This window comes from Candidatus Kuenenia sp. (genome assembly GCF_027493735.1).
GTDB lineage: Bacteria > Planctomycetota > Brocadiia > Brocadiales > Brocadiaceae > Kuenenia > Kuenenia stuttgartiensis_A.
Window position 1 is genome coordinate 1 of record NZ_JAOSKF010000018.1, and the last position, 57,671, is coordinate 57,671.

Annotated in this window: 51 protein-coding genes and 2 pseudogenes (1 of these 53 running past the window's edge); 23 read left to right on the top strand and 30 right to left on the bottom strand. The window is 38.2% G+C overall.

Annotation, left to right across the window (positions count from 1 at the left end):
- On the top strand, nucleotides 1-352 hold a 352-nt coding region (locus M5U24_RS08425), incomplete at its 5' end, for a hypothetical protein (RefSeq protein ID WP_298202177.1).
- Between the two features lie 423 nt (nucleotides 353-775).
- Here the strand turns inward: M5U24_RS08425 and M5U24_RS08430 are convergent.
- The 11 genes from M5U24_RS08430 to M5U24_RS08480 form a co-directional block, all read right to left on the bottom strand.
- Nucleotides 776-1,261, bottom strand: coding sequence for a ferritin family protein (locus M5U24_RS08430; RefSeq protein ID WP_099326140.1), 486 nt, complete (start codon nucleotides 1,259-1,261; stop codon nucleotides 776-778).
- Nucleotides 1,262-1,443: 182 nt separating this feature from the next.
- The gene (locus tag M5U24_RS08435; protein WP_099326138.1) at nucleotides 1,444-1,716 is read right to left on the bottom strand and encodes a hypothetical protein; all 273 of its coding nucleotides are present in this window, start codon (nucleotides 1,714-1,716) and stop codon (nucleotides 1,444-1,446) included.
- Nucleotides 1,717-1,769: 53 nt separating this feature from the next.
- A complete protein-coding gene (locus M5U24_RS08440) occupies nucleotides 1,770-2,222 on the bottom strand; it encodes a hypothetical protein (RefSeq protein ID WP_164995378.1) in 453 nt (150 codons plus the stop codon).
- A 183-nt stretch (nucleotides 2,223-2,405) separates the two neighbouring features.
- Complete coding sequence (locus M5U24_RS08445; protein ID WP_099326136.1) at nucleotides 2,406-3,152, bottom strand: pirin family protein; 747 nt, start codon at nucleotides 3,150-3,152, stop codon at nucleotides 2,406-2,408.
- A gap of 139 nt (nucleotides 3,153-3,291) precedes the next feature.
- Nucleotides 3,292-4,527, bottom strand: coding sequence for an IS630 family transposase (locus tag M5U24_RS08450; protein ID WP_230405688.1), 1,236 nt, complete (start codon nucleotides 4,525-4,527; stop codon nucleotides 3,292-3,294).
- A 136-nt stretch (nucleotides 4,528-4,663) separates the two neighbouring features.
- Nucleotides 4,664-6,073: a 16S rRNA (cytosine(967)-C(5))-methyltransferase RsmB gene (gene rsmB / locus M5U24_RS08455; RefSeq protein WP_164995379.1), complete on the bottom strand. Its 1,410-nt coding sequence runs from the start codon at nucleotides 6,071-6,073 to the stop codon at nucleotides 4,664-4,666.
- A complete protein-coding gene (locus M5U24_RS08460) occupies nucleotides 6,054-6,497 on the bottom strand; it encodes a DUF116 domain-containing protein (RefSeq protein ID WP_099326133.1) in 444 nt (147 codons plus the stop codon). The genes rsmB and M5U24_RS08460 overlap by 20 nt, the downstream gene beginning before the upstream one ends.
- Nucleotides 6,498-6,528: 31 nt before the next feature.
- The gene (gene fmt, locus M5U24_RS08465; protein WP_099326132.1) at nucleotides 6,529-7,491 is read right to left on the bottom strand and encodes a methionyl-tRNA formyltransferase; all 963 of its coding nucleotides are present in this window, start codon (nucleotides 7,489-7,491) and stop codon (nucleotides 6,529-6,531) included.
- A gap of 53 nt (nucleotides 7,492-7,544) precedes the next feature.
- Nucleotides 7,545-8,057, bottom strand: a complete 513-nt coding sequence (def, locus tag M5U24_RS08470) for a peptide deformylase (protein ID WP_099326131.1) — start codon at nucleotides 8,055-8,057, stop codon at nucleotides 7,545-7,547.
- 911 nt (nucleotides 8,058-8,968) lie between these two features.
- Complete coding sequence (locus tag M5U24_RS08475; RefSeq protein WP_298202183.1) at nucleotides 8,969-9,451, bottom strand: ISAs1 family transposase; 483 nt, start codon at nucleotides 9,449-9,451, stop codon at nucleotides 8,969-8,971.
- Nucleotides 9,452-9,678: 227 nt separating this feature from the next.
- Nucleotides 9,679-9,966 (bottom strand): Druantia anti-phage system protein DruA, encoded by a 288-nt coding sequence (locus tag M5U24_RS08480; protein ID WP_298202184.1) that lies wholly within the window; start codon nucleotides 9,964-9,966, stop codon nucleotides 9,679-9,681.
- Nucleotides 9,967-10,611: 645 nt separating this feature from the next.
- On the opposite strand from M5U24_RS08480, the gene M5U24_RS08485 reads away from it, so the two are divergent.
- Nucleotides 10,612-11,415, top strand: a complete 804-nt coding sequence (locus M5U24_RS08485) for a hemerythrin domain-containing protein (protein WP_230405689.1) — start codon at nucleotides 10,612-10,614, stop codon at nucleotides 11,413-11,415.
- Entirely contained in the window at nucleotides 11,412-11,873 is a 462-nt protein-coding gene (locus tag M5U24_RS08490) for a 4Fe-4S ferredoxin (RefSeq protein WP_099326129.1), read from the top strand. The genes M5U24_RS08485 and M5U24_RS08490 overlap by 4 nt, the downstream gene beginning before the upstream one ends.
- A 68-nt stretch (nucleotides 11,874-11,941) precedes the next feature.
- Here M5U24_RS08490 and M5U24_RS08495 read toward each other — a convergent pair whose 3' ends face one another.
- The 6 genes from M5U24_RS08495 to M5U24_RS08520 all read right to left on the bottom strand — a co-directional run bounded on the left by M5U24_RS08495 (nucleotide 11,942) and on the right by M5U24_RS08520 (nucleotide 17,807).
- Entirely contained in the window at nucleotides 11,942-12,478 is a 537-nt protein-coding gene (locus tag M5U24_RS08495; RefSeq protein WP_099326128.1) for a hypothetical protein, read from the bottom strand.
- Between the two features lie 319 nt (nucleotides 12,479-12,797).
- Entirely contained in the window at nucleotides 12,798-14,147 is a 1,350-nt protein-coding gene (locus M5U24_RS08500; RefSeq protein ID WP_298202187.1) for a hypothetical protein, read from the bottom strand.
- A 65-nt stretch (nucleotides 14,148-14,212) separates the two neighbouring features.
- Nucleotides 14,213-15,316: a hypothetical protein gene (locus tag M5U24_RS08505; protein WP_298202188.1), complete on the bottom strand. Its 1,104-nt coding sequence runs from the start codon at nucleotides 15,314-15,316 to the stop codon at nucleotides 14,213-14,215.
- Between the two features lie 226 nt (nucleotides 15,317-15,542).
- Nucleotides 15,543-15,923 carry a cytochrome c gene (locus tag M5U24_RS08510; RefSeq protein ID WP_099326126.1) on the bottom strand — a complete coding sequence of 127 codons (381 nt, stop codon included), beginning with the start codon at nucleotides 15,921-15,923 and terminating at the stop codon, nucleotides 15,543-15,545.
- Nucleotides 15,924-15,968: 45 nt separating this feature from the next.
- Nucleotides 15,969-16,376, bottom strand: coding sequence for a cytochrome c (locus tag M5U24_RS08515; protein WP_099326125.1), 408 nt, complete (start codon nucleotides 16,374-16,376; stop codon nucleotides 15,969-15,971).
- A 912-nt stretch (nucleotides 16,377-17,288) separates the two neighbouring features.
- Entirely contained in the window at nucleotides 17,289-17,807 is a 519-nt protein-coding gene (locus M5U24_RS08520; protein WP_157820646.1) for a hypothetical protein, read from the bottom strand.
- 562 nt (nucleotides 17,808-18,369) lie between these two features.
- Between M5U24_RS08520 and M5U24_RS08525 the strand changes: the two genes are divergently transcribed.
- Genes M5U24_RS08525 through ndk form a run of 3 tightly spaced genes read left to right on the top strand, consistent with a single transcriptional unit; the run spans nucleotide 18,370 to nucleotide 21,129 of the window.
- Nucleotides 18,370-20,100, top strand: a complete 1,731-nt coding sequence (locus M5U24_RS08525) for a proline--tRNA ligase (protein WP_099326123.1) — start codon at nucleotides 18,370-18,372, stop codon at nucleotides 20,098-20,100.
- A gap of 6 nt (nucleotides 20,101-20,106) precedes the next feature.
- A complete protein-coding gene (locus tag M5U24_RS08530; protein ID WP_099326122.1) occupies nucleotides 20,107-20,652 on the top strand; it encodes a DUF4416 family protein in 546 nt (181 codons plus the stop codon).
- 6 nt (nucleotides 20,653-20,658) lie between these two features.
- Nucleotides 20,659-21,129, top strand: coding sequence for a nucleoside-diphosphate kinase (ndk, locus tag M5U24_RS08535; RefSeq protein WP_164995385.1), 471 nt, complete (start codon nucleotides 20,659-20,661; stop codon nucleotides 21,127-21,129).
- A 205-nt stretch (nucleotides 21,130-21,334) separates the two neighbouring features.
- Here ndk and M5U24_RS08540 read toward each other — a convergent pair whose 3' ends face one another.
- Complete coding sequence (locus tag M5U24_RS08540) at nucleotides 21,335-22,981, bottom strand: peptide chain release factor 3 (protein ID WP_197705220.1); 1,647 nt, start codon at nucleotides 22,979-22,981, stop codon at nucleotides 21,335-21,337.
- Between the two features lie 536 nt (nucleotides 22,982-23,517).
- Between M5U24_RS08540 and M5U24_RS08545 the strand changes: the two genes are divergently transcribed.
- On the top strand, nucleotides 23,518-24,222 hold the full coding sequence (locus tag M5U24_RS08545; RefSeq protein ID WP_164995386.1) for an HAD family hydrolase: 705 nt from the start codon (nucleotides 23,518-23,520) through the stop codon (nucleotides 24,220-24,222).
- Nucleotides 24,223-24,365: 143 nt separating this feature from the next.
- Here M5U24_RS08545 and M5U24_RS08550 read toward each other — a convergent pair whose 3' ends face one another.
- Nucleotides 24,366-24,839, bottom strand: coding sequence for a 3-hydroxyacyl-ACP dehydratase FabZ family protein (locus tag M5U24_RS08550; protein ID WP_197705219.1), 474 nt, complete (start codon nucleotides 24,837-24,839; stop codon nucleotides 24,366-24,368).
- A 364-nt stretch (nucleotides 24,840-25,203) separates the two neighbouring features.
- Between M5U24_RS08550 and rplM the strand changes: the two genes are divergently transcribed.
- Nucleotides 25,204-25,638: a 50S ribosomal protein L13 gene (rplM, locus tag M5U24_RS08555; RefSeq protein WP_099326118.1), complete on the top strand. Its 435-nt coding sequence runs from the start codon at nucleotides 25,204-25,206 to the stop codon at nucleotides 25,636-25,638.
- Between the two features lie 9 nt (nucleotides 25,639-25,647).
- Nucleotides 25,648-26,043 (top strand): 30S ribosomal protein S9, encoded by a 396-nt coding sequence (gene rpsI / locus M5U24_RS08560; protein ID WP_099326117.1) that lies wholly within the window; start codon nucleotides 25,648-25,650, stop codon nucleotides 26,041-26,043.
- Between the two features lie 178 nt (nucleotides 26,044-26,221).
- Here the strand turns inward: rpsI and M5U24_RS08565 are convergent, their stop codons facing one another.
- Both M5U24_RS08565 and M5U24_RS08570 read right to left on the bottom strand, forming a co-directional pair.
- Nucleotides 26,222-27,154, bottom strand: a complete 933-nt coding sequence (locus M5U24_RS08565; RefSeq protein ID WP_099326116.1) for an NAD-dependent epimerase/dehydratase family protein — start codon at nucleotides 27,152-27,154, stop codon at nucleotides 26,222-26,224.
- Nucleotides 27,155-27,400: 246 nt separating this feature from the next.
- A complete protein-coding gene (locus M5U24_RS08570) occupies nucleotides 27,401-29,041 on the bottom strand; it encodes a HAMP domain-containing sensor histidine kinase (protein WP_099326115.1) in 1,641 nt (546 codons plus the stop codon).
- Between the two features lie 642 nt (nucleotides 29,042-29,683).
- Between M5U24_RS08570 and M5U24_RS08575 the strand changes: the two genes are divergently transcribed.
- Together M5U24_RS08575 and M5U24_RS08580 are read left to right on the top strand one after the other, a co-directional pair.
- Nucleotides 29,684-31,816, top strand: a complete 2,133-nt coding sequence (locus tag M5U24_RS08575) for an HDOD domain-containing protein (RefSeq protein ID WP_099326114.1) — start codon at nucleotides 29,684-29,686, stop codon at nucleotides 31,814-31,816.
- Between the two features lie 225 nt (nucleotides 31,817-32,041).
- Nucleotides 32,042-34,252, top strand: a complete 2,211-nt coding sequence (locus M5U24_RS08580; protein ID WP_099326113.1) for an EAL domain-containing protein — start codon at nucleotides 32,042-32,044, stop codon at nucleotides 34,250-34,252.
- A gap of 195 nt (nucleotides 34,253-34,447) precedes the next feature.
- Here the strand turns inward: M5U24_RS08580 and M5U24_RS08585 are convergent, their stop codons facing one another.
- Nucleotides 34,448-34,780 carry a PilZ domain-containing protein gene (locus M5U24_RS08585; RefSeq protein ID WP_099326112.1) on the bottom strand — a complete coding sequence of 111 codons (333 nt, stop codon included), beginning with the start codon at nucleotides 34,778-34,780 and terminating at the stop codon, nucleotides 34,448-34,450.
- Between the two features lie 273 nt (nucleotides 34,781-35,053).
- A complete protein-coding gene (locus M5U24_RS08590; RefSeq protein ID WP_298202189.1) occupies nucleotides 35,054-36,367 on the bottom strand; it encodes a sensor domain-containing diguanylate cyclase in 1,314 nt (437 codons plus the stop codon).
- A gap of 507 nt (nucleotides 36,368-36,874) precedes the next feature.
- Here M5U24_RS08590 and M5U24_RS08595 point away from each other — a divergent pair.
- The 8 genes from M5U24_RS08595 to M5U24_RS08630 all read left to right on the top strand — a co-directional run bounded on the left by M5U24_RS08595 (nucleotide 36,875) and on the right by M5U24_RS08630 (nucleotide 46,323).
- The gene (locus M5U24_RS08595; RefSeq protein WP_298202190.1) at nucleotides 36,875-37,174 is read left to right on the top strand and encodes a hypothetical protein; all 300 of its coding nucleotides are present in this window, start codon (nucleotides 36,875-36,877) and stop codon (nucleotides 37,172-37,174) included.
- 657 nt (nucleotides 37,175-37,831) lie between these two features.
- Nucleotides 37,832-38,251 carry a hypothetical protein gene (locus tag M5U24_RS08600; RefSeq protein WP_298202191.1) on the top strand — a complete coding sequence of 140 codons (420 nt, stop codon included), beginning with the start codon at nucleotides 37,832-37,834 and terminating at the stop codon, nucleotides 38,249-38,251.
- 252 nt (nucleotides 38,252-38,503) lie between these two features.
- Nucleotides 38,504-39,952: a sugar transferase gene (locus tag M5U24_RS08605; RefSeq protein WP_230405690.1), complete on the top strand. Its 1,449-nt coding sequence runs from the start codon at nucleotides 38,504-38,506 to the stop codon at nucleotides 39,950-39,952.
- A gap of 328 nt (nucleotides 39,953-40,280) precedes the next feature.
- Entirely contained in the window at nucleotides 40,281-40,913 is a 633-nt protein-coding gene (locus tag M5U24_RS08610) for a LuxR C-terminal-related transcriptional regulator (RefSeq protein WP_099326108.1), read from the top strand.
- Between the two features lie 2 nt (nucleotides 40,914-40,915).
- On the top strand, nucleotides 40,916-41,524 hold the full coding sequence (locus M5U24_RS08615; RefSeq protein ID WP_099326107.1) for a helix-turn-helix transcriptional regulator: 609 nt from the start codon (nucleotides 40,916-40,918) through the stop codon (nucleotides 41,522-41,524).
- A 580-nt stretch (nucleotides 41,525-42,104) separates the two neighbouring features.
- Nucleotides 42,105-43,808: an HD family phosphohydrolase gene (locus M5U24_RS08620; protein ID WP_164995391.1), complete on the top strand. Its 1,704-nt coding sequence runs from the start codon at nucleotides 42,105-42,107 to the stop codon at nucleotides 43,806-43,808.
- A gap of 44 nt (nucleotides 43,809-43,852) precedes the next feature.
- The gene (locus M5U24_RS08625) at nucleotides 43,853-44,752 is read left to right on the top strand and encodes a flagellin (protein ID WP_099326105.1); all 900 of its coding nucleotides are present in this window, start codon (nucleotides 43,853-43,855) and stop codon (nucleotides 44,750-44,752) included.
- 293 nt (nucleotides 44,753-45,045) lie between these two features.
- Complete coding sequence (locus M5U24_RS08630; RefSeq protein ID WP_298202192.1) at nucleotides 45,046-46,323, top strand: TPR domain-containing glycosyltransferase; 1,278 nt, start codon at nucleotides 45,046-45,048, stop codon at nucleotides 46,321-46,323.
- 185 nt (nucleotides 46,324-46,508) lie between these two features.
- Here the strand turns inward: M5U24_RS08630 and M5U24_RS08635 are convergent, their stop codons facing one another.
- The 3 genes from M5U24_RS08635 to M5U24_RS08645 all read right to left on the bottom strand — a co-directional run bounded on the left by M5U24_RS08635 (nucleotide 46,509) and on the right by M5U24_RS08645 (nucleotide 47,976).
- A complete protein-coding gene (locus M5U24_RS08635; RefSeq protein WP_099326103.1) occupies nucleotides 46,509-47,042 on the bottom strand; it encodes a flagellar protein FlaG in 534 nt (177 codons plus the stop codon).
- A gap of 139 nt (nucleotides 47,043-47,181) precedes the next feature.
- Nucleotides 47,182-47,493 (bottom strand): flagellar export chaperone FliS, encoded by a 312-nt coding sequence (locus tag M5U24_RS08640; RefSeq protein ID WP_099326102.1) that lies wholly within the window; start codon nucleotides 47,491-47,493, stop codon nucleotides 47,182-47,184.
- A 30-nt stretch (nucleotides 47,494-47,523) separates the two neighbouring features.
- Entirely contained in the window at nucleotides 47,524-47,976 is a 453-nt protein-coding gene (locus tag M5U24_RS08645) for a hypothetical protein (protein ID WP_157820645.1), read from the bottom strand.
- Between the two features lie 259 nt (nucleotides 47,977-48,235).
- Between M5U24_RS08645 and M5U24_RS08650 the strand changes: the two are divergent.
- Nucleotides 48,236-49,327, top strand: a pseudogene (locus tag M5U24_RS08650) (ISL3 family transposase); the annotation flags it as partial.
- A gap of 69 nt (nucleotides 49,328-49,396) precedes the next feature.
- Here the strand turns inward: M5U24_RS08650 and fliD are convergent.
- From fliD to M5U24_RS08670, 4 genes are all read right to left on the bottom strand, one after another.
- Nucleotides 49,397-51,184: a flagellar filament capping protein FliD gene (fliD, locus tag M5U24_RS08655; protein ID WP_099326099.1), complete on the bottom strand. Its 1,788-nt coding sequence runs from the start codon at nucleotides 51,182-51,184 to the stop codon at nucleotides 49,397-49,399.
- Nucleotides 51,185-51,351: 167 nt separating this feature from the next.
- Nucleotides 51,352-52,248, bottom strand: a complete 897-nt coding sequence (locus M5U24_RS08660; RefSeq protein WP_099326098.1) for a flagellin — start codon at nucleotides 52,246-52,248, stop codon at nucleotides 51,352-51,354.
- Nucleotides 52,249-52,571: 323 nt separating this feature from the next.
- Entirely contained in the window at nucleotides 52,572-54,254 is a 1,683-nt protein-coding gene (locus M5U24_RS08665; protein WP_298202195.1) for an IS1634 family transposase, read from the bottom strand.
- 320 nt (nucleotides 54,255-54,574) lie between these two features.
- The gene (locus M5U24_RS08670; RefSeq protein WP_099326097.1) at nucleotides 54,575-55,999 is read right to left on the bottom strand and encodes a lipopolysaccharide kinase InaA family protein; all 1,425 of its coding nucleotides are present in this window, start codon (nucleotides 55,997-55,999) and stop codon (nucleotides 54,575-54,577) included.
- A 191-nt stretch (nucleotides 56,000-56,190) separates the two neighbouring features.
- Between M5U24_RS08670 and tnpA the strand changes: the two are divergent.
- From tnpA to hflX, 3 genes and pseudogenes are all read left to right on the top strand, one after another.
- Nucleotides 56,191-56,614, top strand: a pseudogene (gene tnpA / locus M5U24_RS08675) (IS200/IS605 family transposase).
- 24 nt (nucleotides 56,615-56,638) lie between these two features.
- Nucleotides 56,639-57,460, top strand: coding sequence for an acetate--CoA ligase family protein (locus M5U24_RS08680; RefSeq protein WP_230408006.1), 822 nt, complete (start codon nucleotides 56,639-56,641; stop codon nucleotides 57,458-57,460).
- A 9-nt stretch (nucleotides 57,461-57,469) separates the two neighbouring features.
- Nucleotides 57,470-57,671: the 5' end (the start) of a GTPase HflX gene (gene hflX, locus M5U24_RS08685; protein WP_298202198.1), read on the top strand. The gene runs 761 nt beyond the window's last position; only the first 202 of its 963 coding nucleotides appear in the window; its start codon is at nucleotides 57,470-57,472; its stop codon lies beyond the right edge, outside the window.

The window sequence follows — 57,671 nt, forward strand, 5'->3', positions numbered from 1 at the left end:
AGTGTCTTGCCAGATTGGAATTATACAATTTCACTTAACTAAATTAATAAAAATACCAAATTATTTTTGGACAGTGCCTAAGTGCGTACGGTTTAGTAGTCTCATCCCATTCAATGAGACGATCACGGTCTTTGACCTTCCATACGGCGCTTGCCCACCCCAGGCAGGCAACAACCTGATTGCCGATACGTACGATGTGTCTGAGGTGTTCGCCAACAAGCCGGGGATTGCCGAGGTAGTGATAGTGGTGGAAGAGATACTCCCAGTGCTGCGTATTCTTTATGTTTGCCATTGGGCTGCACCCAGTTCCAATGCTTGCATAGTTCGCAGGAAATATAAGTCCGACCTCTGAGAAAATGCTTCTCGATGAGCGCCTTTATAAAGGCGCTCATCGAGAAGCATGCAGTTTTCGTGAACGGTATTGGAATTTGATTTTTAAACTGTTGAAACTATACTCAAGGTGTCCACAAAATGTGATTACAAAAATGCTATAGCTATTTGTACTGACAGAAGTTAAACCTAATTCTGGAAATCCCTATTTATGAACTCTTACAGTATATCTCAATGGAGAACGAAAAAATTCATGAGGAAAGAACATATGGGAGCCATTAGAACGTCATTTTAAATCGATCCTAAGGGCAACATCGCGAAAATTTATGAAAAGGTAAAACCTGCTGATCACGCAAAGGAAGTGTTAAAAGATTTAAAAGAAATAGGTGCGTAAGCAAAAAAGGACGCTGACGAACCTGACCGACAAAAGTAATTACCAACTTCTTCAATATTCTTCCAAATGGAACCACTCGGCATTTTCAAGCCAATTCTGCGGTCGGGATACGAAATTGATTATGTTTTCCAGTATTGAATAGTGTTTTTTTTCTTCCTCTGCAATCTTCAAAAATAGTGATCTTCGAGATTGGTCTTTTACTTCCTCCGCTTTTTCTAAATAAAATTCTTTGCTCTTTTTCTCAATATCCTGAGCCTTTTTATATAAATCTATTTGCGAGATAGTAACACCGAATGTGTCTTTCTCTTCTTTCATTTGTATAAATATATTTTTTACGTTTGATAATAATTGTGTATCAGACATGTGAATTTTTTCATTTTCTTTCATTTTCTGAAGAATATTGTAATGCTTCACTTCAGCATCTGCCAGTAGACACAGTATATTTTTAAGCCCTGCGTTGTTAATTTTTTGGACCGAATCACGGTAATACTTTTCACCGTCTTTTTCCATCTGCATTGCAAATTCATATATATCCATTTTCTTATTCCCCTTTTTTAACTACGTCTGTTCGGAAATACGGGGACAACCCCCGTATTGTTTTCTAATATGGGAATTGTCCCCATGTTTATGCTACGTGTTAGGTATTTTTTTTGGAAAGGTTTGTATAATTTTATATATTTTATTCTCAACCATTCTCTCAATACGAGCCACTTCCATTTCTACTCCATGAGAAAGCGGTGGAATATAAAGAACACCATTTTTCTATGCCAGATGCAGCCATAATATGCTGACAATTGGTCAGAACCATCACTAAGATGACGCTTTGAAACATCGCTACATTGTTTGCTCTCAATTAACAGCCTTTCCTCGGCTTTCTCAAATAAAAAATCTGCTCTATATTGGCCATTACTTCCTTTTAATTCTATAGAGTATTCAGGAAATACTCTTATATCATCGCCAAGTTTATTTACATAATGCAGTGAGTGATCCAATGACTTCTCTTTCCGTAATTCTTGGTATCAAAACTCCAGACACCTTCCCTGGATTAACTTCGGAAAAACCCTTTTAAAAGCTCGATCGTGCTATCTAATAGATTTGAATTTCGATAATCATGTGTTCGCTCAAATTGACCAGATGCTATTACTGTTGTTTCTTTATCATACGCCCTTTTTTCAATCATTTGGTCTAAGAGGATTTTGATAAATTCTGAAATATTTACGATTGCTAAAAATGCCTCATGCTCTGAAAAATACAGTTTGTAATCATGTGTAGATTTATTTCTCCACGCCATTCTGTGATTTGTAAATAGTGTAAGTACACATTCTCTTAGCACGCTGTTCTGTTCAAAATATTTTTCTATCTGGTGGGGCATAATTTTATTTGGGTCATCCCCTGTAATTATTCCATATGCTTCCTTCAATGATCCTTCAAAAGCCTGATTGCATCCATAGACAACATCATTATACAAATAGTTGTCGCCATTTTTTTCCGCCCTCATAGTGTCGTTTTGCAATCTCTATATGCGAAATTACACTTAATACCCCTTGGTCTTCTACTGTCTCAGCAAAGTATTTTGACTTTTCTTTGATAGATTTTAGTAAATCCATGACTCTTTTTAGATGATCTAACGATTAAATCAGCGACGCGGCTTTTTGCGTCCGCTGAATTTTTTTGTTGGCTTTTATTGTTCTTTACCCTTCAGAGTCTCTTCGCTGTAGCCCCATCCCTTGCATGAGGGAACGTCAATCAGGATAAGATCAGAGGGCTGCTGAGCTTTGAGAACAAGGGGTTCTTCGAGATCAATGCGTGCTTGGTCTTTGGCATTCAACGTTTCATTGTTTATTGAGATTCGCCCCTCAGCAAGATAAATAAAAATCCTGCGTCCAGCGGTCGCCTCATGAGTCACTTCCTTTTCTGCATCCAACGAGCACCGATAGATTGTTGCGTCAGTATGAAAAGATACTGTCTCCGGTATATTTTGGCCGGATGCCACAGGCAAAAGTCGATTTTCCCATTTGGCCGTTTCGTATCTATTCTGATCATATGTTGGTTTCAGTCCAGACTTGTCAGGGAATATCCATATCTGATAAAAGTGCACCGGCTCCTGGGCCAAATTGAATTCAGAATGGGTAAGTCCTGTTCCTACCGACATGCGCTGCACATCACCGGTTTTTATAACGGTTTTGTTACCCATAATGTCCTCATGGGTCATCTCACCATCTAAAACAATAGTGATGATCTCCATTTCTTCATGTGGATGGGTTGGAAAGCCTTTTCCGGGCTCAACGATGTCATCATTAAATACCCGCAAAGCTCCGAACTGAATGTTATGTGGATCAAAATAGTTAGAAAAAGAAAATAACCAATAAGTCTTGAGCCACCCAAAGTTTGAAAAATGACGACTATCTGCTTTGATGATTTCTATCATATTTACCTCCTCTTTAACAGCCAACCATTGATTATCACAATCATTTGCCCTGATAACTTGAGAAAAACACTATTATCAGGTAAAATTGTTGCTTAGTGTTTCAAAAATTACCTTATAATTTTATATCGTATGTACTCAATCAGACTGAAACCACTGGTTTCAGCTTCTGGAAATTATCATTAATTCTGTCTGTCAAATCAGGTAAAATGATATTCCAGGTTGAACTAAAAAACGTACGGATTTTAGCTTTGAATTCAGTAAATGAATCGAATACCTTATTGTTTCTGACATGCTCATTCATTACCTTCCACGCTCTTTCAATTGGGTTCAAATTGGGACTATAGGGTGGCAAGATATGCATCACTAATTTAGGATGCGGTTGTGGTGCTTTTAGCGTATCTAATAATTCACGCGCAGTTAATTTGTCAACATCTAAAATTGAATGATCCTTAAACAATTGTGCCTCTTTTTCTACAATTGATTTTAGCTGTACTTTCATTTTCTTCGGTAATTTTACGCTATTGCCAGGTAATTTGATCCCGTACGTTTCATCTAAAAATAATCGGTTTACTGCATTTGCTTCTGATAAAAATAATCCTACTTCATTTGACGTATGGGCTCCGCCACCATCAGCGATTATATGAATTTTAGCGGATGCAGGGTGTGCTGCTTCGATTGCCTTTAAAAAGTCAACGGTAGCGCTACCATTTATGGTCTCGTACTCACGAGTAATAATCGACATGGTGTTTAAATCAATTGCACCAGTTAGGTTTATTCTACTCCGGCTTGCAACGGTAGCTATCATCTTTTCTACGCCTTTTCTAATCCAACCACTGGTAATTTTTGTCGCTTGAGTAGGGTGGACACTGTCAATAAACAGCACAACCTCGCCAGGTCCGAGGTTGGCTTTTAATTCTTCATATTCCCGAATAAATGCTTCTTGCCGTAATTTATTGAACTTGGCGGGAACCCCTTTAGGCTTTTTATACGAAAACTTGTGCTTAATCAGCCAATCATGCATGCCTTGTTGCGTATAACTTACACCATAAGTGTCTTGGACGTATTGAATGATTTCTTTGGTTGATGGATAGGTGTTTTGTTCTAAATGTGATATTATCTCTATCGTTTGCTGTTCATTCAACTTACTTGAAGAGCCGCCACTGCTTGGTTTTAATTTTTCCTGAATTACGTAATCCTTTACGTGACCCCATACCGTGGTTTCATGTATGCGTAATGCCTGAGCTATTTGCCTTTGAGTCCAGCCTTCGTTAGCCAATAATACAGCCTTTATCCGATCGCATATTCTACTATCTCTTTCGGTTTTGTGCTGTTCTTCCAGCTTTTGTTTCTGCTCTTCGGTTAGGGTAATTTTCATAGGTCAATAGTTTACCATAGTTAAAGGGGATCTCTACATTGAATTTTCAATCCGTTTGAGTATAGTATAATAATATTTCTACTGTATAATTTTTGTATACCACAATAACAAATATAATAAAATTCCACACAATATATTACCACCCCAAATTTCTTTTCCGTATCCTTGCCATATATCCACCATCTCCTTTGTTTATTTCCGGGGAATAGCAATCTTCTTTATCAAGATAAAATTGTGGTTCATTTTTAAGGAATTTTTGCACTACCTCCTGGTTTTCTTCCGGTTCGATACTACAGGTACTGTATACCAAAATACCGTCCTGTTTAAGCATGGTGGAACCTGTTTTTAGCAGAGAATATTGAAGTGCCGCCAACTGTTTTATATTTTTTTCCGTGATCCTCCACCGGGCTTCTACCCGCCGTGAAAGCACTCCGGTGTTGGAACATGGCACGTCTGCAAGCACACGGTCAAATTTGCCGCGAAAGGGGATTTTTCCTTCTGAAGCATCACAGCAGATGATGGTAATGTTTTTGATGCCTAGTCTTTGGCAGTTTTCTTTTACACGATGCAGCCTTTTCAGAGAAATATCTAAAGCGTAAATGCTGCCTTTGTTTTGTATTATTTCGGCAATATGTGTTGTTTTTCCCCCAGGCGCTGCGCACATATCCAATAGGGTGATTGCGCCGGCGGTGGGTGTTTCTGCAATGAGAAAGGTACCAACTTTCATGGAAGTTATATCTTGCACCGAAAATAATCCATTAGAAAATCCAGGTATGTCAGAAACAACACTCTTGTTTATTATCAATGCATTGTTATCTATTACACGCGCAAGAATGCCATTCTGTTCCAGGAGGGAAGCAAATTCATTGATTGAAGTTTTGTTATGATTAATACGCAGAGATAATGTCGGGATGTGATTGTTCGCCTTGCATATTTCTATTGTCTTGTCTATCCCGTATCTGGTGAGCCAGCGCTTTATCAACCATTCCGGATGGCTATAGTTTTTTGCGATATATGATGTAAGGTTTTCCCCCGGGTCTGGAAAGATTGGCTCGCTGAACTCACACCAAACGTTTTCTTTCTTGTATAACAATTTTTGCTGATTGACATTTTTATGATTGACTGAATATTTATTCTTTATGGTTCTGTCTACTGCACGCAGTATCGCATTGGCAAACCGCGCAGCATCCGGGCGCCGTATTAGATTTTTAACGAGTTCTACGGAGGTATTTACCGCGGCTGAATGAGGTATTTTATCTAAAAAAATCATTTGATAGATTCCCAGACGCAATGCATATAGCAACCAGGGTTCTATTTTTTGGGGCGGAATCTTAGAAAAGAAAGAAAGTATGGTATCAAGGGATAATCGATGGCGGGTAATGCCGTTTACCAGTTCAAGGAGAAGGTGTTTGTCTCGCCTTGATACATTCGTTTGTTGGCATCGCTCCTCAACAAGTTCCTGTGCTAAAACATCTTTTTCATCAACCTTCCGCAGAATGCGAATACTTTCAAGGCGTACATCAATCTTATTTGAGGAATTTTTCAATTGCTTCTTTTACTTCATCCATATATACGTCCGTATCTTTGCAATATCCATGTGGTCTGAGATTCGGCACTGCAAAAATGGTTTTTGGGGCAGCGGCCATCAAACCGGTTCTTAATTCTTTTTCGCAGGCAATAGCAACAACTCCGTGTATCTCTGCTGATTTTACTTTTTGAAGGGCAATACGTCCTCCGGTGGCAAGAGATATGTGAACGCCATATTCTTCAGAAAATTCTATCAGATCTTTTATCTTGCACTTTCCGCAGCGTTTACATTCGTTCAAATCGTTCTTTACATTTTGTTTACACGCCGAGTGTTGAATACAATGCGGGAAGAGAATAAGTAAGTTTTTTGAAGAGCATTTTTTCTTCCTGAGTTTTACCATAAGATTATTGATAGAAACAAACTTCTTATCAATAAATTCCATAATTATCGGCCTCTTATAAAAATGTTAGTGTTTATGCAGTAAACATGTCCTGAGATGCAACTTTGTAACCACGAATAAAATCCTGCGCATCCATTGCGCGTTTCCCTTCAGGTTGCAACTGCGTAATACAAATAGAGCCATCCAATGTTGCAACGTGAATTCCACAGGTTGCCGTTTCGACAACTGTTCCCGGTATAATAGATTCCTGCGTGCTACATCCCTCATGAATACGTGTCTTTAAGAGAATAATCCTCTTTCTCGTTTCTGGCAGGTTGTTCTTATTGTAAAACGCATATGCCCCAGGAAGAGGTGTAACGCCGCGTATTCGATTATGAATTTCCTGTGTTTTTTCTACCCAGGAGATCAATCCGTCTTCTTTTTTCAGTTTTGGGGCAAAAGTCACCTTTTCTTCCTCTTGTTTCTTATAACGCGCCGTTTCTGTTGCAATACTATCCAATGTTTCCAATAACAACTCAGCACCCATAAATGATAATCTTTTTTCAAGTTCCCCTGCGTTTTCATCCGAGGATATTGAAGCGCTTTTTTGCGCAATAATATCACCTGCATCCATTTTAATGGTCATCACCATAGAGGTTACGCCACTCATAGTTTCACCTTTTATAATAGCCCAGTTTATAGGGGCGGCTCCACGGTATTTTGGCAACAAAGATGAGTGTATATTTATACATTTGAATCGTGGAATATCGATTATTCGGCTGGATAAAAGTTGCCCGAATGCTACAACAACGATAAAGTCAGGGGCATATCTTTTCAATTGTTTTATTACAGGTTCGTCATTTACATTGGCTGGTTGTAATATTTCCCATCCCAATTCCATAGCTTTGATTTTTACCGGCGAAGGGCAAAGTTTTTTGCTTCTTCCTTTTGGCCGGTCTGGTTGTGTTACCACGGCAACAACATTATACCTTGATTTTGCCAAAAAACTCAGGCTGGGAACTGCAAATTCCGGAGTTCCCATAAAAATAACGTTCATAATTTAACCAACTGTTCCTTTTCTCCCTTTTTCAGATTTTGCAAAAGAGTGTATTAAACCGGAACCCGGTCTTTTTTATATGACTGCTCTAATTCTTTTAATTGTTGAGATGCAGCAAGTCTGCTGGCAGGGCTCATTCTGTCTATGAAAAGACATCCATTCAGATGGTCAAGCTCGTGTTGCCATGCACGGGCAAGTAAATCTTCCAGAACAACCTCAATTTTCTGTCCATTAAGATTATACGCGCATACCTTAATTTTGTGGGTTCTTATAACCTTTCCCATAATGCCTGGAAAACTTAAACATCCTTCTTCATTACTTGTTTCACCAGCTTCTTCCATAATTGATGGGTTGATAAACACATTATCGTCTACATTATTTCCAACAACATCAATAACGAACAAGCGCACAGACCAGCCTACCTGTGGCGCCGCCAATCCAATACCATGCACACGACGCATCAATTCAACCATTTTTTCTGCCTTTTTATACACATCTGCATTGATTTCTGTCAGAGGTTTTGCCTTTTGGCGCAATACAGGGGCTGGATAAGTAACAATATTCACTTGATTATTTTTTTCTGAAAAATATAAAGGTTTAAAAAAGTCTGGGAGATAACAGCCCTTTTTAAAAAAATTACGGTAATATTTTAGTTTTTCAAAAATCCGTCCATGCGTTAAACCTCACCGCATTTATAGAATAGCCTAAAGCCATGGCTAACGTGTGAAAATGTATTATTTAAGAGCGGATTAAATTCGACTAGTCGACTTTTTAGAATATAATAAAAACAAACAATAATTGCAAGCGGCAAACACGGCAACGTCAAAGTCACCCTACGAAAGACGCGGATCAAGAATTTGTGCCAAAAGCTCCCGTCAATAAGTGGAGAAGAAAGAAAACGATAGAGTTCTCATGTAAACGGGCAAGAATGAGCAAACAAGCAAAATGGAGCGGAGTATCCCTGTAGTAATGAAAGAGTAGTAAAAATAAAGGCTTTTTTTTTCTCACATTACAAGCGAAGCATTGAAGTGCAAGAAAGGTCTTGCCGCAAATTTCTGACGTCTTTGCAATATTTGGTACATTGAGAAAATGAAACAGCCCAACCACAAGGTTCTTCAAAAAGCCATTGCCCTTGGGGCATTTTGTGTGCGTATTTGAGAATGGTCTTCACGGAAGAGGTATCACGCACATAATGAAGTCCATTTTCTATTGACCAGTGTCCGCGGAAAACTTAAAATGTTTTGGGCTTGCTTTTGTTGTGTCAGGCTGGTAATACCGTAAACAATTTCCTCGGTCTTTTGCCGGTCTTGACTTTTGTAAATATTCTATGAATGCAAAATACCTGCTTAACGTAAAATCAGATATTCGTTTAATTCGGTGCTGGTCCAAATCCTGCGGATTTCAATGCGGCATGGCCTTTTTCAATTGTTTCGTGCTGAGGGGGAAAGACTGAGATTCAGTTCCTTGATGGCTTGTTTTATGGTTTTTGATTATCTTTCACCGTGAATATATATTCTGCCTTTTTGTCTTCTACCAGATAACGGGCGGTTTCCTTTTGCGCATGTAAGGCATCGAAAGTAACGACACGGTCTTTTATGTCTAAATCATCAAACAATACCGGAACCATCGGTATTTCGTTTGTTTTGCGGTCTACCTGAGTTTGTGCGAGAACTATACCCTGTTTATGAAGAAAGCGGCAACAAATGTACCTGTTTGCCGTCAGGCTGTCTTGCACCGCAAAGGGTTTTCCGTCAACCGCATGGGCAGGCTTTATCCCACAGATTGAAACCAACGAGAGGACTTTATCAACTGCTTCTGCATCCACCTGCTGAAAAACGCCTGATGGTAGGTTCACTCGGTGGTTCGTATCGTTTCGTTTTTGTATTATAACGGCAGGAGAGAGTTTAGCATATTTTGCGGACAACGTTGCCACTCTGAATGGCGGCAAAGCTCCAGGCATTGCAGATGATAGCCAGATAGAAATTGCAGGATAGAACGTTTCCTGTGGCGAACGCCTCTGGGCATGCGATGTTCAGGGATTTGCTGCAATAATTCGTCAAGAAATTCCCATCTTTTAAAGATAATTTCATAGGCTTTGTCTCCTTTCTTAATTGTATGGTAAGATTAAGGTTGTTAAGTTGTTTTTGGACTTGTGCTTTCAATGAGCGAACAAAGACCATCTTTGGCTTATTGTGCAGAAGATAGCCTTGTGATGATCTGGCAAAACCGGTTGAATGTCCTAAAAAATCCATCCTGCGGCCTTATAGCAGACGCCTTTAAAAAACGAGGATCGACAAAGGTCTCCACAAGCCAGATTGGATGCCCATAGACCTTAGTCCAGTCTTGTGATAAGCGCTTAAGGTTAAGAGAAAGAATACGGGAGGCAAGGTTTGGTACGTGTATCTGAGGAAGGATCAGAAACGTGAGTTGTTTGCTATGAGTTTCAGTCGTTGCGATTTTAAAAATGGCGGCCATCAATCCACTTATCCCGAACGGTACATTTTAATGATGCGGCAGCCAGCCGATCAAGGCAAGCCATTGTCCCTGTGATTCCGCCACGTAGCGAATTGATTCTCCTACGAGAGAAGAAATAGGTAATGATGCTGGGATCAGTGTGTCAATTTGCTGGTCGTTTTGTACTACTATCCATCAACTTCTTGTTTTTTATGCTCGTTTTTCAAAATGCATAACCGTAAGGCATTGATTAGATGAGGATTACGTAAAGTTTGGAGCATTGGGTTTTTTGTCATTTGAATTTGTTTCGTATTTCGATATTCGTATTTTGAATTTGGTTGCGGCCAAAGGCCGCGCCAAGAAACAGGACGAACGGTAATTGAATGAAGTAGTTCGTTGTGTGTGTTATCGATTGGTGTTGTATGCTGGTTCATGCCCTATAATATAAAATATTTTAGGGGAATGTTCACGTTTTTTACATATCTTTGTATATTATGTGCTTATGGAAAACTTTGACAGCGCCGTGAAGCGGCAAAAAAGCTTGATATCAGCATTCCCTGGTAAATTTTCACCTATTTCTTTGCTTGACATGTTATATAATCGTTGGCTATAATGGTTTCTTAAATATTGAGATTGACGGCACTATAATAGTATTGAATTAAGGAGGTGTTTTTGGAAAATATCTTAAATAAAGAGATAAAGGGGATTATTGATACTTATCCGGAAGTAGGCAAAATTCTTGAGGAATATGGCATAGGGTGTGCACCATGTTCTGTTGGAAGCTGCTTAATGAAGGATATAGTTGGAATTCACAATCTTGATCCTCTGCAAGAAGCGACGTTGATGTATAGGATAGAAAAGGCTATTTATCCGGACAGGGAGGTACCTGAGCCAAAGGTGGATTTGACAAAGATGGCTGCTCCTAGGAAAATTACCTATTCTCCTTCGGTGAAAAAACTTGTGGATGAACATGTTCTTATTAAACGACTTTTGGCTCTCATACCTTCCATTGTTGAATATATTGAAAGCAGCATGGAACTTGATAAAGACCTTGTGTTAAGTTGCGTTGATTTTATACGTAATTATGCAGACAAATATCATCATATGAAGGAAGAGGATATTTTATTTAAATACGTTGATGAAAATGCTGAAGTTATACAAATTATGTATAAAGATCACGATACAGGAAGAAACCATATCCGGCAAGTAGTAGAGGGGGTGAAAAGTGGTGACAAAGCTGCGATAAAAGAACACCTTTTTGGATACATGGATTTGCTTACACAACATATCAAAAAAGAAGATGAAATCCTTTATCCTTGGATTGATCGTCAATTATCTGACGCACAGGTAGGTGAAATGTTTCAAAGGTGTAATGATGCGGATGCTTCTGTTGGGGATGAATTGCCAAGAAAGTACGAGAATTTTATTATTGAATTGGAAGAGAAATTTTTAAGGGAGGTTGTAAAATGAGTGGTTGTCCAGGATCAAAAACGATAGATTTTAGTGAAAAGGAAGAACAGAGCGAGGGTGAATCAGGCAAGCGCCAGTCTCAGTTAAGGCAGTGGCCGATACAGTTGCACCTAGTTTCGCCACAAGCGCCTTATTTTCAGGAAAAAGATATTTTGTTGGTCGCTGACTGTGTTCCTTTTGCATTAGCTGATTTTCATAAGGATTATCTGAAAGGCAAAAGCATTGCTATTGCTTGCCCTAAACTGGATTCGGATCAAGAGGTCTATATAGAAAAAGTAAAGTCTTTAATTGATAACGCAAAGATTAATACTTTGACTGTAATGATCATGCAGGTACCGTGTTGTTTTGGGTTAGTTCAGGTAGCAAAAGAGGGTGCAGAAAGGGCAACTCGTAAAATACCGGTTAAGCAGGTTGTCGTAGGTATTGAAGGTGGCGTTTTATCCGAGGAATGGATTTAATATTTCAAAAATCCCTATTTTTACTAAAGAAAAAATCCCTGAGTTGAATTACTCAGGGATTTTTTTCTTTATATTTGAAAAATCAGACGTTGTACGTTGGTGCTTTCCCTGCGTTTTAAATCAACTATTAATTCTTTTCCTGTTCCCAAAAATTCATATACCAACTTTCCTCCGCCAGAATCTGAGTGACTATTAAACAAGGTCTTGCCAGAGACGGTTTTACCGTCAAGACTTGCCGCAAATATTTTTAACGGAAGGCAACATGCTGCTTGAAAAATCAAATGGCCATTCAATTCAATAAGATGGGTATAGTGTGGTATTTTTCTGCTGGTTGGTCGATTATTATTTGTGTTAATGGATATTGTATTTTGCGGAATATTATTGTGTTGAGGCTGAGTTTTGATCATATGCTTTTCTGAAGCTTGAATTGCATTTTTCAGGTATTGGTCATTGAGCAAATTTGCACAATGTAGAACCGACATTGCATCTACCTTGTCCAGTGCATAATCATGGGGTGTTTTATCGGTATTTTTTCTCTCTCGAGTGCTTGCAACCTTTTGAGCAAATAAATCTATTAATGGAAGTTCTTTGTAACTTAAATTCATAGGATATTTTTAAAATATCTCAAAGGGCACGAAGAGACCATACAAAAATAATATTTTTTACAGAGTTGACGATAGCGGTATATGACTTTGCAGATTAGTCCCAATTTTTGTCCTTTTTATGAGAAATGGTTGTCATGATTAATTGTTATTGTCCGGCTAAAAATATGCAGATTTTGTAACACTTTAGTTTTTTAGAAAATCCATTCATTTGTGTTTCATCGTATATTGAAAGTCAGGGCGAAAACAAATGTATTTTATAACTGATATCACTCACACTATAGTGCGGGATTAATGGAAGTAAAATTTGTACCAGTTTACGCTAATTTTTATATGTTTTGATTATTTCCCTTTTTCTAATTTCCAGCATTAAGCGATTAATATCGTCATTTTGCGGCTCTTGAAACGTTTCTCCTACTTGATAGTGAGATATCGTACTAATACAGTCAATGAACATGTCTTCCGTTAATTTGTCCATATCCAGCAATTTTACATCAATACTACTAAGTAAAAAGGTTATTTGATCAAAAAGCACGCTGGTTGAGACTCCGGAGTGGACAAATGATTGTTGGCAGAGAGAAGCTTTAATTGCATGAATAAATCCTGCTATTTGACTAATTTGGTTTTGTATAAGAATAACTGCACCTTCCAAACCCTTCCTTGTCACTATGGAATTTTTTAAATAATCAACGTATTTTATGGTTTCTTTAGATATTTTATTGTTTTCATTCCTTGCGCTTGAAACAATGCGGTTTTCAATATCATTTACCTCTGCAATCAATTGATCAAATTTTTTTTCGATTTCTTCAAAATTTGATTTGTTGTTCCAATAGCCGTTTGCTTTCAATTTTTTATTAAATATTATTATTTCTTCAAGAAAACAGTCAAGTTCTTTGCTGCTATAAGAAAAAAAATCACCCTCCTTTTTAAAGGTTTCAATTTGCAAGAACTTCCTCTCTAGCTCAAGCATCTTTTCAATTTCCGTTTTTATATCAATTATATTTTTAAAAACGTTATTCTGATTAAATTTTTGAGTGAAGGTATGTATTTTATCAACACTTTCGAGATGTGGTTTGTTTTTATTTATTACAAAATCCTCCAAAGCGCTAATTTTATCTATAATTTTTGTATAATTGTCTTCTTTTAAAGGTTTACTATAAAGGAATTTTTGTAAATCGGCCGATATTTTACGGACAAATTCCTTTTCATCTTCATCGTCAAATGTAACTAAGCGGTCCAATTCATTAAATAGCGTAGTGAACTTATTCAATTTCGATTTAAGAAAAACATTTTTATATAAATCCTGAGTATTCTTGCCCAATTCATCTTTTTTAACTATCTCATTTAGTTGATCTAAAATATCAGACAAATAGGTGAGCAATGGTATGCATGTCCTGGCTTCCATATAAGCATCCCTTCCAGAAGCAGTTTTTAATTGGGATATTTCTTTCAGCTTTTTTTTCAGTTTTTCTATGAGCTTATGGACATCTACCTCTTGTTCATTCACAAAAACTTCCTTTTTAGAAAGCAAGGAATTTATAGAATTAGTGGTCGAATGATCAAGAACAGATGTTACAAACTTTTTTATGCCTGAAATAAATCTATTTCCCTGTCTTTTTAGGGAAAGCGCTTTTTGCCTCGTATTTTCTTTGCCATAATATTTGTTTTGCATGGACATAAAATCAATGTATGTCAATAATTTACTAAAAGAATTCAATAGCTCCAGATAGGTATGCTTTATTGAGGGTGCTGGGATAAAATATGTAGCTTTTTTAATTCATTGTAGTTTGCATTTAAATCATTTTTTTCATTTTTAAAGTCTGATTTCTGTTTGAAAAGCTTCTTGTCTAATTTTGCCAAAAATTTCTCAATACAGTTGGCGTAAGTTAAAAAAAGATTATATTCCTCCATGATTTTGAAATGTTCGTTAAGTTTATTTAATGCTGAGTAAATATAACCTCCATATGCAGGGAGTGATTTCCAATCTTCTTTTTCAATAATATGTTCAATCCTCATTAAATCGATGAACAAATTTTTGTTGAACAATAATGGATTATCTTCACTTGCAATATATTGAAAAATATCTGCAAAAAAACCAAGACTGTCAATTTTTTCCTCGACAGATTTCAGGTATTCTTCCTGTGCGCTAAAAATTCTAAGTTTCAAATAGTGTTCTTCTAAATCCAACATGAGGATAAGGTTTAAAAAATTTAAATTTAAGTAAATTTCTTTTAAACCGGTACCCGTGAAAACTTTATTTTTTGTTTCAATTTTGTTAAAACGAAGCTCCCGACCGAGTTTTTCTGTTGTTAAGGGCAAACTATTAAGAATAAGATAACTATTCAGCCTTCCGGTGTATTTTTCAGTAGATTCAACAAAAGATGCATAATTACAGCAAAGTGAATCAGGAATAAAACTTCCTAATTGATTTTGTTCATTCTCATCGATTATCAACATATTACTGATATCTTTTGACGTTTTTTTCTTATAATGCAAGACAACATGACGTTTCATGAGAAAGCGAATGAGTTCTTCCACTTCAGTTTGTGTTGCTGTAGCATCTACTTCTACCGAATTTTTATCCCTTAATGTTAAAATATGATTAACGACTCCTTTGCTAAATAAGCGTTTGGCAATTATTTTCAGTGTTTTTTCAAAAGAACATCCAATGACTTCTCCTTGAAAGTTAATAGTAAACCCTTTTAACGGCTCTCTTTGTACAATATTTCTAACTTTTTCCTTCGTTTCTCTAATTTGCGCACGTATTTTTTCCGAAGTATGATAATTTTTTTTTAATAAGGTGTAAAAATAATTTTCAGTAGTAATTAAGTTTGTTTCCATGGGAAGAAGTTTGATAAATCTTTAGAAAGAAGTTTTAAAACTTGGAATGGCACAATGTTTATTGTCGCGATGAGACATCGATTAATATAATCAAAACACCGGCTATTAAAAAAGGTACATTACCATATTTGAAATAAAAAGGGCATATGAACGTACTGTGCTGTTCATATACCCTTTGATTTTTGCATCTCTAAGGTTTGTTTACTATTAACCCGATAGCGAGAATTTACTTTACAGCAAAATTTCTCACAACACCAGCCATTTTCTCAATCATTTCAGGAGACATCTTTCCTTGGTAAGAAGGACACTTACCCTTTCCCTTATTAATATGATCTATGATCTGTTTATCTGTCATTGATGATTGAAATTCTGTGCTAGTGAAATCAGGAACTCCAAAAATAAGTCCTTCGGTAGTTCCTTTCCCGCCATTTCCATGGCAATAATAACAACTTTCTTGTACAGCAAAACCAAGACCCGCATATATAGTATATGGACTCTTTGTTGTATCACCTGCGGTGTGTTCATTCAAAGCCCAAGCTGTGCTTGTCAAAGACAAACCCAACCCTGCAATAAGTGGTAATACATATTTTAAACGAAACAACTTCATAATAATCCCTCCTCACTATTTGGAAATTAACGTAGGCATTTTATATTACGGAACGAGTCTTTGCTCTGTCTTGTAAATCTTATGACAATTCCTGCATGCAATGGTCATTCTCCTGAATTGCACCTGAACTTCCTCTAAATCATTCGCTTTTGCCGCAGCATCAATGTTCGCAGCATGATAAGCAACCTCATCATTCAAAACCTTATAATTTTTATCTACTGAAATACTGTCATGTGATTCTTTTACACCTGCCAAAATAGCCGCCGCATCCTTTGATAATTGTGTACACTGACCCGATGTAAGTTCCATTAATCCAGTCACAGCCCTCATTGATTGAAAAGGATCCCACATATTCTTACATATCTCTTGTTGTGTTGCGCCATATCCAATCGATGCCATCCCAGAAATAACCATCGCACAAATCCCAGCTAAAATGCCTTTTTTTAGCTTCATCTTTCTTTTCCCTCCTCACTTATTTATATTATATTAATCAAAAGTTTACCTACTTAGCGCTTACATTCCAGAAATCTCTGAAATAGAAAAATTTACTGTTAATTTAGATACTTCTTCACCCCCCCCCTTCGCGCAAAAATATTTGAAGCAGCATGTGTTTACAAAACCCATCAATGTTTTCTCACTCAGAAATACACAGAATAAAAACTACTATTCCTTAGATAAAGTTTTTTTCTAATTAACTGCATTATACATTTACAACCACCATCCACAAGATTCTACCGTTCCGATAAAATGATGAAAAACACCGCCAGATTTGCATGGTTACTGTAATTACCAAGCAAATTAGTACTATCTATTGGGTAAGCGATGCTTTTCCCCTCATAAATTCTTTGAATGACACTCCAAACCCATTTAATTTCAGAAATAGTACGGCTTCTTCAGGGCTTGTCAATATATCATTGAAAAGAAAGTGAGTCAAGCAAAAATTTGAATACCAAAACAGTCTGGAACTCGAGGAAAAACCTTGTCCTTATAATTTTAAGAAATATACTGCAGACGGACATAAATAAACTTTTATAAAATACTAAAGCATCAATTCCAATAACAACAAACAAATTTATAAGTAATTCGCAATTATGGCTTTAGCCTTTTATACATTTTTAAGCACAACAAACCTAAAATGTTTAATTTATACCAGTGTGCGGTTTATAACTGTAAGTTGCAATACTAAAGGTTTTGATCAAATTTTTTGCATTGAGGAAGTTTAATTTGATTACAGTTATGTACTTCATTTTAAGAAATGAACCACTTTTTCGATGCGTGATATAGCCCTATAATAAATCACATGTGCATATCGTGTTTTTCACCGGCCTGAGGTTTGGCAAAACAGCAGAACAAATGTTTTACGCCTCATTTTACTCCCCAATCTTTATGCCCAGGATATAAATTGGGGTAGAGATGAATACCTAAATGTTTGTGGCATAACGCGCATGTTTGCCTCAAACGGCGCACCTGCCATTGGGCATCTTCTAATGCGCCAACCTGCTCTCTGCGTTCGTATACTTCATGCATTTTCTCAGATTCTTCCAGCATCATTCTATTAAGTTTCTGATATTTTTCATCATCTGGACGCGCGAATTTTTTTAAAGCAATTTTGCAGAGATTTATGAGGTTAACACTCGCATCTCCTATAATTTTCCATTCTTTCTCTTTATAGTTATAATAACCAGAGATTTCTTCTGTTGCCTTATAGTTCTTATCTATTTCTTTCATAAGTTTGGCCAATTCGCTCTTCTCTTCTTTTTCACCCTCAACCTGAGTATTTTCTTCAGCACACAAGCAAAAACGGTCTTCCGATAAACTGAAGATAGCAATCGAGAATATGCACATCAACAGAATTTTACTTCGCAACGCTTTTTCCCCTTCCATTACAAAAAGTCCAGACGTACTATAAAAATTACCAATTATAAGCACCTAGTCAAAAATAATACCACAACCTATAATTCACTAACCTACATAACAAATAATATTTGCTACTAATTCTTGAATCAATGCAGCTGTTAATTACGTAAGGCTTTTTAAAAACATCAAAAACTTAGTGGCGCTTTATCAACTGGCTAAAGAACCAATATTCTTCAAAGATGAGTGTTTTTTGGGCACAATTAACAGGGTTATTCATGGGCAAACATAAGGTTTAAAAATAAAAATCACATTATAATTCGAAAATGTAGTATGTCAAATATTTTCATCATAGCCTAACGGTTAGTTATAAAAGTGTAACTCGCTTTTTATAATAGAGACATAGTATATTTTTATCTTTTAAAAAAAAAAAAAAAAAAAAAAAATTTTTTTCTCTGGGAGTTTGGTTTAAAAAAAAAAAAAAAAAATTACCTCTTGAAAGAAAAAAAAAAGAAATAAAAATTTTTTTTCACAGAATTTTTTTTTTAAAAAAAAAAAAAAAAAAAAAAATTTATCAAGGAATAACAAGAAAATGAAATGGTCTCAAACATTAATTCCTACATTAAAAGAAAGTCCGTCAGAAGCAGAAATAGACAGCCACAAGCTTATGATTCGCGCCGGTCTTATCAGGCGAATAACTTCCGGAGCGTATGCATACCTACCATTAGGAACGTTGGTTCTCAACAAGGTTATTGCCATTGTGAGAGAAGAAATGAATCGTTCTGGAGCGATAGAGGTATTTCTTCCCGCACTACAACACTTAGACCTGTTAAAAGAAAGTGGCCGATTAGATGTTTTCGGCGCAGACCTGATAACTTTTCAGGACCGGCATGGCAAAGAAACCGTGTTAAGTCCTACCCACGAAGAAGTTATTACGTATATAGTTAAAAATGAAATCAATTCTTATAAGCAACTTCCTATTACGTTGTATCAAATTCAAACGAAATTCAGAGATGAGATGAGGCCCCGTTTTGGTGTTTTGAGGAGCAAGGAGTTCATTATGAAGGATGCGTATAGCTTTGATCTCGACGAGAAGGGCTTAAACAACAGTTATCAGTTAATGTATGATGCGTATTGCCGTATTTTCGACCGGTGCAGACTTGATTATATTATTGCAGAAGCAGATTCCGGGGCAATGGGAGGGGATGCTTCCCATGAGTTTATGGTCCCAAGTCCTGTGGGAGAAGACATATTGATTTTGTGCCGGAACTGTGGTTATAGTGCAAATCGTGAAAGGGCTGAAGCCGCCCCCTTACCACAACAAGAGAATTATTCCCTGCGAAAGCTTGAGGAAATATACACGCCGGACAAACGTACTATCCGGGAAATCAGTGATTTTTTGAATATCTCACAACATCACATGGTAAAGACCCTAATCTATACTTCACAAGAACAACTGTTTGCCGTTCTCCTACGAGGCGATCATGAAGTGAACGAAGCAAGATTGTCAGGTGTTCTTGGTTTGAAATCTTTTGAATTAGCAAGCCGTGAGACTATTGAGCGCGCTACCGGCGCAAACGTTGGTTTTACAGGTCCTGTAGGTCTAAAAATTAAAATAATTGCCGATCAGGCGGTTACAACGCTCTCTAATTTCGTTACGGGGGCGAATAAAACAGATTATCATTTATTGAACGTTAACTCCGAAAGGGATTTCAAAATTGATCAGATTGCAAATATTCGTTATGTAACCCAGGGTGATAATTGCCCGCATTGTAATCATGTTCTTGAAATCTCGCAGGGAATTGAAATAGGCCATGTTTTTAAATTGGGAACAAAATATACGAGCGCTTTAAAAGCGCATTACCTTGATGCGGATGGAAAAGAAAAGCCAAAAGTTATGGGATGCTATGGTATCGGAGTGAATAGGATTATTGCGGCGATTATAGAAATATCACACGATGAAAACGGGATTATATGGCCTATGTCACTTGCTCCATACCATGTTATCATTATTCCCGTAAACGTCAAAGATACAATATGTATGGACGCGGCAAGAAGTATTTATGACGATATGACGAACATGAAAGGAATCGATGTATTACTCGATGACAGAGATTTGCGGCCAGGGGTAAAATTCAAGGATGCCGATTTAATAGGCATTCCCGTAAAGATAATTATTGGGAAAAAATATACCGAAACAAAAGAACTTGAGATAAAATTAAGAAAAAGTGGTGAAGTTTTTTTAACACACATCGAAAATACCAAACAAGAGCTTGAACGTATACGGCAGCATCTGATAAAGACAGAGAGGAGTGCGAATTAACATAATGTGGGTGAGATAGGAAGGCCAAAACCGGCAAATTTAATTATAGGGGTATTGTCAGGTGTACAAGTACTTTTTGCACAAATAGGCGAAACACTCGAAGGATATTTTGGGGAAATTGACCTTCGCAGCAATATACAACCTTTTCACTATACCAGATATTATAATGATGAGATGGGCGAAGGCATTTTGAGACAGTTTTTTAGTTTTGAAAGGCTTATCATGCCGGATGAAATCGCAGCCATAAAAATAAAAACAAACGCATTGGAGGAGGCAATCGCCTCAGAGGAAAAGTATGTTGTAGCTCGTCCGGTGAATATAGATCCGGGATATATCAATGAAAGCAGGCTTATTTTAGCTTCCACCAAAGATTTTTCTCATCGTATTTATTTACGGGATGGCATATATGCTGAAGTTACATTGGATTATCGCCAAGGTAAATATGAATCCTTCCCGTGGACGTTCCCCGATTATAAATCGTCTGAATATCAGGAATTTTTTCTTTTGGTCAGGGGGCATTATGTTAAGAAACTTAAGGGAATGAAAGGATAGCTGTACATGGAAAAAACGTTAATTATATTGAAACCGGATGCCATTCAGCGCCGCCTGCTTGGCAAGATCATTTCCCGGTTTGAAGAAAAAGGATTGCAGATAACCGGCATGAAGATGATGATGATCCCTGGCTCTTTGGCACGAGCGCATTATGTTTCCCATAAGGGGAAGGATTTTTTCGAGCCTCTAGTGAGCTATACCACTTCTTCTCCCGTAGTTGTCATCGTGGTAAAGGGTAAAAATGCCATAGAAATAGCGCGTAAAATGATGGGCGTCACTTTCGGGTCAAAGGCAGAACCCGGAACTATTCGGGGCGATTATGCGGTAAGCAACCGCTTTAATTTAATACATGGTTCGGATTCTCCTTCTTCCGCAGAAAAAGAAATAGCTGCTTTTTTTACAAAAGAAGAGATCGTTGATTATCAACCAATAGACCTCTCATGGGTTTATGATATTTCTGAGGGCGGCATGGTGTAACTCTTTCTGCGCTATTATATTTAAATACCTTGAAAGTCTTTATCAATCAAGTATTAATGATTGTATTTGGCTATTATGAAAATTCAAATATGAGAGAATCACCTTTCTACTCCATGTTGTAGTCACAAGGTACAATGGGGTACACCTCAAACCAAACGATGCTCATCGATTCGATGTACTTATACAGGCGTTAAAAAAAACCTTTTCATTTGGTTTTACCGGGTGAATCTAAAAGCCTTGTTGAAGGGTTCTTTTCCGAAAAATATTTTAATGACCACTCAGACGGGAAAAGAATAACCATCCGGCCTTGTTCATCCGTACCTAACGCAGCACCGTGCGGTAAAGACCGTTTTAAATCCGTATCGTTCAAAGGTGCATCCAGCCATCTGAGAACTTCCCACGGCATGGATTCTAATCTGGATTCAACCCCATATTCATCCTTGAGGCGATACTGCATAACTTCAAACTGCAAAGGCCCCACCGCCCCTAAAAGAGGGAGATTGCTCCCATGGTCCTGCAAATGAAACACCTGCACAATATCCTCGGCAAGAAGATGTTCCACGCCTTTGCGGAAAGATTTATAACTTGATGACAAAGAATTATGCAAAAAAGCGAAACACTCCGGAGCGAACCGCGGAATCTCCTCGAAAACAAGGTTTGGATCCGTGCTGATTGTGTCTCCGACACGAAAATCCGCTCTCGTTACAAAACCAATGATATCACCCGGATAAGCTTCCCAGGCTATTTCCCGGTTGCGTCCAAAAACACTATGGCAACCGGATAACCTTATTTCTTTTCCAAGTCGCACGTGGTGAATCATCATATCGCGATAGAATCTTCCGGAACAAACTCTTACAAAAACCATTCTATCCCTGTGCAGTGGGTTCATGTTCGTTTGGACTTTAAAAACAAACCCGGAAAAGTGAGGATTATCCAACGGTATCCAGCCACTTATTGCTTTTCTGGGAGAAGGACCAGCCGAATACTCAAGGAACCCTCTCAAAAGAAGCTCCACGCCAAAATTATTAGCCGCACTTCCAAAAAAAACCGGTGTCGTCATTCCATGGAGAACCGCATCCCGTTCAAAACCTCCGTGCGCATCATCCAGGAGCGCTATTTCTTCTACAACTTCGTTGTAGGTTTGCTCGCTTAGGAGGTCTTTTACCAAATGGTCACGAATATCCCGAATCGACACAGGCGCTTTATACTCCCCTGCCGGCACCCTTTCAAACAGATGTACTTCTTTCCTGAGCCTGTCATAAACACCTTTAAAATTCTGTCCGTTTCCCAATGGCCAGACAACAGGAAAGGCATGCAGGTTCAGCACTTTCTCCAATTGGTCTATCAACTCCAAAGGAGTCATTGACGGACGGTCAAGCTTGTTCATAAACGTAAAGATGGGAATGCCACGCTTTCTGCATATCTCGAAGAGTTTACGGGTTTGACTCTCGATCCCTTTTCCGGCATCGATGACCATAATTACTGCATCAACCGCCATTAATACGCGATACGTATCTTCCGAAAAATCTTTATGGCCCGGTGTATCAAGCAAATTCAGTCTGTAGTTCCCGTAATCAAACTGGAGAACAGTGGATGAAATAGAAATCCCTCGTTTTTTCTCAATATCCATCCAATCCGAGGCTGTATCACGCTGTTTTTTCTTTGCTGTAACAGAACCCGCCAGTTCTAAAGCTCCTCCATATAACAAAAGTTTCTCTGTTAACGTTGTTTTACCAGCGTCCGGATGCGAAATAATCGCAAATGTACGACGGCGCGATGCTTCCCGCGATATCTCTTCGCTCATACTTTTTAATTTAGTGTCCGTAATTACCGTTTGAGTTGAAATATCCATAATAATATAATATTATAATCAGGAATCTAATATCCGCTGTTTAAAAACGCTTTTTATCACTTTCAATACCTTTACTTACCTGACATAGTCGCCGGGATATTTGCAAATATCAATATGGAGATGGTCCACAATCGGCAAACTTTAAAACATAAAATCCTTTTTAGTTCTGAAAAACTAATTAAAAACCTTGTAATACTATGAGCTTTTTTTCAAAAAAACTAACGTATTACAAAACTTCTAAATATCGGGAATAAAAAGGAAACCACTGAATGCATGAGGTGCAGGTTGATTTTAAGGCAGAAGTTACAGGCGAGGACGGAATTTCTATTTTCTGCTCCAAATAAAATCCTTCATGTGGTGGAATTTTTACAAACAAAGAACTGACAGGAATTTGTTTTTACATTTTTATAAGATTACAACAAAAATGAAGAAAATGGCAAGGTTTTTTTAATTCCTATCGTTGTATAGATATTTGATAAAATTTTACCGGTCATCGGGGAGCGGCCTATTTGGCGCAAGAGGCAGGCCATAAACACATGGAAAATGATCTATCAGGAATAAAGGCCGTTATTTTTGATCTTGACGATACGCTGTATGATTGCAGTGGCACATTAATCGTCAGGGGAAGACGGCAGGTTGCAAAAACTATCGCTAAATTAATAAGTTGTAGCGAAGAAGAAGCGTTCCGGTTACAAAATGATTTAGAGGAGAAACATGGAACAAAATGCAATGTTTATGACTACATTGTTGCAATGTATAATCTTCCACCTTCATGTGGCAAAAGGTTGTTAGATGAATATATATGCGTTGAAATATCTGATATTACATTGTTTCCAGGCGTAATAGAAACGCTTATTCAACTTAAAAAACAGAAATATATGTTATTCCTTGTTACATCGGGAGAAATGCTTGTCCAAAAAAACAAAATTAATGCGCTCGGATTGGGAAATAATTATTTTGATAAAATATTGATTGTAGAAAGGGATAGGGAAAAGAAAAAAAAAGATTATTTTAAGGAAATCATGCAACACGGTAATCTGCGAGCGGAAGAAATTATTTGTGTGGGGGACAAGATAGATGATGAAATCGCTGCCGGAAAAACTTTAGGCATGATTACGATTTTGTTCGAACATGGGAGGCATTATAGGACATTTTTACAGAATAAGGGTATGCAAATTAAACCGGATTACACCATAAAAAAGATAGCGGATGTTTTGGAATTAGTTCGCAGACCAGTATAATTTCTTTATTGTATTCTGGCCTGGGATTTTGCTAATAAATGTATTAAGAAATGGGAAATCGATTTTATTACAATGTGTTATTGTGGGCGAAAAGTTTTTCCACCACTCTCTCAAATGTGTCAACGATAGTATTTTGCCTTTGCCTATACGACCATTCCAATTATAACTCCTTCGAACACAAGTTTTCCGTTAACGACTCCCTGTGTATCAAAGATTGCCCTGCGTGGCCTTAATTCTTTATTCTTTGCAATAAGTATGAGGTTGTCACCCGGCACAACTTTCCCACGAAATTTTACATCATTTATCCCTCCAAAACCTAGGAAGCGGGCGTCTTTCGTTGTCTTCATATAATAATAGGAACATAATTGGGCGGCAGCTTCAAGCATCATCACACCAGGCATGAGTGGACGGTTTGGTATATGTCCTCTTATCCAAAATTCATTCATTGAAACAGTTTTGTAACCCACGATCAGTTTCTGTTCAGGGTCAAATTGCAAAATGCCGCTAAGCTGTTCCATTTCGTACCTGTGCGGAATTATGCTGCGTATTCCCTCTATATCTACGATAGTGTTGTTTAAATCCAGGGTATTTAAATTTATAAAAATATCATTTGGCACAGTAAAAAATCCTATTGAAAAATTGGTAACTGATATTACAATGAAAAACGTACGTACTTTATGTTAAATGCTATTGCTGGATAGGTCAAATGAAAATTAAATCAAAATGGCATTTTAAAATGCCATTGACATTTAAGGCAAAATTTGATAAACGTTTATAGTATCTTATCGCCACATATTGATGTTGAACTTCTGTGCTTTATCAGAGGCTAAACCAAGAACAGTGGTTTTCTGGTTTACCGGAGGGTATAACATTTGAAAATATAAGGGATTTTATCAATTAAGTTGCATTTTTAATTTATAAAGAGGCGCCTTATACCGATAAGGCGTTTTTTATTTTTGAAATATTCAGGGATACAAAGCAATGAAAACTTATATGGCAAAAAAAGAAGAGGTGAAGCGGGATTGGTATATTGTTGATGCTGAGGATAAGGTGCTTGGCAGAATCTTAACAACGATATCCCGAGTATTGCAAGGTAAACATAAACCGGAATACACGCCTTACATTGATGTAGGAGACTTTGTTATTATTACAAATGCAAGTAAGGTGAAGCTTACCGGGAAAAAAATGCAGGAAAAAATTCATTATTATGTGACTGGATATCAGGGTGGATTGAGAAAACGCATGGTGGGAAATACGCTTAAAACAACACCGGAAAAAATACTGAATCGCTCCATAAGGCTAATGCTGCCAAAAACAAGATTGGGAAAATCAATGCTGAAAAAAGTAAAAATATATAAAGATGCAAATCACCCGCATCAGGCTCAACAACCAAAAGAGTTAACAATTAGAAATTAAGGGAGAAATATGGTTACAGAACAGTATGTATGGGGAACAGGAAGGCGCAAGACTTCAGTTGCCAGCGTTAGAATAAAAAAAGGCACAGGTAAAGTAACTGTGAACAAGCGTGATATTAATGAATATTTTCCTGTTGACCGCCATAAAGGGGTAGTTTTGAACCCATTTAAGGCCACTAAAACACTTGGTGGATATGATGTGCTGGTAAATGTAAGGGGAGGCGGGATAAGTGGCCAGGCAGGGGCGGTATGTATGGGTATTGCACGCGCAATGACAAAGATTGACTCTGCCCTGGCAGATGACTTACGTGAAAATGGCCTTTTGACGCGTGACAGCAGGATGAAAGAGCGCAAAAAGTATGGTCGAAAGGGTGCAAGGAAGAGTTTCCAGTGGACGAAACGATAATATCCCATTATACAGGTTGTTTTTAATAAAAAACAACCTGTTAGCAAGAGATATTTCTGCATGGCAAAATATCTTTTTGGAGATAGCTCCTTTTATAAAAGACGGGGAATTGCTGTACCATTAATTATTATAAATCTTTCGTAGTATATCACTGGGTATGGATGTCATACCCAGATAATTAAGCGTTCTTTAATTGCTTATAGTAATTAGTGGATAGTTTTATCCCCTCTTTAAAATTGATTTTTGGCATCCAATGAAGCATTTTTATTGCCTTAGTGCTATCAAGGCATATACGTTCTATTTCTCCATTCCGTTTATTTCCGAAAATAGGCTCTATTTTTGAATTTAAGGCATCCCGAATAGCCTGAAAAACAGCCAAATCGGGAATTTCCAGCCCCCATCCTAAATTAAAGATTTCGCCATTCCCTTCTTTTTCCAATGCTTTAAGATTTGCCTCAATAATATCTGCTACAAAAACATAGTCCCTCGTTTTACTGCCATCCCCAAAAATTGTTGGGCGTTTATTATTTAAAATATGTTCGCTGAAAATAGCTACAACGCCTGCTTCTCCATACGGTGATTGTCTTGGACCGTAAACATTTGGGTATCTAAGAATAGTGAAGTCCATATGGTATAATTTGTTAAAAACGGACAAATAATGTTCTACCGTATGCTTGCTTACTCCGTATTGGGAAAGAGGTTCAATGGGTGATTCCTCCGTTACAGGCATGCGCTTCGGTTCTCCATAGACTGCCCCTCCCGTAGAAGCATAAATAAATTTCTTTACCTGGTATTTCATCGATAATTGACAAAGATTCAGTGACCCGAGTATGTTTATATTTGCATCGTAAGCCGGCATTTCTACCGATTTACGTACATCAGCATGCGCAGCATGGTGATTTACTACATCAGGCCTTTCCTTGTCGAAGATGTCTGCCAAGGCAGCGACATTACAAATATCCATTTTGTAAAACCGCGCCTTGGGATTAATGTTTTCTTCTCTTCCCGTGGAAAGATTATCAACAATTACTACGTCGTGCCCTTTGGCAATTAAGTTGTCCACTAAATGAGAAGCGATAAAGCCTGCGCCTCCCGTGACAAGTATTTTCATTAATCCTCCCTAGCCCTCTTTATGCTGCAGAAAAGTAAACAGCGTATTATGCACATTTTTATAATATACTCAAGATGCTTAAAAGATGAATTACAAATTATGAACGGTTTAAGTATAGATACAGAGAACATGTTCGTCAAGCAAAGTATGTTATTTAAACAAAGTCTGTTCTGCTTCTATGAGAAAGAGTTTCGGGGTACTTTGGAAGCACATAGATATCAGATGAAGAATCCCTGCTAAAGGGGTTTACACATCAGCACGCAAGGGTATTGTAAATGAAAATGCGGTGCCTTTGTTTGGTTCGCTTTCTGCATGGATAGAGCCTCCATGATATTCAACGATCTGTTTGCATATCGGGAGGCCCAGACCGGTGCCGCCAGGTTTATTGGTAAGCGTATCACCCACTTGTTTGAATTTGTCAAAGATTTTTTCAAGATTTTCAGGTGCAATCCCTACGCCAGTGTCCATTACGGTAACCTGGATTTTATTGTCTGTTTGTTTTGCATAGCATGAGATGGCGCCTTTGTCGGTAAATTTTATTGCATTGGAAATTAGGTTTATCACGACTTGTATAAACCTGTTTTTATCCCCGTAAAAATCGGGTATATTTTTTTCAATATCAACATTCAGCGCAAGGCCTTTTTGTTCTATAAGGGCAGTGGTTGCCGCTGTAGCATTCATAATTACTTCTGTTACCGAAGTCTGATGCCTTTTCCATTCAATTTTGCCTGCTTCAATCTTCGCCAGGTCAAGCACGTCATTAATCAAATTTGTTAACCTCTCTCCTTCCGAGAGTATGATGTTAATATTTTCCTTTATCTGTTGTATAGCCTTTTGTGATTTTATTGCGTTCGTTTCTATTTGCGGAAAGATGAAGGTATCTAATCGTTTTTTAATAATGTTCGTGAATCCAATGATTGCCGTGAGCGGGGTTCTGAGTTCATGTGATACGGTAGATAAGAATCCTGATTTTGCTTTATCGAGATCTTGTAATTTTTGATTAGCATCCTTGAGTTCCCGTGTTCTGTCTTCAACTTTTTGTTGCAGGGTGTGACTGTACTCTTCCAGTTTTTCGTACGAAGCCTTCAGGTTATTTGACATTTCAATAAATGATGCTGCAAGTATGCCAATTTCATCTTTTGAAGTAATTTTTAGATTTAAAGCGGCAGTAAAATTGCCATTAGCCAATAAACGGGCGGATTCTGTCAATTTCACAATAGGTTTAGAGAGTCTGGTTGATAATATATAAACAATTATTACACCAATTACAACGAATAGAATTGAGGTAAGGACAGACCGAAGAACCATTTCCTCTATTTTCTTTCGTATTTCATTCCTTGAATTTAATATTTCGTTGTTGAGGGTATTCAGGGAAAAGCCGAGGCGCAGCGTTCCCCATTGTTCGGTACTTACGCTTATTGGAATAATGATTTCCATGAACGAAGTAGTATTTCTTGAAAATTCATAGATAGTTGGGTTCCTCCGGCTTGCCGCAAATAAATCTTCCTCCCCTGAAAGTTTTTCCTGCTGTAATTCAGGATGTAATGTATGGGTGTACACCATACAGGAGGAATCCATCAGAATAATGTAATCCAACTCCTGGTATTCATGTACTGTTTTGTTTAGTATTTCAGCAGCATTGGAGAAGTTATACGACGCAATATTGTTTTCCGTTTGTCTTGCCAGATTGTCTGATAAGATTTTTCCTTTCTCTACAAGATTATTTTTCATCAGCTCGATTCTGCGTCCAAATTCTTTTTTCAGGACTATTTTTTGAGTGGAAATCTGAATAAAGGTTAAAACGGTCAACAAGCCGACAATCAAGCTTATCATTGTTATAAGCAATTTTATGCGTATACTATTTTTCGTGGAATGATTTTTCTTCATATGACAGCACTCTTTATATGATTAAAAAGTACAGGTAGTATTAAAGTATTAAATTTATTGTATTGGTAACTATTTAGTTTTTTGAAAAAGCAAAAAACGCTCTTTCTCAGTTTCCGTCCTGGGAACTAAATTGCATTGGAAGATCTAGCTTCCATTTAACAAAAGTTATCCTGTTCAAACTTCGTAAGTGGTTAATCTTTTTCGAAAAATAGATTTATTTGACTATATTATCCCTATTTTTCCCATGCGTGTAAACTGATAAATACGTCTTGTATATAATCTGGTATCAAATCAATTCGTCCGGAACTGTCTCGACGTGAAAAACTCTTCAAACGTCTGTATCTCCGAATAATCCTGCCGTTGAATGCATTTGCACAAACTGATATATATGCTCCTTGGCGTACCAAATACCACAGAGGTAGGAGAAATCTTTCTCTTTTTTATCATCTTCTTTGTGCTTTTCGCCTGTCTGTGCGTCGCACGCAGACAAGTACCTTTGTGTGAAAAAAGGATTTTCAGGTGAAAATTCCTATACAATTAAAGTAAAACAGAAAATGCTTGCAATTTTATTCAGTTTTGCTTTAATACCCACCAAGTCTAAATGCAGAAACACTTTCTGATATTTTTTAACGACAATTGCAAATGCCGCTGACCATCGATCAAGCATCGCAAAATATTTTGAATGAATTGCATGGATTTACCCCCCCATCGCTTCCACAAAGTTTGTTGCAACTTCTCCATGCCTGCTATAAAAACGATACCTCATTTCAAGAGATTGCAGAACTTATCCGCAGAGAAGCCGCTCTCTGCACTCAGGTAATCAGTCTTGCCAATTCGGCTTTTTACGGGCGCCGAAGAGGAATAACCAGCATCGACAATGCCCTGGTGGCGCTTGGCGTAGAAACGCTGAAGACGATTGCTATGACAACAGCAGTACATCAATTTTTCTCAGGTTTTAATGCTGAAAAGACCTCCTTTCTTAAAACATTCTGGCACCGTTCACTTACCGGTGCGTTGCTTGCCAAGTCTCTTTCTGTATTAACCGGATACAACTATCCAGATGAAGCCTATCTGGCAGGCCTTCTACATAATGTAGGCCAACTCGTCTTAATAAGTTGTTATCCGGAAAGATATGTGGAGATTGCCCACCGTGCGAAGGGCGATGACGATCTTGTAATTATAGAGAAAAAGGATATGGGGATTACTCACGGCGAAGTGGGTTTTTGGCTTGTGAATGGCTGGAATCTGGAGAATTTTGCTGCAGATGCGATCCTCTATCATCACGAACCTGCGCATTCAATTTTAGATGCACATCACCTTGTAAAAATAGTTAATTTGGCCAGCGTACTTAGCAGCGAAAATGACACAAACCGGCAATTAACGATTGAAACTGCAGACTATCTGTTCGGGCTGACAGCTCCTATGGTGAGGGAAATTACCGGTAGCGCCGAAAGAGAAGTGCAGCTCATCGCAAATTCAATGGATATTGTTGCCGGAAAGAATACCCACGCAGGAAAGATTGAAGACTCAGATCAAAACAAACATGCCCAACTTGCGAAAGAAGTAAAGCATATCAGCCTCATAAATTCTGCGAAAAATCAGCTCCTGCAGGCAAGAAGCACAGCAGATTTGCTGGAACACATCAGGGTTGCCATTAAGCTTTTGTTTGGACTGGATAATTGTCATATATTTCTTTACGATGCACCCGCAAATACCTTAAAAGCCAACCTTACCGGAAACGGCAATGAGTTTGTTAAAAGGCCGGATAAACTTTTAATCGCTGTTGAATCCGGCAGAAGCCTGGTTGCAAACGCCTTGTTACAAAACCGCATAACTTCGTCTTTCACTGAAAGTGCCTCCAAACTGAGTATTATCGACCGGCAACTGATACGACTATCACACTCTGACGGAATAGTATGCCTGCCGTTAGTTGCAGACGATGAATTCATAGGAGCGTTAGTTATCGGCGCAGATAAAAACTATCAAACTCGCCATAATGATCAACAGCGGCTATTGGAGCTTTTTGCGGCGGAGACAGGACTCTTTATCAAAAAGTTTGAATCAAATATTTCAGGGAAAAAATCCGCCTCAAATACCGAATCCCATGAATTGTCAAAAAAGATAAGAGAAATAATACACGAAGCCAGTAACCCTTTATGTATTGTTAAAATCTATTTGGAAATGTTAGGGCATAAACTGAGAAGTAATTCGAATATTCAAAAAGAGCTGCAGATTATAAAAGAAGAAATTGACCGGGCAGGTAAAATTCTTTTGCGGTTTTCTGACGTTAATTCCGGCACGGTTGAAAATGGAGGTATCGATGTAAACACATTGATTAGTGATACCTTTCTCATTTTTAAACAATCCTTATTCATCACCAATAACATTGAGTATCAACTTGACCTTGATACATCAATGCTGCCTCTTCAAACAAATGGGACTGCCCTGAAACAAGTAATGATAAACCTCCTGAAAAACGCTGTAGAAACCATGCAGAAAGGCGGACAAATCCACGCATCTACAAGAGACAATGTTACTATAGACGGCAAGCCTTTCGTCGAAATAATAATAAAGGACAACGGACCTGGCATACCGGAACATATCCTTCAGAGCCTCTTTACGCCCGTGCATAGTACAAAGGGGGGAAACCATTCCGGACTTGGACTTAGCATTGTAAAAAATCTGGTTTCTTCCATGAATGGTTCTATTAACTGCCAGAGTTCAAAGGCAGGGACTGCATTTACAATTTACCTGCCAGGACGGACGGTAACATAAAAACACAGGAGGCAGATATTGCATGAAAATTACTGCTGACACAGGAAAAACTCACCTTCTTAAAAAGCAGATAGAAAACATGTTGTTCTTCTGTTAAAGGTATTTGATAAAAGGCCCGGCATGCTATGGTATCTAACTTTCAGTATGCAGACAGACAGACGGCTATATCACACGGAACTATGCCCCGTTTACAGAAGGCAACCGTAATTTAACAAGGTATATCCTATGAATCCACCGCCAATATATCAAAATTTAACTGCAGGAAATGACTTTCACGATATCCATATCCTGGTAGTAGATGATGACCCCGGAATGCTGGAAAGTGTTAAACAGCTTTTGGAAATCCACCGATATTGCGTCACCACTATCAAAGGAGGGTCTCAGGCCTGCCGGGCACTCTCGGCAACATCATACGACCTCTTATTGCTGGACCTTAACCTTAACGGCATATCCGGCTATGACGTCATGAATTTTATGAATGACCATTCAATTAAAACGCCTGTCATTGTAATCAGCGGAAATACCTCGTTTGCTTCCGTCAGCAAGGCAATACAAAGGGGAGCTTTGGATTACATAAAAAAACCATACGACCCTGAAGAGCTGCTAGTGAAAATTAAAAATACCACCACCAAAATACAGAGGGAAGTGCTAAACATAAAAATGCAGCGTCATCTGAAGAAATCCGAGGTGCTTCACAGATATATTGTCAATAATTCTCCGGACATAATCTGTACGATAGATCACGAAGGACGGATTATGTTCATAAACACCCAAATTGAAAATTTTCTAGGATATAAGCCGCAGGAACTGATAGGCAAACTATACTCCGAAATTGTCCGCCCGGAAGACGTTGAGAGGTTAAATGTATTTGTGAAAGAAAAAATAAGGCGTGGCTCTGGAAATTATCCGTCCGATAAAATAGAGGTTTGCCTTGTACCAAAAGAGAATTATTTTAAAAGCCGTTATTTCGAGCTTACGCTATTTCCTGTTGAATTAAATTTGCTTGGATTCCAGCCAAAAAACGGAAATATTTCAGGCGATAAATTATTTGGCGTCTACGTAATCGCTCATGATATGACAGAAAGAAAAGAGGCGAAAGAATACATACACTTTCAAGCCTGCCACGATTTATTAACCAAATTGCCAAATCGGGCATCTTTTGAAAAAAGTGGCCGGCTGGCCATAAACAAGGCAAGGCAAAATAATTGTATTGTCGCGGTCTTGTTTCTCGACCTGAACAGATTCAAAATAATTAATGATTCACTTGGTCATGCAGTGGGAGATCAATTGCTTCAATCGGTAACGCAGAGATTGGAATCCTGTTTGCGAAAATATGATATTTTATCCCGTTTTGGCGCGGACGAATTCATGCTCCTGCTTCCGGAAATAAACGCCCCTGAAAATACCAGGCAGGTAGCGTTAAAAATTACTGATATAATGCATGCGCCTTTTGTGATTGGTGATCAGGAGATTTTTGGCAACGTCAGCATCGGTATTTCTTTTTTCCCGGAACATGGTGAAACTATTGAACAGCTTATTCAAAATGCAGAAATCGCTATGTATCAGGCAAAAGGCCGGGGAAAAAAGGGGATTCAGTTCTTTGATAAAGGAATGAAGACTTCCAGCCCACACCATTTAGCGATGGAAAGGGATTTGAGACGGGCTTTGAAAAACAATGAATTTGAGATTGTTTATCAACCGCAAATAACAATCAATACCGGAAAGGTAATTGGTTTTGAGGCACTTGTTCGATGGAATCACCCTGAAAAAGGGAAAATTCGTCCTTGCGAGTTTATTCCTGTTGCCGAAGAAACAAGGCTAATAGAGGATTTAGGTGATTGGGTTCTTCACCACGCATGTTGTGAAGTCAGAGAGTGGATTAAAAAGGGCCATGATACCATTCGCCTGTCTGTTAATATTTCTCCCCTGCAGATTGAAAACCCCCTTTTTGTGGAAAATTTCGTGCATATGCTTGACACATGCCAATTTCCCGGGAAAAATATGGAAATCGAACTGACGGAAAGTATATTAATGGCCGATCTGGAACATATGGCACAAATACTGAATCATCTTCATAAACACTCGATAACAGTTGCTATAGATGATTTTGGGATTGGATATTCATCATTATCGTACATACAAAAACTCCCCATTCATACGCTTAAAATTGACCAATCATTTATGCAGAGCATCCAAAATGAAACAGATGAATCCTGCCTGGTTAATGCCATAATAGCTATGGGAAAAGGACTCCATTTGTGCACCGTCGCTGAAGGGGTAGAAACCATGACTCAAATTAAATACTTACAGAATCAAGGCTGTGATGCTGTTCAGGGGTATTATTTTGGGGAACCACGGTCTGGAGAAAAATGTCTTCGTTTTCTGGAAGAAACCACCCTCATTACCACAACAGCGTGTTTCGTGAAAGCTTTGTAGTACCCTAACCTAACATGGACAAGCCAGAATCAAACAAGCACGAAATATGAAAGATGCGTTCGCTCTTTCTCGTTCCAAAACTCTCAGGCCGGGTCAAATGCAAAATTGCACTGATAGGCTATGTACGGGAAAAAGCATATAAGAAAAATGTTTTCTATACTTTATTTTGCTTTAAGCCGGGCAATTATTAAGTTCTTAAGCAAAAATATAGCGTTTAAGTATATCTTTACTTTGGTCATTTATTAAACCGTTATAATAAATTGCCAAAAAACATATTCCGGCGGAGTATGTTTCCCTAACGATTAATCCGTGTGATTTTATTAAGTACGTTTCATTATTGATTGGAATAAAAAGGTCAAAATTGAGTATCTTGTCAGGCAAGTAATTGTAACGTGCTATTGTTTTACAGCATATACCGCTGAGACTAAGATTTATCACCTCTGCTTTAAAGAGGGTATCATCAAAATAAAGCTCCAACCGAGTATTTGAATCGATTCTTTTATATTTTCTTTTTTCAAATGATATCATTATAGCCTTACGCCTAAAAAACAATGCCACGCATGGTGCGCTCTATGGACAATAATAAAGGCACCTTCTCAATAAGTTGAGGTTTTATAATGATTTCTATTGTCCTCTGTCCACAATCTGCAATTTGCCAACTGTACAGTATTCCCAATTAATAAAGGGAGTAAGGGGCAAGGAGGGTTGTTTACCGCAACTTATTGAGAAGTAACTAATACAGTGTTACAATATATATTATCTACTTTTTATCATATATAATAAATACCCTCTTTGGGGTGGTTATTTATTATTCGTTAATAAGGAGAAAATATATTTCCAATTGTTATGCCCATCTACTATCTCAGCGCCTATTTCGTATCTGTTTTTATGAATTATCTTTTCGTGGGCAATTCTGATTGAGAAGATCGCAGGCAGGTAAACTTCAGAATCAACAACAACCCGGCAGGTAAATATTTCGTCTAATTTAGGTTTGAAATCAAGATCCCCTTTGAACCCTCCCTTGCCGATATCGCCAATTACACAAATTCTCCAGTCATCTTCCATTACTTTGATTTCAAAACATTGTATATTATTAATTCCTTTATCAACCCTCAACAATGTTTTAAATCTGCTAATCCGCCTGTTTACATTTTTGTACAGGAGAAGATTAACCTCTTCTTTGCTTAGCAATGAACTATGTTTAGTTTTTTTTACGTTCTGATGAAAAGGCTGATCGTCTAATGTATTATTGACGACTCTGTTACGGCCGCATGATTTGCCAATATAAAGATATTTATCCGCGACGGATAAAATCTGTTTTACAGAATTTCCATCCTCCGGATAGCCGGCAACACCTGCAGTTATTGTCACACACTCCACTTTCCCTTCAGCGACTTCTAACGACAAAATCCTTTTTACCACGTCCCTGAGTTTATCAATGACAAGGGTGGCACTATTCTTGTCCATGCCTGGCAAAAGTATCGCAAATTCTTCCCCGCCATATCTGCTCACAATATCACTATATCTTACATTTGATTTCAGGATATATGCTAATTTTTTAAGAATTTCATCTCCAAACAAATGCCCGTAGGTATCGTTATAGTATTTAAAGTGATCTATATCAATCATAGCGATTGAAAAATGTAGGTTATGGCGTATTGCTTTACTATGTTCGAGATGACAACTGTCAAAAAAAAATTTTCTTTGGTAAAGCATGGTAAGATCGTCGTACATTGCGCCTTTTTCAGCTTTTTCGTATAGCTCAATCCTCTCAATGGTATTAGCAATATTCAATGCCACCGTAATAAATAATCCCATATCTTCTTCGGTAAATGCATTTATTTCTTTCTTGTGTATGTTTAATAATCCAAGCATTCGATTATTTTTAGAGCGCAATGGCAAAGATAAAAACGATCCGATATTTTCCAGTTTTCCTTTATAAAAAAACTGGTCTTTTTTCTTGCTTATGTCATTTAATAAAAAGGGTTTCCCCGTCTGGGCAGCAATGCATGCATATTCCTCCCCCTTTTTAAAGGTGACGTCTTTCACCGCTTCAAAAATATCACTTCCCGTTTTAAATATCGTCAATTCATCGTTGTCCCCGTTATTTAACATGAAACAGAAGTCATCAATACAAAGATTATTCTTCAAAAAAATGGCCGTATATTCAAATAGTTCTTCAATTTTTATTGATAAATTCAGGTTCTCATTTAACAAGTAAAGCAAATAAAGCGAAAACGCACCTTCTCTGGTGCTGTTCTCAATATTCTTATTAGAGCTATACTTACCGTTATGGTGTTTGTTTATGTTTAATAACATTTTTATGGTATACGATAAATATTGTTACTGTCCGCAAATCCTAAAAATAAAAGCCCGCGGTTCTTAATATTGCATAATGTAAGGGTATTCGCAAATTTCATACCCCGCAAAATTACTTTTCGAAAAAAAGGGTAGCACTATTTAAAATATCGCATACGAATTGTGCTTATATAGTAATAGTATATGTTGAAACTTACACGAGCAAATGGCCGCCCCTGCTCGTTCAGGTCAGGTCAGGTCAGGTCAGGTCAGATTTACAATACTACTCTCTTTTCAATCAGGGAATAATTAAGAAGGCATTGTATGCTGCCGTTAACGAAACAAACGGATTACGTAAAAAAAGCTTCATGCGGTGAACCGTTTAATGCAATATTTGCGAGTGATACTGTTTCTCTGGAAATCCTTGCAACCGGCTTAATTGCCGGGAAACACTTACAAACAAAAACGAGTGCACGCAATAAGAGATGCGCAAAACGTTGCACGGTACAATCGGAAAAAGATATAACCGTTTGGCATAGACGGAATTACGTGAAACATTATTATGGCTGCAATTTTTGCACAAACCATAGTGTTCTTTACCGCTGTTCAACAAAGAAGTTGTAATTTATCCTCTTCCCTGAATCATAATAAATTCTTACTTCTCTTATTAAAAATTGCGCAAAGTATTTCACGTTGGGGTTCCTTTTTAATAACTTAAATTCATACATTCCATTACACAAACAATGATCCCGAATGGTTTAATTCTCTGTGAATACGAGCGGGGAAGATGTTTTTTGAAGACATAATGCAATGGCAACAAATGGTCTTTTTCGTTTTCAAAAAAGGGGAAAAACCGCCTCTTAATATTCTATTGTGACCACATTTACGCCCTATGAAACAGCAACATCCAGTTTGTTTTGGCACGTTAATTGTGTTAGATAAATGTGGCCGTTATTTAATGCCTGCGCCGTATGTCACGATTCGGGCGTTTGTATTGAATATGCCTTCTCAAAAAAACACAGCGAAATTTCATGGCCATTGTGTTGATGCTGGCTAAAAATTAAAAATGTTAAAATCCAATTAATATATGATAGAGCCACATATTGACACAGGTTGAAAACGGATAGAAAAGTGGTTTATGGAAAGAGAGGTATTTATAGGAGGTACAAAGTGGATTACCTCCCATCATCCCCTCCTTCACAAGAGGGAATAAAGGGAAGGGTGTGATTCAAGGTAAGTTATGTACACACTTAGGTATCGATAATTAAAGAGGGGGATAATATGGCGGTATCAGATGAATTGTATGACATGATTAAGTTTTTTGAAATCAATAGACATCAGGAGATGAGAAAAGAGAATTTATATAATCCCGCAAATTTGTGGTGCATGTGGATAAGAAAGGATTTGCAAACATGGAAGAAGTTTGTTGTGTGGTATCTACAAGACTCCCTGGAAATATTAGAAAAAAACGGCGGCAATTTTTGGGATTACTTTACCTCTCATAAAAACAATATACAAGAATTTGCAAATGAATGGGTAGTTGATGAAGAAAGGAATAGTTTTTATCGATTTTGCATTAACAAAATGAAAAACAATGACCTATCGTCTAAAACCTATCGCTATAAACATCATAGCCTCGACCAAAAAGATTTTAACCATGAAGCACCGCTAGCATACGAAGAAAGTATGCAAAAACTGTAAGACAAATGAGATATTCCAGGAGGGTTCAGGTTCCAAACCTGGATCCGCGGAGAGACAGGTTTTAGGCCTATCTCTTTTTCCAATATGGCGCGAAACACCATTTCGCTCGTGACGATGCAATCGCTTCGTCCTGCAACTTTGAAACCCCTATACTATTAAATTGTTAACGTTTTTACCGGGGAGTAAATCATTGCATTATAAATATGAACTATTCATACACTTTTCTTGTAAGGATAATGGCAGGAAATTCATATGTTAAAAGAATATCACCTATTTTTCAGAAGGCTGATGATTTGTTTCGATTTGTTTATCGTCACAATATCTTTTTTCCTGTCCCCGTTTTTATTCAGCGACTACGGCGATGTTATTCAGCAGTTTGGCAGCTATTTCATACTATTGCCTGCGCTGTTGAGCGTGTGGGGGATATTTCTGCATAATTTTGGCATGTATGAATCTTTCAGGACAAAGAACATTACCGAAGTGATCTTCCCCGTAATAGAAACAGCTTTAGTGGGAGGAGGTCTTTTGGGAAGCTTTGTGTTCCTTGCAAAGATTCAAACGATAGGCAGTGAGCATTTGTTTTACTCTTTTTTCATGGCGACTATATTATTATGCGGCGAAAAGGTTTCGCTTTTATTTTTTATGCAGTATCAGCGTAAAAATGGCTTTAACACGAGAAACATTTTAATTGTTGGTACTGGTAAAAGGGCGCAGCATTTTATAAACACCATCGGAAAAAATGTGGAATGGGGTATTAATGTTATCGGTCTTATTGATAACGATGCGGCAAAAAAGAATACTGTGGTATGCGGAAATAAAGTAATTGGCGCCGTTAAAGATATCCCTGCAATAATTCATAAAACTGTTGTAGACGAAGTCATGTTTGTTGTTCCCAGGTCATGGTTAAACACGGTGGAAGAAATGATTCGGTACTTGTGCGATATAGAGGGACTAAAGGTGAGTGTGGCAGTGGATTTGTTTACGCTTAATTTGGCAAGGACAAAGTATAGCCATGTAACCCCGGATACCATCGGTAAGACCAGGAGTTATCTGTCGGAATTTCCTTTGCTTGTTTTTGAAAGCGCTCCGGACAAATTATTGCAGCTTTTTATTAAACGTCTTATGGACATAATCTTTTCAGGAATAGCGCTTGTCTCGTTATTTCCAGTGTTTCTCATTATAGCAATTGCAATAAAAACTACGTCAAACGGTCCTTTATTTTTTAAACAGAAGAGATGCAGTTTAAACGGAAGAGTATTTAAATTGTACAAGTTCAGGACAATGGTTGCAGATGCTGAAGCAAAACGGGGGGCGCTGTTAAAGAACAATGAAATGCAAGGACCTGTCTTTAAGATGTCAAATGATCCGCGTGTGACAAAAATCGGAAAGTTTTTGCGCAAGTATAGTATAGATGAATTCCCGCAATTTTGGAATGTATTGAAAGGCGATATGAGTTTGGTAGGGCCTCGCCCACCCATTCCAAAGGAAGTGGATGAATATGAACCATGGCATAGAAGACGGCTGAGCATGAGACCAGGGTTAACCTGCATATGGCAAGTGTCAGGAAGAAATAAAATTACCAATTTTGATGAATGGATGCGGTTGGATTTGGAATATATTGACAACTGGTCAGTCTGGCTGGATTTTAAAATACTTTTTGGAACAGTGCCTGCGGTATTAGCAGGTTCCGGGGCTAAATGAACAAGTGTAGCGCAATGGTAGAAAGAAAACCAATTTAACTTAACAACTTTGGTTTTTTGAAAAATTCCAATAACAGCACCGCTTGGCGCATAGTGTAGGGTAGAAGCATTTGCTATAAACGGTGCTCGTTCCTCACTTGATATCTAAGCCCACTAAATTCTAATGTAGTGCGACGAACCTCATCGCACTACAAATGACAATTTTCCAGTTTCAAAAGACTGAAGCGTTAAAATTGATTTGAAATTCTAAACGAGCACTTCTTTCGTATTTCGTGCTTGTATTATTCTGGTTTGTCCAGGTTTGGAGGGTTTCTTACAGGAGAAGCAACATGAATAAAACATGTCATTATGATTATAATAATTTCGCACATGGCAAGGCATTTATCTTTTACCGGCAAGGATATGATAAATATGCCTCAAAGGTATTTTATAGTCCGGCGGCAATAGACATTTTGCTGCGATCAAATCTGGTTGGGACAAAAGGAAAAGCAGCTGCACCTGATATATCGTTATTTTGTGATAAATGGAAAAAATTGCTGGATAGAAAATTTGAAGAAATCGGAAATGAATCAGAAAAGAAGACCGAACCAACTTACTTTATCGATCTCATTAAGAGCCAGAAAAGAAGGTATGCCGTGCGCGGAACAACACTTTCAGATTCAGCACAGAATATAAATCAGGCGGAATGGCCCCATTTGTTCATATTGGACAGGACGCATTCCGACCATGCGCATATCGCCCAAAGCTTCCGCAAATGGCATCTGAACAGAAGGGAACAGGAAATCGTTCAATTACTGCTTGATGACCACAGCAATAAAGAGATCGCTCTCAATCTTAATTTAAGCTACAACACCATTAAAGGATATTTGAGACTTCTTATGCGAAAGCTTGATGTAAATAGCAGGGCAGGGATTATATCAAGGCTGCTCTATATTAACAATCTTAACGTTAATTATTCTTAAGCATGGACAGTGCATTTGGTTTTTATTCCAAAGACGTGATTAAAAATGCTGCGTTTATTTTCTATATTCCAGGAAATGAAAAATCGGCTCTGGATGTATTTTATAGCCCTATGGCTTTCGATATTCTGATGCGCACACATACTGTAAGGAAGAAAGAAAGAGAAGCTGTTTCTGATATATCATCATTTTGTGACAAATGGAAAAAATTGCTGGATAAAAAATTCGAAGGAATCGGGAGTGCCTTCAAAGAACGGTCGGAGCAGGTCTACTTTATTGATGTAATAAAGAGCCAGAAAAGATTTTATGCTGTTCGGGGGATTGTACTTTCAGATTCGCCACAGAAAATAAATCAGGCGGAGTGTCCCCATTTGTTTATATTAGACAGAACGCATTCCGACCATACGCATATCGCAAAAAACTTCCGCAAATGGCAGCTGAACAGACGGGAACAGGAAATCGTACAATTGCTGCTTGGCGACCACAGCAATAAAGAGATCGCTCTCTATCTTAATTTGAGCTGTAATACCATTAAAGGATATTTAAAGCTTCTTATGCGAAAGCTTGACGTTAATAGCCGGACAGGAATCATATCAAAACTGCTGATGGAGTAGCAGCATCAATATAATCTTTTGAAAGACGCATTTAAATTAAAGGGCGGCACTAAAACTTTTTTTATATTCCATATCGGTGCGCATATTCAAACAATCACGGACAAACGAAGTTTGTCCTTACCACCGTGAAAAGTGCATAGATAAAATGAAATTTTTATACAATTAAATTATTCCTGCTACCTCTGGGTGATTTCAGATTTGCAACCAGAACCACACGTGTCATATTTTTAATCCCCTAATAATATCACTTCGTCTTACTCATCTTCATCCTTTCATCAAAATTAAAGCAAAAAAACGTTATTTGGTTTAAAAAACACACAGAATATATTTCCTAAAAAGCGGAAATATTTACATCATCCCCTCTCAAATGTAGAAATTATTAACATTTCACCGCAAATTCCGTAGCGCTATAAATTCACCTATTTAATTTATTTTGAATAACTTATAAAAACCAATACTTCCCATTCATTTTTATAAATCACATTTGGCATATACCTTGCGAGAGTAACAAAACAGATGAAATTGTTCTCGAAGAATTACCCAATTTAAATCCTAATCGGTGAGGGAAAACAATATGACAATGAATACGCTAAAAATGCCTGTTTATATCAAGCGATATGCAGAATCTTCCAAAGATTTAAATACAGAGATACAGAAAGAGCTTAAAAATGTACAGGAATCATTGTCTGATATTAAAAGGCTTACCAGTTTATCTCATTTACTGCGTTACCCCGACGCCATAGGCATAAGAAACAATGATTCTATTGCAAACATCAAGGACTTGAATGTTAAAGAGGTCGGCCACGCATTAATTTCACAAATAGAGGTAGATAGACTTTTCCCCCTGATGAATAATCTTACAATAAGCGGCACAGGAAGCGCAACCGGCATTATCGTTTTGATCAATAGCAATAATGAACTATTGCTAAAGGCTTCAGAAGGCATTGCTAATCATATCGCAAGCAATAAATCGTTCAGGATAAATGACAACATCCTCAAATGGATAATAAAAAATGGAAATCCACTTATTGTAAATGATATTAACAAAGATCCCCGTTTTAAACAGGATCAATCTGATTGGATTCTCGGCAAAACAATTCTTTACGTTCCTATTAAAGTGAAAGAGAAGGTTGTGGGAATTGTAAGCGTAAGCAATAAAAAGTCCGGAGATGTTTATGGAGCAGCTGATGTAAGATTTTTGGAAACTATTGCAACCTATGCTGCTATCGCCATTGGAAATTCTCATTTATCAGAACGCTTAAAAAACGGAAACGCGCTAGAACAACTTACATTAAATTATTATGATGAAAAAAACAGATATCTTCCCGCAACGTTAAGAAGTATTAAATCTGGCGCTTTTGCAGGGTGTGATTTATATTTACAAACAATTGTAAATAATGAAGCCAAGCATTTGCTTTACTGTAAAGGTTTTAAATTGTTGGAAGACGAACGGAAAGAATCCTTCGTAAAGAAAAATATTAACAGAATATACGTCGCAAAAAATGGCACGGAACAATACCTTCGATATATGGAAACAAACATGGATCGGTTTGTTCGTGACGAAACAGTATCATTACAAGAAAGAGCGCGTATGCTCTATGATATTGCGTCAAATATAATAAAAGACGCCTACAAAAACATTGACATTAATGTCATTATTGAAAGAGTCCGGGATTGGACAACGACACTATTAGACTTTGTATTAGTAAATCAGGATAAGCATGCACATTTAATAAAAGTGCTAAAATACAATGGAAAAGTATTTAACCATTCCGCAAATATGGCCATACTCGGCATACTATTTGGCCATTATTTAGGCTACTCAAAGAAAGAACTGGCAATATTGGGCACGGGCATATTGCTTCACGATATTGGCGCCACATGCCTAAGCACTAACACTATCGAAGAAGAAACCCCTGAAAAACTATCAAAACAAGAAAAGGAAACCTATAAGAAACATGCAGAATTTGGATTCTTTCTCTTGTCAAAAAATACTCTTGTCCCAGAAGAAGCTTGTCTTATCGCAAGACAACATCATGAACAATTAAATGGGAAGGGCTATCCGGAAGGCATAATTGGAGAAAAAATCCACCCTTATAGCCGCATAACTCACCTCCTTGACGAATACGAACGACAAATGTCCACTGATTCAAAATACGAACAAAACCCAGCATTTAAAGTACTGCAGCATATGGTAGGAAAGATGGACGGGAGTCTTGATAATGATATATTAAAAAAATTTATAAGTTTTCTTAATACAAGCATAAATGCAATTTCTATATAAACAATAAATAGTCAATTTATTACATTTAACAAGGAGGTTGTAAAATGAGTAGGATTAATACAAATATCGGCGCTTTAAACGCATTGAAATCATTAAATGATGTTAACACCCGCCTCTCTGTATCTCAATTAAGATTGGCTACCGGTAAGAGAATTAACTCTGCCGCAGATGATGCAGCAGGATTTTCGATTGCCAAAAAATTTAATGCCCGTTCACAGGGACTTGGCCAGGCCCTTTCAAACATAGGATCTGCCAAAAATCTGATGGCTGTTGCTGAAGGCCATTTAAACAATATTCTTGATATTCTGACACAGATGAAGACAAAGGCAACACAGGCGGCAGATGATTCGTTAGGGAGCGCAGAGCGTAATGCCATAAAAGCGGAATTGAACCAGTTGGCAGTCCAAATTGATCTTGAGGTTGCCCAAGCAACATGGAACTCAAATTCAATATTTGGCGGAGCGAATGCAACATCCGGGTCCGCAAGCAGCGTGCAGTTCAAATTCCAGATTGGCGCCGGTTCAAGCGGCACCAATGACGTGTTGTCGTTTGACTTGTTAGCAAATACCAATGTAAGCTTTGACAGTGGGGCTACTGATAAAAACTATACTGCAAGTGGATTGAATGTAAGTATCGCTACAACATCGGTAGCATCAAACGCTTCTGCACGCGCATTGATGAGCAATATAGACACCGCCATTGAAGATGTATCAGAGGCATTGAGCTACATTGGTTCGGTGGTAAACAGGCTGACGTATCAGGAAACCAGTTTAACGGTAGCAAGAACAAATACCGATGCTGCGAGAAGCAGGATTGAGGATGCAGATATGGCATATGAACAATTAGAAGCCACCAAGCTACAGATATTGCAACAAACTGCCAGCGCTATGCTTGCACAAGCAAATACCAGCCCTCAGATAATAATGCAGCTCTTTCAGGGTTAAAACATTTTATTATGTCAGAAAAAAACAAAAAGGCCGTTTTATATTAATAAAACGGTTTTTTTATCTTGAAAATATACACCATTACGTTTTATCGTTTTGCATGTTTCCGATGCTTGTTAGTACTTGTAAGTATCTCACAAATATGGATTTCTGAAAAATATTTAGGATTTAACTTTTGTTAACATAAATAGTTATAGCATTTCTGAAATTTCACATTTTGTGAACTCCTTGAGTTTAGTTCTTTTAAAAATTCCAATTCACGATGAACCAACACACAAACCATACCAAAATATATGGATCAATCTGAAAGATTGATCCATCCGGGAGTTCGCCAAAGGCGATACGTTCACATTATGGTCAAACTTTCTGCCTGTCTGATAGTTAAAAACGAGTCCGGTATTCTTCCCCGTTGCCTGGAAAGTATTCAATCTTTTGCAGATGAAATAATCATTGTAGACACCGGTTCTACTGATAATACTGTGGAAATTGCCCTGCGCTATAAAGCAAAAGTGCATCATTTTCAATGGAGAAACGATTTTTCCGCAGCCCGCAACGAATCATTACAACATGCAAATGGAGACTGGATACTTTACATTGACGCAGATGAAATTATTGATAAAGCTAACGCGCTAAAAATTCGGTCACTAATTAACAGCAAGGATATTATGGCGCTTACGGTAAGGCAATGTATTCCACAACAATGTGACAACATAGCAACCTCTTTCTACAGCGAATACTGCAGGGTTTTCCGGAGACATCCCGAAATCCGCTTTGAAGGAACCATTCACGAACAAATATTGCCTTCAATTAAAAGATTAGGCGGTAAAATACTCAGAACTGACATAATAATCCACCACTGGGCTTACGCTTTCAACAAAGAGAAAAAGAGGCAAAGGGCGGAACGGAATCTTAATTATTTACTAAAAGAGTTTGAAAAAAATCCGGACGATTCATTCACACTCTTCAATCTGGGCATGACTTACCAGGAACTGGGAAACAATGATTCAGCGATTCAGGTATACCTGCGCATGCTTGAAAAACCGACTGACATTAAAAACGAACTTACAGGACAATCGCACATAAACCTATCAAAGATATATTTAGAGAATGATAATACTACGAAAGCCGTCTACCACGCGCAACAAGCCTTGCTTTTAGACACTAACAATCCTTTGTCTGCGTATATGCTTGCAACAATCGCTGTGACAAAAAAACAATTTCAGAAGGCAATTGAACATTTAGAAACTGCAATAAAAATATCTGAAGGCGAAACAGGTATTGCCCCCAACGTAGAATTAAACATGGCGCAGATATATCTTGAGTTAGGCAGTTGCCGTTATTCACTTCACGACTTTGTTGGTGCAGAAAATGATTTTTTACGTTCACTGGCATACGACGCGTCTGCCACAAACCCCTATATCCTGATCGGGAATTCCCGTCTTATACGTGGAGACAAAAGGGGAGCAAAAGACATGTTCGAACAAGCGCTAACCATTAACCCGCAACTAACAGAGGCAAAAAGCGGACTTACCCTCTGCAGTAATGAAAAATCAGCCCTTGCTAATGAATAGAAACATGAACGTAGAAGAGTATGCCCTGCAACACGGATAAAGCTAGCCAAACAAGGAATATTGTGCGAAGCCCCAGCGCTGTTCAAAAAAGAATAGATGTTTGAATTAAGGTAAGGAAAAACTGTGGGGATAATGATGGGGACGATTAAATAGTACCAAAAAAAGACTACAATCGTTTGTCTACTTTATTTAACGACTTCATCCACTTTATTGCCCAAATTTGCCTGAGCCATTTGGTTGTAATACGATTTCAGCATTTTCATTCGTGAAATGGTATCTTCCGGGGGTAATTGTCTGATGATTTTTTCGGTGTCTAAATCTCTCACGGTGGTAACAACAAGATTCAACTCTTTCTCAATAGCAAATTCAACCCGCGTACCAATAGGAGAAACACCGGGGAAAACGGGAGGGGAATGAGAATCGTATAAGGCAGAAGAAGCTGGTTGTTCCGATGGTATTTCCTTTTTTGAAACAGCCACATCATTAGAGTCGCTGTTACTGTTGCTTTGAGGAGATGTATTGCTAACACTCGCGCTACTGCTCACATTTTGCGATACAATTTTCTTATCAATAATTGCTTGGTAAGAAACCTTCGCATCTTCTGTTATTTTATCAGAAGATACATCTTTCCCCTTTTCCTTGCTGACAATATCTTTTTTGTCAACTTCAGTAAACAACTTATTATTAGAACTATAACTATGAATCTTGCCCACATCCATAATTTTGCTCCAAAAATATTGTTTATACAGATAAAATTAAAAATAATTATTTAATCCTTTGCACAGGTGGCATGGGTTGATTTACTGCCAGCGCAAGAACTTTAAAAACGTATATGCATATTTACACATAAAATATAAATCAAGCGGCGTCCTGTACCTGCAACCATGCGCCTCTTAACTCTTTAAAAATCTTCAACGCAGCGTCAAATCTTCCGTTTTTTATCTCCCGCATACAAAATTCATATAGCCTGAAAAGTGAATTTGAAATCTCTGCCTGATCGAAGTTCAAAGAGTCAATTAATTCTGCCAGCACAATACTTGCCTTTTCTTCATCCTTACGATTACACGCGGTAATACCTGCGTCATACGCTTTTATTAATAATTGGAGCGGATTTAACGTCATTATTCCCTGTTCAAGATATGCATGCCCAACTTTTTTTGTTCCTACCATAAATTTTCACCTCCATAAAAAAGTATTGTATTATCCACACACATCAATAAATGAAGGATTATCATTAATGTTCTGGTCTAAACTACGTACCAATTGCTTGCTTTCCTGTATTTTTTCAAGATTTAAAGCAATTTCATTTATTCTGCTTTCTATGAGAGACTTGTTTTCTTTATCCAGAAGAGCAATCTCGTCTAAAAGTTTTCTCATCTTCCCCACTCGCTCTTTTAATAAATATTTTCCTTCCTCATCGTCAATACCCCCAACAAGTTCTTTTATCGAATGACATTCTTCACCAAGGGCGGAAGCCCTCTTTATTATTATCCCTCTTTCCTGCATTTTTTTAATTAACAAGTCTTCTTCATCTCCGCCGTTCAACATTTCCTTCAATTCAATTGTATTACGAAGTATTTTATCACAATCATCCAGCCTGATCCCAAGAAGATTTATTATTTCATCGTATGAATTTATTTTATTATTAACCAAATCCAAACTCCATTCATTATCTATTTAGGGTCTTCTCCCTACTGAGTGGGTAAAAATGAGCGAAAAAGTCTTGCGACCCGCAATTAGAGGGAGTTTTCAGCTTGTTTTAGCGTCTAAAAATGTGATATAAAATCGCATGAGAAAAAACGATCACTTTATGATGCATATCAGTTTTGTAGTTTTAAACCACAACACAAGGTATCAGGCGTTTTTGGCGACTCCAATGCCATGGTAATAAAGCTTACCCGACAGGAAAACCGTCTGCGGTAACTGCGGTAAAGTATACCGAACCATCTATGACCGCAAGAATAGGCGAGTGCGTGATCTTTCCAGCGGCAATAGGCGTGTATACCTTGAACTTGAGATTCGCCGGGTTTTCTGTATTTGCTGCAACAAGGTGAAGCAAGAGAAGCTGAAGTTCCTTGCGGATAATCCTTTCTACACCAAGCGCTTTGCCTTCTATGTTGGCAAGCGATGCAATACTCAGACGATTAAAGACGTTGCCGTAGAATTGCACCTGGACTGGAAGACTGTCAAGGAACTCGAAAAGCAGTACATGCTGGAGAAACTCCGCCGTGCCGGGAATCCTGGTCCAAAGGTAATCGGTATTGATGAAATTTCTATTCGTAAAGGTCACCGTTACCGTATCATAGTAAGCGACCTTGAGAGGAAGCGGGTGATTTGGTTTGGTGGTAAAGACCGTTCAGAAGAGAGCATGAACCTCTTCTACGACGAGTTAGGTGTGCACAAAACCAGGAAGATACGGCTTGCGGTTATGGACATGTGGAAGGCTTTTGAGAATGCCATCCGTTGTCGCGCACCACAGGCGGCCATCCTTTACGATAAATTTCATATCATAAAGCATCTGAACGACGCCTTAGACAAAGTGAGAAAGAGCGAATATGCCAGACTGAGTGGCAAAGATCGTAAGTTCATTAAAGGTCAGAAATACACACTTCTTTCTCATCGTGAAAACCTTACGGTAGAAGGGAGAAAGGCATTAAAGATACTTCTGACCGCTAATAAACGACTTAATACGGCATATGTCCTCAAAGAAACATTCGGACAGTTATGGAGCTACACGTCAGAGGCCTGGGCCAGAAAGTTTTTTGATAACTGGAAGGCCTCGTTAAAATGGCAACGGCTTAAACCCTATGAGGAGTTTGCAGAACTGGTTGAACGCCACTGGGATGGCATTGCCGCTTTCTGCAAACCAGAAAATAAAGTTCCGCTAGGATTTGTCGAAGGGCTGAACAACAAAATCAGGGTCATTCAACGCCGAGCTTACGGTCTACGAGACGAAGAATATCTTCGACTCAAAATCTTGGCCTGCATGCTGCCTGATATCTAACACAAAGCAATTTTCGCTCATTTTTACCCACTCGATAGGGAGAAGACCCTCTATTTATTAGAACCTCATCTATGTTCCCATCATGTTTAAAGCCGAGTTTGTAAGCATTGTTATCTGAGAACCCTGAAGTACCAGATTGTTTAATAATTCCTGCATTTTAGACAACTGTTGGCGATATTGGTTCTCTTTTAACGACAGTCGTGTTTCCATACTTTTAATTCTATTGTTGATCCCTGTTATCTGGGTATTTATTGTGCTCTTTGTATTATCAATGAGGGAACCGGTCGTAGAAGACGTGCTCTCAACAAACGGTTTTAGTAAAGATTCTATCTTTTTTGCAACGCCATTTGTAGCGTTAAATAAATTCTCAACCGCTTTGGGATTCGATTTAATAGCACTATCAAATGCAGAGGTATCGGACAAACTCACCTTTAAATTACTGTCCACGGTAATGCCTATCTTACGGAGGTAATTGGGTTCTCCTTCAGTAAGACCTGTCACCTTCTCAACCACTATCTGTAACAATTGTCTCCTTATATTAATAAAGGTTGTATTACCCGCAAGAGGCCCCCTGGTGAACTTTTCCGTATCAACACCAGACTTGTCTTTTATATGACTTGTCAGTGCGTTAAATTTTTCAAGAAAGTCATTAATTTTTGTTTTAATCGCGCTGGTATCCTGATTCACAGTGATTGTTGTAAACGTATTCTCCGTATAAGCGGAAACATTCGCTTGTTTTAAAGTATAGTTAATGCCATTTATGGTAAAATCGTTAGAGCTTTTTGAGATTTCATCACCGGAGCTTGTGCTATTAATAGTAAACTTGGCATCGGCACCTCCGCTGGCGGTTTGTCCACTGAATTTAAACGTATTCATCAGGAATGTTCCCGATACGTCTGCCAGGGTAATAGTATCAGAACTCCCTGTGCTTTTGGAATTCATTACCACTCTATCCAGCGATGTATCATAATATGCCGTTACGTTGGCATCTGAATTATTAATCCTGTTTATAACGCTATTCAAAGTATCCGTACTTGCATCCCATGAAATTTCTATTCCGTTAATCTTAAAACTCCCGGAGCCTGATACTGCCGTATCAAAATTTGCCTCTGACAAAAGTACATCCGCCTGAATACCGGTTACTGCAGTAGCGCTATTATAATCACCCGCTGCATTTCTCATTTTTACCTGAGTAAAAAACCCGCTCCCACCCGGAGTTTCCGATTCAGTAAAAGTCAAAGAACCGCTTGTCGTATCCTCTAAATAAAATGTATCTTCAGTACTATCATAATACATATTTGCCGCAGCATTCGTATTGACATCATCCATAAACGCCTGCACCGAAGCATATGTTGCCAAATCAGATGAAGTCCACCCATTAATCGTTACCGCTCCCGTTGGAGCAGTTCCAAATCCCGCATCACCAAAACTCTTTGTCACATCAATCGTTCCTGAACCCGGCGCAACCTTTGAACTGCTAACCACCGCTGCTTTAGTAATCAACCCGCTGGAACTTTGTACGGACGATCCGGAGGCCAACTGTTTAACGCGTATTTGATACGTCCCTGTAGCGGCATTGCTACCTGTAGTAGCAGACACTTCTTTGCTTTCACTGGTACTTACGCTTCTGGAATTATAGACAGAACTGTTATCCGCGCTGGCTAGATCTTTTGTTGGGTCGAGCAGACCTGAAATTTTTGAATTCAGGTCTGTATACAGGTCTATTTTACTATATAGTTTCGTCCTTTGGCTTTGCAAATCATATAGGGGTCTTTTCTCTAACGACATATATTGCGCAATTAACGAATTGAGTCCAGAATTCGAGCTATACGCTGATGTAAGAGAGGATAGTGCCATTTTAAATTCCCCTGATTTAAGAAAAAAACGCCAAAAACCGGCAAGCTAATATATGATTCCTATATGAAAATAACAATACATTATGCCTAATAAAATTTAAAGACAATTTCACTATTAATAGAAAAGGGGACGGGCATTGCTGCCCATCCCCGATAATACACCCTTTATTATCCGAAAAGCTGTAAGATTGACTGAGGCCCTGCATTCGCCTGCGCCAACATAGCGCTTGCAGTCTGTTGTAATATCTGCAGCTTTGTTGACTGCAACTGCTCGTATGCCATGTCCGCATCCTCAATACGGCTCCTAGCCGCCTCGGTATTAGTCCTCGCTACCGTTAAACTGGTTTCCTGATAGGTCAGCCTGTTCACTACTGCACCAATGTAACTCAACCCTTCTGATACATCCGCAATGGCGGTATCTATATTGCTCATCAATGCCTGCGCGGACGCCGAAGAAGTAACCGCCCTGCCCGCCGTCGCAACACTTACCCGCAATCCATCAGACTTATAGTTTGTATTGCCGCCATCAAAGCTTACATTGTCTTTCGCTAACAAGTCAAACTTCAACACATCATTGGTGCTGCTTGCCCCTGCGCCAATCTGGAATTTAAACTGCACACTACTTGCCGCTCCCGTAGTAGAATTCCCCGTACCAAATATTGACTTGGAGTTCCATGTGGACTGGGTAACTTCGAGATCAATTTGTGTTGCCAATGCTTTGAGTTCCGACTGAATAGCGTTACGTTCTGCACTCCCTAACGAATCGTCTGCCGCCTGCGTCGCCTTTGTCTTCATCTGTGTTAAAATATCGAGGATGTTATTCAGATGGCCTTCCGCAACCGACATAAGATTCTTGGCAGAACCTATGTTCGCAAGTGCCTGGCCAAGCCCTTGTGAACGGGCATTGAATTTCTTGGCAATCGTAAAACCCGCGGCATCGTCGGCGGCATTATTAATTCTTTTGCCAGTCGCAAGCCTTAATTGCGAAACCGACAGTTGCGTGTTAATATCATTTAACGATCGCAACGCATTCAACGCATTAATGTTTGTATTAATTCTTGACATATCCCAACCTCCTTGTTTTTAAATGTTTTCCCTGTTTATTTAACGGATATAACCCTATCACAATTACATTTGTTAAAACACCTTTTAGACTGACTAGTCGTGTCCTTGTACGCTTTTTTACTTTATTTCCGCTTTATGTCTGTTTTTTTTATCGACACAAATTCTAAACAGTTTAATATTTTTCCTAAATAATTTTCTCACTTTTTTCATATTTATATTTTACTATGCCATTCAACGCTGTTTGATTAACCAACATTTTTGCCCGTTTTGCAACGGATGTTCACCCCAAGTCAAAAAACAAAAGTGCCGTAAAAGCCTTATATTTATTGACTTTTACGCCGAACAGCAAGCTTTTTTCTAGTGACTACCCGTATGTTCCGGCTTGGCAATACTTCTGGCAACTTTATCTGTAATGCCTCTAATAATTCATGTGATTGTTGCCGCGGACGCGGGATCTTCTGGCAACTAGCTTTTTGGCCTTTGATTGTTACTTCCATCGAACAAATGGTCGTCAATTGTGCGAGACCTTCCTCTACCGTCAAGTCAAAATTCTTCCACGCTCTGCGCAGCCTTCGAATTATCATGTACGCAAGCATTACCACAAACACATGTCCCCGTGTACTATCCTCCTTTCTTACATACACCGGACGAACCTCCAAATTCACCGTCTTACAGTCCCGAAACGCCTTCTCCACTTCCGTTAAATCCTTGTATCGTTCATGTACCAGATTGGTATCCGCCTCGTTCTCCTCAAGATCAGTCTTGATTGCGTAACAACCATCAAGGTATGATGCCTCCTTTAATGCTTCCTCAGCTCTCTCTATCTTTAGCGTCCTATCCTCTTCTTTTATCTGCACCCACCCATCAAGTTTCAATCTCGTTAGCCTTTCCCTTGTTGTTTCCAGGGCCTTCGATACTGACGACTTAGGATGTTCCTTCAGATAACTGTTCTTCTTCACGATGTATTTCTCTATACTCTGTAATTTTGATACACGGGTCTTTGACATCTCTTCCGCCCTTACCGGATTGCGCCTCAGAATATATCGAACCTCATCATCCTTTATCTCGCAGAGCTTTTCTTCGAACAATCCTAATTGCAGTATCCCTTTATTTATCAACGACTCTATCTGCGGCTTGGTTATCGCCGTTATGTAATGAAACCCTTCCGGTAAACTTTCGATTTGCACCGTCTTGATCATCCCACGATCTCCTACAATCGTTACATCTTTGCATCCAAACCGCTCTAATACCTTCTTTACCTGAGATTCAAAGGTCTTCGGATCCTGGGTGTTGCCCCTAAATACTTCTGTTGATACCGGCTCCCCGGATTCATCACAAAGCATACCGATCACTATCTGTTTTTTCCTCTTTTTGCCGTCACGATTATACCCGTACTCACCAAAATGATTCGACTTCCCCTCTAAATAACTGCTCGTCACGTCATACAAAAACAACTTCGGCTTATTGCCTCCTCGTCTTAACTCAAACAGCTTTCGCTCTATCTTTGCCTGATTCTCTGACAACCATGACAAATTATCGTACAGATTGTTCTCGTCAAACCCACGCTTCATATCCAGGACGTCACCCGCAGCATGTATCTGCGCCAGCCTTACTGCAGACAGTCTTGACCCCTGGCCTATTACCCTTGCCATTACTTGCCAAAGCGCCAGCTTTCCTTCAAAGTCCTTTCCCAATGCCTCTTCTATCCCTAATTCCTTTGCCACTTGGTACACGCTCCACGCTGCTCCCACAGACAAACCCTCATGGAGTTTCACCGATTCTGACAATGCGCCCAATGCACAGAGATCGTCTTTATGTGCGAGTGCAAGTCTTATCGCTTCAATCTCCAGGGGAGTGCAATTCGACAGATTCGCAATGGTGCGTTTCTTGACCTTCCCATCCTCACGGTACGATTCCCGCAGAAGGGTAGATCGATAGATTTTTTTACCGGATTTTGACTTGTTCTCTACAATATGCATGTCCACCATTGTACAGATAACAACCATTATCAGTCAAGTATATTGTCGGATAATAACAATATATTAGTGACTACATATTTATTAAAAATACAGCCTTAACAAACTATGTATTAAGCACTTATGCGTTTTGGCAGGGGTGAACATCCGTTGCAAACAATGGTTGTCGTAAGTCTTTTTAATTAATGGATCACAAATTTACGGATTTCCCAGAAAAAGAGTATATCAACGGAGTTATCTATAAGTATGAACGATTGTAACTATTCAGCTTAAACGTGGGGATTCCCTGTATCTTGCAGCTTATTTTTTGGCAGGCGATGCAATGCCCTACACATTGCTTTCGTTAGCAATTACCCTTCAGATTTTTTTAACTGACCATGTATCATTAAAGCCTGATCAAAAACCTTCATATTGAACGATTTATTTTGCTGATATGATTGTCTGTTTAAAAAAAATGCGGAATAATCCTTTAAAAAACATTTCAGCCGGTGATGTTTATCCGTATGGAGAATGATATCGCGCGTATTCATATCTTGTCTGACGATGCCGAACGGAGATATTTCTTCTATAAACACCTTTATCGTTCGCATCAAAATTGCTAAATCATCGGTTGAAGAAAGATGCTGGTCTATTGGCGTCCAGTTATCTGGCAGTTGATAAATGAAAAATTCGTCTTTTGGCCATCCGGATGATATTCTCTTAAATATCCCTACCGGAACAGGAACGTTAATTCTCAGCGCAAACAAGGCATTCGCATGCTTCCACAAATCTACTGCGCCTCTAAATCGCTTTTGGTATGAAGGCATTTTTGTAAACCGTACTATCTGATATTGCTTGGCCTGCACTGTACCATTAACCATTTGGTCTGTCGTCGCTAATAGTATCCGTATCGTTTCCTGAGAATATGCTTTTCTATACCTGCCAAAGAATCCGGCATTTTTAAAAATGCCAAATTTTCTATTCTCATGAATACATTGCTGCACAAACTTTTTCGAATCCTTTTTTTGCAATGCGAATGTCAGGGATTCAATTCGTTTTGCCAGTTGTTTGCAATATACATAATCACCTTCGACGTATGTCATGAGAAAACGAAGACGCTCCGTATTGCAGAATATCCCTTTTGCTCTATTCAACTTTGCCAGATACAAAATACTTTGTTTTTCCAAAAGACTCCCGCGTTGTATTGATACCCTTTCAAAATCAATTAAAATAATCCTTGTGTCCCCATCACGCTTAAAAACTAAGAAATTATTTAACGAATAATCATCCTGTTTTATGCCGGAATCATGAATAAATCTTGATAGTTTGCCAAATTCTTTTAGAACAGACCTTCGTTCTGCAAAACAATTATTGTCTCTAAAATAATCGTTTAAGGTATGAGAATTTTCGATTTTTTTTATGATAAGGTATGATTTTTTAATGAAAAAACATTTTTGTTCGCCAAACGCAACGGGTACTTCCACAGGAACGCCCTTTGAAGCGGCAAGGTACGTCATATAAAACTCCCTAAATGCCTTGGTTCGTTTAAACAATTGCTTCAATTGCTGAAATAGTGAAGGATATTTATAAATCTTAAGAATAAAGCTATATGCTTCATCTGATTTAACAACTTCAAACCCGGCAAGTATTTTAAACCTATCTTCTCTATTAATTTTGATCGTGGTATGATTGTTTAACGTTTTGAGATGTTTGAGGTGTGATACAAGGAAAGTAAACTGCTCATGTACCAGCCATTGGTTGTTGCTTTCTGTATAGGATATATATTCTTTGAACATTGTCTTTCTTTCGTTATAATTACATTAATCTATTGTTTACACCGCTGGAATTCAAGATTTTTTATCTTTATTAATAATGTGGAAAACCACGCCCTGTGGGCGTGGTCAGAGTTTAAAGGCTTTGCCAGTAAAACGACTCATTGTTACAATCTAAGTTGAGTTGTCCCACAACATCAACAAAGGAGTAACAAATGAGTCGATTTCGCAAATTATCGCATACGATATGGCATTGTCAATATCATATTCTTTGGACACCAAAATATCGTCTAAGAATACTTACTGGTCAAGTAGCAGAAGAAGTAGGTAAGTGTATCAGAGCATTTTCTGAACAAAAAGGCTGTGAAGTTGTTGAGTTAAATGTACAAATTGACCATGTTCATCTGCTTGTCATGGTAGTACCCAAGATATCGATATCCGATTTTGTAGGTATAATCAAAGGCAGAACAGCTATTCGAGTTTTCAATAAGTTTCGACATTTGAAGCAAAACCTTATTGGGGTAATCATTTCTGGTCGAGAGGTTACTGTGTCGATACCGTTGGTTTGGATACGGAAAGATACGTAAATATGTGAAATATCAAGAGCAGAAAGAGCGCCAAGAAGAGTCACAACGGTAAATTTAAAATGGGGACAACTCAACCTTGCTTCCTTTGGAAGGAAGGCATTTTCATCCCCTTATAGGGGTTATCCCAAAGCCACCTGCTCCGCGGGTGGATTCTTTACAAACACAAAGGATGAATATATTTTTATCGCATACCGCCCGTAATGCTCAAAAGATAATACAAAACGCTTTGGAGCAAAACCGGCATGAACTCTTAGAGCCGGAAGCAAAACAACTACTTGGAACATACGGAATCGTTACTACCAGATTTTTAGTTGCCTCATCTGCCCATGAAGCAATCCAGGCTGCAAATTCCATAAAATACCCTGTCGTTCTCAAAATCATATCCCCTGACCTCAGCCACAAAACGGATGCAGGCGGAGTAATGTTAAACATACAAAATGATAAAGAAGTTGCGGCTGCATACGAAAAAATCTTTAAAAACATTAGTAAAACTGTACCGGATGCAAGGATATATGGAATCCTCGTGGAAGAAATGTCAACTCCCTCAACCGAAATTATTGTAGGCGGCCTGAGAGATCCGCAATTCGGACCAACAGTGATGTTCGGGATAGGAGGTATTTTTGTTGAGCTTTTTAAGGACGTTTCCTTTCGTATCGCTCCCGTAGAAGATTACGAAGCGCTTGACATGATTCGCGAAGTAAAAGGCGCCAGACTTTTAAGCGGATTTAGAAATGCAGCGCCACTGGATATTTCAGAAATATGCCATATCATTATTCGGGTATCAGATATCATGATTTCTAATGAGGAAATTAAAGAAATAGATCTTAACCCAATCCTTATTTACCCGAAAGGGACAAAAACCGTTGACGCAAGAATTGTCTTATCGAAAAGGGAGTAAACTGATTACGTGAAATTAAAAGATACCAGTTTTTCTGTCAGGGCGGAACGCGCTATCCTATTCAGAGCGCTTTCTTATCCCAATATTATTGACCTTGATGAAGAACCTTTGGAAGAGTTAAGCAGATTGGCAAAAACTGCAGGAGCAAACGTAATTTATACAGTAATCCAAAAAAGAGCGCACATAGACCCATTGTATTATATTGGAAAAG

Bases quoted from the DNA above. Each gene is read 5' to 3' on its own strand.
- M5U24_RS08430 (WP_099326140.1), bottom strand. From the start codon at position 1,261: ATGGATATATATGAATTTGCAATGCAGATGGAAAAAGACGGTGAAAAG.
- M5U24_RS08440 (WP_164995378.1), bottom strand. From the start codon at position 2,222: ATGAGGGCGGAAAAAAATGGCGACAACTATTTGTATAATGATGTTGTC.
- M5U24_RS08445 (WP_099326136.1), bottom strand. From the start codon at position 3,152: ATGATAGAAATCATCAAAGCAGATAGTCGTCATTTTTCAAACTTTGGG.
- M5U24_RS08450 (WP_230405688.1), bottom strand. From the start codon at position 4,527: ATGAAAATTACCCTAACCGAAGAGCAGAAACAAAAGCTGGAAGAACAG.
- M5U24_RS08460 (WP_099326133.1), bottom strand. From the start codon at position 6,497: ATGGAATTTATTGATAAGAAGTTTGTTTCTATCAATAATCTTATGGTA.
- fmt (WP_099326132.1), bottom strand. From the start codon at position 7,491: ATGAACGTTATTTTTATGGGAACTCCGGAATTTGCAGTTCCCAGCCTG.
- M5U24_RS08475 (WP_298202183.1), bottom strand. From the start codon at position 9,451: ATGCCTGGAGCTTTGCCGCCATTCAGAGTGGCAACGTTGTCCGCAAAA.
- M5U24_RS08480 (WP_298202184.1), bottom strand. From the start codon at position 9,966: ATGGCCGCCATTTTTAAAATCGCAACGACTGAAACTCATAGCAAACAA.
- M5U24_RS08490 (WP_099326129.1), top strand. From the start codon at position 11,412: ATGAGTGGTTGTCCAGGATCAAAAACGATAGATTTTAGTGAAAAGGAA.
- M5U24_RS08495 (WP_099326128.1), bottom strand. From the start codon at position 12,478: ATGAATTTAAGTTACAAAGAACTTCCATTAATAGATTTATTTGCTCAA.
- M5U24_RS08500 (WP_298202187.1), bottom strand. From the start codon at position 14,147: ATGCAAAACAAATATTATGGCAAAGAAAATACGAGGCAAAAAGCGCTT.
- M5U24_RS08505 (WP_298202188.1), bottom strand. From the start codon at position 15,316: ATGGAAACAAACTTAATTACTACTGAAAATTATTTTTACACCTTATTA.
- M5U24_RS08510 (WP_099326126.1), bottom strand. From the start codon at position 15,923: ATGAAGTTGTTTCGTTTAAAATATGTATTACCACTTATTGCAGGGTTG.
- M5U24_RS08515 (WP_099326125.1), bottom strand. From the start codon at position 16,376: ATGAAGCTAAAAAAAGGCATTTTAGCTGGGATTTGTGCGATGGTTATT.
- M5U24_RS08520 (WP_157820646.1), bottom strand. From the start codon at position 17,807: ATGGAAGGGGAAAAAGCGTTGCGAAGTAAAATTCTGTTGATGTGCATA.
- M5U24_RS08525 (WP_099326123.1), top strand. From the start codon at position 18,370: ATGAAATGGTCTCAAACATTAATTCCTACATTAAAAGAAAGTCCGTCA.
- ndk (WP_164995385.1), top strand. From the start codon at position 20,659: ATGGAAAAAACGTTAATTATATTGAAACCGGATGCCATTCAGCGCCGC.
- M5U24_RS08540 (WP_197705220.1), bottom strand. From the start codon at position 22,981: ATGGATATTTCAACTCAAACGGTAATTACGGACACTAAATTAAAAAGT.
- M5U24_RS08545 (WP_164995386.1), top strand. From the start codon at position 23,518: ATGGAAAATGATCTATCAGGAATAAAGGCCGTTATTTTTGATCTTGAC.
- rplM (WP_099326118.1), top strand. From the start codon at position 25,204: ATGAAAACTTATATGGCAAAAAAAGAAGAGGTGAAGCGGGATTGGTAT.
- rpsI (WP_099326117.1), top strand. From the start codon at position 25,648: ATGGTTACAGAACAGTATGTATGGGGAACAGGAAGGCGCAAGACTTCA.
- M5U24_RS08565 (WP_099326116.1), bottom strand. From the start codon at position 27,154: ATGAAAATACTTGTCACGGGAGGCGCAGGCTTTATCGCTTCTCATTTA.
- M5U24_RS08570 (WP_099326115.1), bottom strand. From the start codon at position 29,041: ATGAAGAAAAATCATTCCACGAAAAATAGTATACGCATAAAATTGCTT.
- M5U24_RS08575 (WP_099326114.1), top strand. From the start codon at position 29,684: ATGCCGCTGACCATCGATCAAGCATCGCAAAATATTTTGAATGAATTG.
- M5U24_RS08580 (WP_099326113.1), top strand. From the start codon at position 32,042: ATGAATCCACCGCCAATATATCAAAATTTAACTGCAGGAAATGACTTT.
- M5U24_RS08585 (WP_099326112.1), bottom strand. From the start codon at position 34,780: ATGATATCATTTGAAAAAAGAAAATATAAAAGAATCGATTCAAATACT.
- M5U24_RS08590 (WP_298202189.1), bottom strand. From the start codon at position 36,367: ATGTTAAATAACGGGGACAACGATGAATTGACGATATTTAAAACGGGA.
- M5U24_RS08595 (WP_298202190.1), top strand. From the start codon at position 36,875: ATGCTGCCGTTAACGAAACAAACGGATTACGTAAAAAAAGCTTCATGC.
- M5U24_RS08600 (WP_298202191.1), top strand. From the start codon at position 37,832: ATGGCGGTATCAGATGAATTGTATGACATGATTAAGTTTTTTGAAATC.
- M5U24_RS08605 (WP_230405690.1), top strand. From the start codon at position 38,504: ATGTTAAAAGAATATCACCTATTTTTCAGAAGGCTGATGATTTGTTTC.
- M5U24_RS08610 (WP_099326108.1), top strand. From the start codon at position 40,281: ATGAATAAAACATGTCATTATGATTATAATAATTTCGCACATGGCAAG.
- M5U24_RS08615 (WP_099326107.1), top strand. From the start codon at position 40,916: ATGGACAGTGCATTTGGTTTTTATTCCAAAGACGTGATTAAAAATGCT.
- M5U24_RS08620 (WP_164995391.1), top strand. From the start codon at position 42,105: ATGAATACGCTAAAAATGCCTGTTTATATCAAGCGATATGCAGAATCT.
- M5U24_RS08625 (WP_099326105.1), top strand. From the start codon at position 43,853: ATGAGTAGGATTAATACAAATATCGGCGCTTTAAACGCATTGAAATCA.
- M5U24_RS08630 (WP_298202192.1), top strand. From the start codon at position 45,046: ATGGATCAATCTGAAAGATTGATCCATCCGGGAGTTCGCCAAAGGCGA.
- M5U24_RS08635 (WP_099326103.1), bottom strand. From the start codon at position 47,042: ATGGATGTGGGCAAGATTCATAGTTATAGTTCTAATAATAAGTTGTTT.
- M5U24_RS08640 (WP_099326102.1), bottom strand. From the start codon at position 47,493: ATGGTAGGAACAAAAAAAGTTGGGCATGCATATCTTGAACAGGGAATA.
- fliD (WP_099326099.1), bottom strand. From the start codon at position 51,184: ATGGCACTATCCTCTCTTACATCAGCGTATAGCTCGAATTCTGGACTC.
- M5U24_RS08660 (WP_099326098.1), bottom strand. From the start codon at position 52,248: ATGTCAAGAATTAATACAAACATTAATGCGTTGAATGCGTTGCGATCG.
- M5U24_RS08665 (WP_298202195.1), bottom strand. From the start codon at position 54,254: ATGGTTGTTATCTGTACAATGGTGGACATGCATATTGTAGAGAACAAG.
- M5U24_RS08670 (WP_099326097.1), bottom strand. From the start codon at position 55,999: ATGTTCAAAGAATATATATCCTATACAGAAAGCAACAACCAATGGCTG.